Source organism: Bacillus sp. Xin1, assembly GCF_013314535.1.
Lineage (GTDB): Bacteria > Bacillota > Bacilli > Bacillales > Bacillaceae_G > Bacillus_A.
The window spans coordinates 1-57,671 of sequence record NZ_JABUAE010000014.1 but is presented as its reverse complement, the minus strand read 5'-3'; the positions used below and the strand labels follow the sequence as shown (position 1 = coordinate 57,671).

General features: G+C 35.6%; 51 protein-coding genes, 1 tRNA gene and 4 pseudogenes (1 of these 56 running past the window's edge). 17 read left to right on the top strand and 39 right to left on the bottom strand.

Translation table 11 applies throughout. The features are described from left to right. A protein-coding gene (locus HRG09_RS14370) for a DoxX family membrane protein (protein WP_174101441.1) crosses the window boundary here: on the top strand, positions 1-269 show its 3' portion. 247 nt of this gene lie to the left of the window's left edge; the window shows 269 of its 516 coding nt (coding positions 248-516); its start codon lies off the left edge, out of view; its stop codon occupies positions 267-269. 286 nt (positions 270-555) lie between these two features. Here the strand turns inward: HRG09_RS14370 and panF are convergent, their stop codons facing one another. Further along, positions 556-1,995: a sodium/pantothenate symporter gene (gene panF, locus HRG09_RS14365; protein ID WP_174101440.1), complete on the bottom strand. Its 1,440-nt coding sequence runs from the start codon at positions 1,993-1,995 to the stop codon at positions 556-558. Positions 1,996-1,998: 3 nt separating this feature from the next. After that, entirely contained in the window at positions 1,999-2,277 is a 279-nt protein-coding gene (locus tag HRG09_RS14360; protein ID WP_174101439.1) for a YhdT family protein, read from the bottom strand. A 272-nt stretch (positions 2,278-2,549) separates the two neighbouring features. On the opposite strand from HRG09_RS14360, the gene HRG09_RS14355 reads away from it, so the two are divergent. The 3 genes and pseudogenes from HRG09_RS14355 (at position 2,550) to HRG09_RS14345 (ending at position 5,066) form a co-directional block, all read left to right on the top strand. After that, entirely contained in the window at positions 2,550-4,034 is a 1,485-nt protein-coding gene (locus HRG09_RS14355) for an aldehyde dehydrogenase family protein (RefSeq protein WP_174101438.1), read from the top strand. Between the two features lie 224 nt (positions 4,035-4,258). Continuing rightward, positions 4,259-4,351 (top strand): annotated as a pseudogene (locus HRG09_RS14350) (helix-turn-helix domain-containing protein); the annotation flags it as partial. 175 nt (positions 4,352-4,526) lie between these two features. Continuing rightward, positions 4,527-5,066, top strand: coding sequence for a GNAT family N-acetyltransferase (locus HRG09_RS14345; protein WP_174101437.1), 540 nt, complete (start codon positions 4,527-4,529; stop codon positions 5,064-5,066). A 282-nt stretch (positions 5,067-5,348) separates the two neighbouring features. Here the strand turns inward: HRG09_RS14345 and HRG09_RS29675 are convergent. From HRG09_RS29675 to fabG, 7 genes and pseudogenes are all read right to left on the bottom strand, one after another. After that, a pseudogene (locus HRG09_RS29675) lies at positions 5,349-5,479 on the bottom strand (Tn3 family transposase); the annotation flags it as partial. Positions 5,480-5,502: 23 nt separating this feature from the next. Further along, a complete protein-coding gene (locus HRG09_RS14335; protein ID WP_174101436.1) occupies positions 5,503-5,730 on the bottom strand; it encodes a carboxymuconolactone decarboxylase family protein in 228 nt (75 codons plus the stop codon). 10 nt (positions 5,731-5,740) lie between these two features. After that, a complete protein-coding gene (locus HRG09_RS14330; RefSeq protein WP_174101435.1) occupies positions 5,741-6,490 on the bottom strand; it encodes an ABC transporter permease in 750 nt (249 codons plus the stop codon). Further along, the gene (locus tag HRG09_RS14325; RefSeq protein ID WP_174101434.1) at positions 6,491-7,252 is read right to left on the bottom strand and encodes an ABC transporter ATP-binding protein; all 762 of its coding nucleotides are present in this window, start codon (positions 7,250-7,252) and stop codon (positions 6,491-6,493) included. A 171-nt stretch (positions 7,253-7,423) separates the two neighbouring features. Beyond that, positions 7,424-7,765: a DUF1048 domain-containing protein gene (locus HRG09_RS14320; protein WP_174101433.1), complete on the bottom strand. Its 342-nt coding sequence runs from the start codon at positions 7,763-7,765 to the stop codon at positions 7,424-7,426. Between the two features lie 71 nt (positions 7,766-7,836). After that, a complete protein-coding gene (locus HRG09_RS14315) occupies positions 7,837-8,157 on the bottom strand; it encodes a PadR family transcriptional regulator (protein ID WP_033796096.1) in 321 nt (106 codons plus the stop codon). A gap of 932 nt (positions 8,158-9,089) precedes the next feature. Next, on the bottom strand, positions 9,090-9,830 hold the full coding sequence (gene fabG, locus HRG09_RS14310) for a 3-oxoacyl-ACP reductase FabG (protein WP_174101432.1): 741 nt from the start codon (positions 9,828-9,830) through the stop codon (positions 9,090-9,092). Positions 9,831-9,962: 132 nt separating this feature from the next. On the opposite strand from fabG, the gene HRG09_RS14305 reads away from it, so the two are divergent. Beyond that, entirely contained in the window at positions 9,963-10,112 is a 150-nt protein-coding gene (locus HRG09_RS14305; RefSeq protein WP_174101431.1) for a YfhD family protein, read from the top strand. An 83-nt stretch (positions 10,113-10,195) separates the two neighbouring features. Here the strand turns inward: HRG09_RS14305 and HRG09_RS14300 are convergent, their stop codons facing one another. The 5 genes from HRG09_RS14300 to HRG09_RS14280 all read right to left on the bottom strand — a co-directional run bounded on the left by HRG09_RS14300 (position 10,196) and on the right by HRG09_RS14280 (position 15,648). Then, positions 10,196-12,055: a terpene cyclase/mutase family protein gene (locus HRG09_RS14300; protein ID WP_174101430.1), complete on the bottom strand. Its 1,860-nt coding sequence runs from the start codon at positions 12,053-12,055 to the stop codon at positions 10,196-10,198. A gap of 100 nt (positions 12,056-12,155) precedes the next feature. Then, positions 12,156-12,581 (bottom strand): divergent PAP2 family protein, encoded by a 426-nt coding sequence (locus HRG09_RS14295; RefSeq protein WP_174101429.1) that lies wholly within the window; start codon positions 12,579-12,581, stop codon positions 12,156-12,158. A gap of 78 nt (positions 12,582-12,659) precedes the next feature. Continuing rightward, on the bottom strand, positions 12,660-13,601 hold the full coding sequence (gene rarD / locus HRG09_RS14290) for an EamA family transporter RarD (protein ID WP_174101428.1): 942 nt from the start codon (positions 13,599-13,601) through the stop codon (positions 12,660-12,662). Positions 13,602-13,811: 210 nt separating this feature from the next. Beyond that, positions 13,812-14,066: a DUF1294 domain-containing protein gene (locus tag HRG09_RS14285; RefSeq protein WP_174101427.1), complete on the bottom strand. Its 255-nt coding sequence runs from the start codon at positions 14,064-14,066 to the stop codon at positions 13,812-13,814. Positions 14,067-14,289: 223 nt separating this feature from the next. Then, positions 14,290-15,648, bottom strand: a complete 1,359-nt coding sequence (locus tag HRG09_RS14280) for an APC family permease (protein WP_174101426.1) — start codon at positions 15,646-15,648, stop codon at positions 14,290-14,292. A 679-nt stretch (positions 15,649-16,327) separates the two neighbouring features. On the opposite strand from HRG09_RS14280, the gene brnQ reads away from it, so the two are divergent. Then, positions 16,328-17,674, top strand: coding sequence for a branched-chain amino acid transport system II carrier protein (gene brnQ, locus HRG09_RS14275; RefSeq protein WP_174101425.1), 1,347 nt, complete (start codon positions 16,328-16,330; stop codon positions 17,672-17,674). 34 nt (positions 17,675-17,708) lie between these two features. Here the strand turns inward: brnQ and HRG09_RS14270 are convergent, their stop codons facing one another. The 5 genes and pseudogenes from HRG09_RS14270 to HRG09_RS14250 form a co-directional block, all read right to left on the bottom strand. Next, the gene (locus tag HRG09_RS14270) at positions 17,709-17,852 is read right to left on the bottom strand and encodes a phosphonate ABC transporter permease (RefSeq protein WP_174101424.1); all 144 of its coding nucleotides are present in this window, start codon (positions 17,850-17,852) and stop codon (positions 17,709-17,711) included. A gap of 57 nt (positions 17,853-17,909) precedes the next feature. Continuing rightward, positions 17,910-21,272 carry a tubulin-like doman-containing protein gene (locus HRG09_RS14265; RefSeq protein WP_174101423.1) on the bottom strand — a complete coding sequence of 1,121 codons (3,363 nt, stop codon included), beginning with the start codon at positions 21,270-21,272 and terminating at the stop codon, positions 17,910-17,912. Between the two features lie 173 nt (positions 21,273-21,445). Further along, positions 21,446-23,545, bottom strand: a complete 2,100-nt coding sequence (locus HRG09_RS14260; RefSeq protein WP_174101422.1) for a vWA domain-containing protein — start codon at positions 23,543-23,545, stop codon at positions 21,446-21,448. A 284-nt stretch (positions 23,546-23,829) separates the two neighbouring features. Further along, a pseudogene (locus tag HRG09_RS14255) lies at positions 23,830-24,132 on the bottom strand (P1 family peptidase); the annotation flags it as partial. A gap of 110 nt (positions 24,133-24,242) precedes the next feature. Further along, positions 24,243-24,578 (bottom strand): hypothetical protein, encoded by a 336-nt coding sequence (locus tag HRG09_RS14250; RefSeq protein WP_174101421.1) that lies wholly within the window; start codon positions 24,576-24,578, stop codon positions 24,243-24,245. 139 nt (positions 24,579-24,717) lie between these two features. Between HRG09_RS14250 and HRG09_RS14245 the strand changes: the two genes are divergently transcribed. Further along, positions 24,718-25,047, top strand: coding sequence for a hypothetical protein (locus tag HRG09_RS14245; RefSeq protein ID WP_174101420.1), 330 nt, complete (start codon positions 24,718-24,720; stop codon positions 25,045-25,047). Between the two features lie 108 nt (positions 25,048-25,155). Here HRG09_RS14245 and HRG09_RS14240 read toward each other — a convergent pair whose 3' ends face one another. The 10 genes and pseudogenes from HRG09_RS14240 to HRG09_RS14195 form a co-directional block, all read right to left on the bottom strand. Beyond that, on the bottom strand, positions 25,156-25,947 hold the full coding sequence (locus tag HRG09_RS14240) for a class I SAM-dependent methyltransferase (protein ID WP_174101419.1): 792 nt from the start codon (positions 25,945-25,947) through the stop codon (positions 25,156-25,158). A gap of 35 nt (positions 25,948-25,982) precedes the next feature. Beyond that, positions 25,983-27,689, bottom strand: a complete 1,707-nt coding sequence (locus HRG09_RS14235) for a peptide ABC transporter substrate-binding protein (protein ID WP_174101418.1) — start codon at positions 27,687-27,689, stop codon at positions 25,983-25,985. 414 nt (positions 27,690-28,103) lie between these two features. Next, entirely contained in the window at positions 28,104-29,816 is a 1,713-nt protein-coding gene (locus HRG09_RS14230) for a peptide ABC transporter substrate-binding protein (protein WP_174101417.1), read from the bottom strand. A 372-nt stretch (positions 29,817-30,188) separates the two neighbouring features. Then, positions 30,189-31,895 (bottom strand): peptide ABC transporter substrate-binding protein, encoded by a 1,707-nt coding sequence (locus HRG09_RS14225; RefSeq protein ID WP_174101416.1) that lies wholly within the window; start codon positions 31,893-31,895, stop codon positions 30,189-30,191. Positions 31,896-32,248: 353 nt separating this feature from the next. Then, a pseudogene (locus tag HRG09_RS14220) lies at positions 32,249-32,377 on the bottom strand (C4-dicarboxylate ABC transporter); the annotation flags it as partial. A gap of 109 nt (positions 32,378-32,486) precedes the next feature. Beyond that, entirely contained in the window at positions 32,487-33,536 is a 1,050-nt protein-coding gene (locus HRG09_RS14215; RefSeq protein WP_174101415.1) for an LCP family protein, read from the bottom strand. Positions 33,537-33,597: 61 nt separating this feature from the next. Beyond that, positions 33,598-34,596, bottom strand: a complete 999-nt coding sequence (locus tag HRG09_RS14210) for an anti-sigma factor (RefSeq protein ID WP_174101489.1) — start codon at positions 34,594-34,596, stop codon at positions 33,598-33,600. A 13-nt stretch (positions 34,597-34,609) separates the two neighbouring features. Continuing rightward, on the bottom strand, positions 34,610-35,143 hold the full coding sequence (locus tag HRG09_RS14205; RefSeq protein WP_174101414.1) for an RNA polymerase sigma factor: 534 nt from the start codon (positions 35,141-35,143) through the stop codon (positions 34,610-34,612). A 215-nt stretch (positions 35,144-35,358) separates the two neighbouring features. Next, positions 35,359-36,165 (bottom strand): ABC transporter permease subunit, encoded by an 807-nt coding sequence (locus HRG09_RS14200; RefSeq protein WP_174101413.1) that lies wholly within the window; start codon positions 36,163-36,165, stop codon positions 35,359-35,361. Beyond that, entirely contained in the window at positions 36,158-37,051 is an 894-nt protein-coding gene (locus HRG09_RS14195; protein WP_174101412.1) for an ABC transporter ATP-binding protein, read from the bottom strand. Before HRG09_RS14195 ends, HRG09_RS14200 begins: the two co-directional genes overlap by 8 nt. 137 nt (positions 37,052-37,188) lie before the next feature. Here HRG09_RS14195 and HRG09_RS14190 point away from each other — a divergent pair, with 137 nt between their 5' ends. Continuing rightward, on the top strand, positions 37,189-37,842 hold the full coding sequence (locus HRG09_RS14190) for a TetR/AcrR family transcriptional regulator (RefSeq protein ID WP_174101411.1): 654 nt from the start codon (positions 37,189-37,191) through the stop codon (positions 37,840-37,842). 27 nt (positions 37,843-37,869) lie between these two features. Continuing rightward, a complete protein-coding gene (locus tag HRG09_RS28945; protein ID WP_254610084.1) occupies positions 37,870-38,052 on the top strand; it encodes a hypothetical protein in 183 nt (60 codons plus the stop codon). An 84-nt stretch (positions 38,053-38,136) separates the two neighbouring features. Here HRG09_RS28945 and HRG09_RS14185 read toward each other — a convergent pair whose 3' ends face one another. After that, a complete protein-coding gene (locus HRG09_RS14185) occupies positions 38,137-39,165 on the bottom strand; it encodes an oxidoreductase (protein WP_174101410.1) in 1,029 nt (342 codons plus the stop codon). Positions 39,166-39,804: 639 nt separating this feature from the next. Here HRG09_RS14185 and HRG09_RS14180 point away from each other — a divergent pair. The 3 genes from HRG09_RS14180 to HRG09_RS14170 all read left to right on the top strand — a co-directional run bounded on the left by HRG09_RS14180 (position 39,805) and on the right by HRG09_RS14170 (position 41,254). Beyond that, on the top strand, positions 39,805-40,245 hold the full coding sequence (locus tag HRG09_RS14180) for a disulfide oxidoreductase (RefSeq protein WP_174101409.1): 441 nt from the start codon (positions 39,805-39,807) through the stop codon (positions 40,243-40,245). Then, on the top strand, positions 40,242-40,667 hold the full coding sequence (locus HRG09_RS14175) for a thioredoxin family protein (protein ID WP_174101408.1): 426 nt from the start codon (positions 40,242-40,244) through the stop codon (positions 40,665-40,667). Before HRG09_RS14180 ends, HRG09_RS14175 begins: the two co-directional genes overlap by 4 nt. Before the next feature lie 236 nt (positions 40,668-40,903). Beyond that, positions 40,904-41,254, top strand: a complete 351-nt coding sequence (locus tag HRG09_RS14170; protein WP_000475221.1) for a hypothetical protein — start codon at positions 40,904-40,906, stop codon at positions 41,252-41,254. A gap of 393 nt (positions 41,255-41,647) precedes the next feature. Here the strand turns inward: HRG09_RS14170 and HRG09_RS14165 are convergent, their stop codons facing one another. Together HRG09_RS14165 and HRG09_RS14160 are read right to left on the bottom strand one after the other, a co-directional pair. Further along, positions 41,648-42,298 (bottom strand): hypothetical protein, encoded by a 651-nt coding sequence (locus tag HRG09_RS14165; protein ID WP_174101407.1) that lies wholly within the window; start codon positions 42,296-42,298, stop codon positions 41,648-41,650. 140 nt (positions 42,299-42,438) lie between these two features. Then, positions 42,439-43,371: a DMT family transporter gene (locus tag HRG09_RS14160; protein ID WP_174101406.1), complete on the bottom strand. Its 933-nt coding sequence runs from the start codon at positions 43,369-43,371 to the stop codon at positions 42,439-42,441. Between the two features lie 549 nt (positions 43,372-43,920). On the opposite strand from HRG09_RS14160, the gene HRG09_RS14155 reads away from it, so the two are divergent. From HRG09_RS14155 to HRG09_RS14145, 3 genes are all read left to right on the top strand, one after another. Beyond that, positions 43,921-43,994: transfer RNA gene (locus tag HRG09_RS14155), tRNA-Cys, on the top strand. Between the two features lie 21 nt (positions 43,995-44,015). After that, positions 44,016-44,909: an LPD16 domain-containing protein gene (locus HRG09_RS14150; protein ID WP_254610083.1), complete on the top strand. Its 894-nt coding sequence runs from the start codon at positions 44,016-44,018 to the stop codon at positions 44,907-44,909. Between the two features lie 18 nt (positions 44,910-44,927). Further along, positions 44,928-46,079 (top strand): cysteine desulfurase family protein, encoded by a 1,152-nt coding sequence (locus HRG09_RS14145; protein WP_254610082.1) that lies wholly within the window; start codon positions 44,928-44,930, stop codon positions 46,077-46,079. Positions 46,080-46,440: 361 nt separating this feature from the next. On the opposite strand, the gene parC is transcribed toward HRG09_RS14145, so the two are convergent. From parC to HRG09_RS14110, 7 genes are all read right to left on the bottom strand, one after another. Further along, the gene (parC, locus tag HRG09_RS14140) at positions 46,441-48,864 is read right to left on the bottom strand and encodes a DNA topoisomerase IV subunit A (RefSeq protein ID WP_174101404.1); all 2,424 of its coding nucleotides are present in this window, start codon (positions 48,862-48,864) and stop codon (positions 46,441-46,443) included. Position 48,865: 1 nt separating this feature from the next. Further along, complete coding sequence (parE, locus tag HRG09_RS14135) at positions 48,866-50,830, bottom strand: DNA topoisomerase IV subunit B (RefSeq protein WP_174101403.1); 1,965 nt, start codon at positions 50,828-50,830, stop codon at positions 48,866-48,868. Between the two features lie 375 nt (positions 50,831-51,205). Further along, positions 51,206-51,619 (bottom strand): CoA-binding protein, encoded by a 414-nt coding sequence (locus HRG09_RS14130; protein ID WP_174101402.1) that lies wholly within the window; start codon positions 51,617-51,619, stop codon positions 51,206-51,208. A gap of 72 nt (positions 51,620-51,691) precedes the next feature. Beyond that, complete coding sequence (locus tag HRG09_RS14125; RefSeq protein WP_174101401.1) at positions 51,692-52,921, bottom strand: S1C family serine protease; 1,230 nt, start codon at positions 52,919-52,921, stop codon at positions 51,692-51,694. Between the two features lie 346 nt (positions 52,922-53,267). After that, positions 53,268-53,945 carry a response regulator transcription factor gene (locus HRG09_RS14120; protein WP_003199064.1) on the bottom strand — a complete coding sequence of 226 codons (678 nt, stop codon included), beginning with the start codon at positions 53,943-53,945 and terminating at the stop codon, positions 53,268-53,270. 18 nt (positions 53,946-53,963) lie between these two features. Continuing rightward, positions 53,964-54,416, bottom strand: a complete 453-nt coding sequence (gene nrdG / locus HRG09_RS14115) for an anaerobic ribonucleoside-triphosphate reductase activating protein (RefSeq protein WP_174101400.1) — start codon at positions 54,414-54,416, stop codon at positions 53,964-53,966. After that, positions 54,413-56,269: an anaerobic ribonucleoside triphosphate reductase gene (locus HRG09_RS14110; RefSeq protein WP_174101399.1), complete on the bottom strand. Its 1,857-nt coding sequence runs from the start codon at positions 56,267-56,269 to the stop codon at positions 54,413-54,415. The genes nrdG and HRG09_RS14110 overlap by 4 nt, the downstream gene beginning before the upstream one ends. Positions 56,270-56,495: 226 nt before the next feature. Here HRG09_RS14110 and plsY point away from each other — a divergent pair, with 226 nt between their 5' ends. Together plsY and HRG09_RS14100 are read left to right on the top strand one after the other, a co-directional pair. Further along, positions 56,496-57,092 carry a glycerol-3-phosphate 1-O-acyltransferase PlsY gene (gene plsY, locus HRG09_RS14105; protein WP_174101398.1) on the top strand — a complete coding sequence of 199 codons (597 nt, stop codon included), beginning with the start codon at positions 56,496-56,498 and terminating at the stop codon, positions 57,090-57,092. Between the two features lie 259 nt (positions 57,093-57,351). Next, a complete protein-coding gene (locus tag HRG09_RS14100; RefSeq protein ID WP_174101397.1) occupies positions 57,352-57,642 on the top strand; it encodes a HesB/YadR/YfhF family protein in 291 nt (96 codons plus the stop codon). Positions 57,643-57,671 lie beyond the last annotated feature (29 nt).

Genomic DNA, 57,671 nt, shown 5'->3' with positions numbered 1-57,671 from the left:
TGCAATGGGGAGAAGTTTTAGTCGGGTTAGGGCTTCTTTTAGGAGGATTAACAAAAACTGCTGCATTTTTCGGAATTATTATGAATACTGCTTTTCTTTTAAGTGGAACTATAGCTACAAACCCAAATATGATATTACTGTCTATCCTTATTTTAGTAGCAGGGCATAACGCAGGGCGCATCGGTTTGGACGGATTTGTTTTTCAAAAACTTTTCAGTAAGAACAGAAATAATACTCCAACTTATCCTACACATAAATTCGCATCATAGATAAGTTCTACACATAAAGTGAAACTTTAATCAGTAGAGGTTTTCTTCATCCCCCACTGATTATTAGTTGAACGAATCGGGCTTTTACGGGCAGTTTATCTCCCACCTACCTTCTTTGCTTCCGCTGAATTTTGAGGTGGGAGTATTACTGCCCGTTAATGCGGGATAAAAAATAGAGCTCCTATTCCATTTATAGGAGCTCTATTTTTTATGTCAAATGTATGGAATTGAAGGATAACCTCCTCCATTCCATACATTCTATTAAACATCACCAATTGACATACATTTATATTTTCACATTGTTTTTTGACGTTAACATACTGCCTGTTACATACGCAATACAAGCAAAAACAATCGGCAGCACGACTGTATGTATACCAAACGGATTTGGAAAACAAAGGTGAACGATTATATAAGAACCAACACCAAAAAGAATAGACGCAAGCGCCCCGTATGCATTCCCCTTTTTCCAATATAACCCTAAAACAATCGGCCAAATAAAAGCGGCCTCTAAACCACCAAAGGAAAATAAATTTAACCATATTAAAAAATCTGGCGGTTTAACAGCTGCAGCATATACAAGTAAACCAACGATACCCGTAATCCATAAGCTTCCTTTTTTTATTGTTGTATCTGCTGCGTGTTCATTTATGTAATTCACATATATATCTTTAATAATAGATGAACTCACCAGTAATAACAGTGAGTTTACCGTTGACATAATTGCCGCCATTGGGGCCGCCAAAAATATTCCCGCAAGCCAAGGCGGTAATACTTCCATTGCTAGAAGCGGCATTACTTTGTCCGGCACAGTTACACCCGGAAGTACTACACGGGCAAATACACCTGTTAGATGCATCCCGATCATAATGGTGCCGACAACAATCGTTCCAATAATGAGCGCTTGATGCATTGCTTTTGAATTTTTATAAGACATCGCCCGCACGCTAATTTGCGGTAATCCAACAACGCCAATCCCAATTAAAATCCAAAATGATGTCACATACGTTTTCGTTAAACTACCATCCGCTCCAAACGGTGTAATTAAATTGGGATTGATTTGAACGAGTTCTTGCATGATCTTTTCAATTCCGCCACCAGCAATCACCGTTGCAATTAAAATAATTGTCGTACCTGCTAGCATAATAATGCCAAGCAGTGTGTCGGATAAAGCAACTGCACGGAATCCACCAATTATAACGTATACAAGTACAGAAAAGGTAAAAAGAAATAAAGACGTTGTATACGAAAGGCCTGTTAACGATTCAATTAACCTTCCGCCTCCAACCCACTGAGCAACTGTTGCTGAAAATAAAAAGATAATAATACATAATGCCGAAAGAATGACCACCGCTTTATGATTGTATCTTCCTTTTAAGTAATCAATAAGCGTAATTGCTTCCATCTTTCTTGCAATGATTGCAAACTTTTTACCAATTACCGTCAAGACGATGTAACCCGTTACAACCTGGATTGCCGACAATAATACCCATCCAAGCCCCATATTATATGCAATTCCAGGTCCACCGATAAAACTACTCGCACTACCGTACGTAGCAATCATTGTCATAGCTAATAATAGACCGCCAAGTTCACGTCCACCAAGAAAGTATTCTTGTAAAAATTTATTATGAGCCGTTGCTTGCACACGCCTTGATGCATATACACCAATTAAAAATACAACGATAAAAGAAATTATCATTGGAATTATTACGTACCAATTCATTTATCATTCCTCACTTTTTTCTTCCTCATCGAGCGAAATATCTTGAAATGCAAAACGCACGATTAAAATAAGAAGTATAACAACTACAACAAAACCGACTATACAACTATAAAAAAACCACGCTGGAAAACCTAATACATATGTATATTCACTTGGATCTTTACTACCAAGCCCATAAGCAAACCCATACCATATGATAAAATTGATAAAAGCAAGTCCAAGACCAATTAACGCCTCTCTATGGGCAATTCGAAAGCGTGGATCATCATGATAATCTTTCATTTTCTCCCTCCTCTCACGATGTATAATTGTAACATTGTTCTTTTAGTTTTTCCTACTAGAAAAGAAAAACTAGAAGGATTTTTTTTAAAGATATAGAATTTAGCTTCATATTACATAATTTTTACAATTGTAACGTAAATGAAATTTGAATTTTCAGTCTTTGTTATTTATGATTAAAATTAGAGTTCTTTCACCTAGTTTTTACAACCTTGTTACAGGAATAAACGCCGTCTCGTACTGCGTTTACACTATATTTTCAAGGGGGTTATACAATGAGTCAACTAGCTGTAAATCTTCATGAAAAAGTTGAAAAATTTCTTCAAGGAACAAAAAAATTATATGTGAATGGAGCGTTTGTTGAAAGCGCTTCCGGAAAGACGTTTAAAACTCCTAACCCAGCAACTGGCGAAACACTTGCAATTGTTTCGGAAGCTGGCCGCGAAGATATTCATAAAGCTGTAGTAGCTGCTAGAGTTGCATTTGATGAAGGTCCTTGGTCACGTATGAGCGCTGCTGAGCGGAGCCGCCTTATGTACAAGCTTGCTGATTTAATAGAAGAGCATAAAGAAGAATTAGCACAGCTGGAAACATTAGACAACGGAAAACCAATCCGTGAAACGTCAGCTGCAGATATTCCGCTTGCAATTGAACATATGCGTTATTATGCTGGCTGGGCTACAAAAATTGTCGGTCAAACAATTCCAGTCTCCGGTGAATATTTTAACTATACACGTCACGAAGCAGTTGGTGTTGTTGGACAAATTATTCCATGGAACTTCCCGCTCCTTATGGCGATGTGGAAAATGGGGGCAGCACTTGCAACTGGCTGTACAATTGTTTTAAAACCTGCAGAACAAACCCCACTTTCCGCATTATATTTAGCTGAATTATTTGAAGAAGCTGGATTCCCGAAAGGTGTTGTCAACATCGTACCAGGATTTGGTGAAACAGCTGGACAAGCTCTTGTCAATCACCCTCTCGTTGATAAAATTGCATTTACCGGTTCAACTCCTGTCGGTAAACAAATTATGAGACAAGCCTCTGAAACACTGAAACGAGTTACATTAGAACTTGGTGGTAAATCACCAAATATTATTTTGCCAGATGCTGATTTATCTCGTGCAATCCCAGCTGCACTTTCTGGTGTTATGTTTAACCAAGGGCAAGTGTGCTGTGCAGGATCCCGTTTATTTATTCCAAAGAAAATGTATGACAATGTCATGGCTGATCTTGTGCTATATTCGAAAAAATTAACACAAGGCGCAGGTCTAGATCCACAAACTACAATTGGCCCCCTTGTTTCTGAAGTGCAACAAAAACGCGTTTTAGGATACATTGAAAAAGGTATTGAAGAAGGTGCAGAAGTCCTTTGTGGTGGAAATAATCCATTTGAACAAGGCTATTTCGTTTCTCCAACCGTCTTCGCCGACGTAAATGACGAAATGACAATTGCCAAAGAAGAAATTTTCGGACCTGTCATCTCCGCATTGCCGTTTAATGATATTGATGAAGTAATTGAACGTGCAAATAAATCATCATTTGGTTTAGCTGCTGGTGTATGGACAGAAAATGTTAAAAATGCACATTACATTGCAAGCAAAGTCCGTGCTGGTACAGTGTGGATAAACTGTTATAACGTATTTGATGCCGCTTCTCCATTTGGTGGATTTAAACAATCCGGTCTTGGCCGCGAAATGGGATCTTATGCATTAAATAACTATACAGAAGTGAAGAGCGTTTGGGTGAATCTGAACTAAATGAAAGAGCCTGACCTACTCTGTAAAATAAATAAGTGACAATATCTATCTTTCCTTATAAGAATAAGAGGATGTATATAATGTTGCACATTATATATGTATTAGTACATTGCTCAATAAGAGTGATGTACTTTTTTATTATGCTGACCCCTTTATGGCCTTATATACAACAACAACATTAGTGTGGTTACACTAAACAGGAATGTATGTTTCTATTTTAAATAAAAGAAGGAAATATGACCGTAAATCAAATTTGTGAAATTACAAATGTGTCTAGAGCTTCATTATATAGAAAGCTATCCGAAGGGAACAAATAGTCCTTCCTTACCCCATATTCCAGAAAAGGGCTCGATTATAGACCAACACAGTCATTGTGTCATGCTAAAATCAGGAAAACATTGTGAAGAAATGCACTTAAAGTATCGTGGCAGGTTAATTTAATAAATGATAGAATTATTATCAGTCAATAATATTTTGTAAAGTGGTGAATTCATGAATATTATAGAAAAATTTGGTGATGTACCTAAAATAGAAACGGAACGTCTCGTCCTTAGAAAAATCACATTAGATGATGCAGAAGATATGTATTTATATGCCTCGAATGAAGAAGTAACGAGATATGTAACGTGGGATACTCATTCTTCATTATCAGATACAAATGAATTTATAGATTCATTTGTACCTCAATATGATGCTCCATGGGGGATTGAGCTAAAAGAAAATGGTAAATTTATTGGAACAGTTCACTTTGTTTGGTGGCAGCCAAAACACAATAGTGCTGAAATTGGATATGTTCTATCTAAAGAATATTGGAGCAAAGGGTTAATGACCGAAGCAGCAAAGGCAATCATCTCTTTTGGGTTCGAAAGTATGAACTTAGTTCGTATTCAGGCGAGATGCTTCTTAGAAAATGAGGGTTCAGAGCGTGTTATGGAAAAGTTAGGTATGTCTTTTGAAGGTATAAGTAGAAAAGTAATGTATGTTAAAGGGGAACATAAAGACTTAAAGGTGTACTCTTTATTAAAGTTTTAGAGTTTTTACCAAAGATTTAACGTAGTAAATGAATTATGTAATACTTTTTATTTTTTTCGTTTCAACTGATGAACGTCATTTTACAACAGTCATATATTGCATTAAATAGATTTATCAGGATTTACACTTAAACTAACGGGTGTTTTCCTTGAATAACGTTTTCTACAATCAGGTGCTTTAATGAAGTAACTAAAGCCTAATTTCTCACTTATACCCCCGAGAAATTAGGCTTTTTATATTGGGATTTCCTTAACGTTGTAAATCCACATTTTCCTGACGCTACCCCTTATATGCCCCAACTTGATTTGTACTAGCTGTTATTTGTTCCCTTTTATATCTGAAATATATTTTAGGAGAAAGACGGTCCTTACAACGCGTCCTAGTTCTCTAAATACTTTATAAAGTCGATTTTTTTACTGTCAATTATATATGGGCTTTATTCTTTTAATTTCTCCTCCTGCGAAAGAGCACTACCCGCTGTAAATTCTTCTAAAGCATGCATGGCAAACCTCGCATTGGGATAAGTGATCAAGCCGCCACAAATCACACAAATTTTGAGGGTTTCCATGATTTCATCGATGGTTGCCCCTGCACTTAAGCAGTCTTCCATGTGATAGCAAATGCATTCATCGCAGTGGCTGACTATTGATATGACTAATCTCATAATGGTGTACTTACCCTAACTGACGTTTAAATACTTTACTGGCGAAGAAGTAAGCAATGACCATGATGCTGACGCACCAGGCAAGTGCGATCCAGATACCGTTGCCAACAGACCCTTCATACAAGAGAGCACGAATTGTATTCACTATTGAAGTCACGGGCTGATTCTCAGCGAACGCACGGACAATTTTAGGCATGGTTTCGGTGGGGACAAAGGCCGAACTGATAAACGGTAGGAAAATCAGCGGGTACGAGTAGGCTGTCGCCCCTTCCATAGACCTTGCTGTCAATCCGGGAATGACCGCCAGCCATGTTAGCGCCAACGTAAATAGCCCGAGTATCCCAGCTACCGCGAGCCAATCTAGGATATCAGCGCTGGAACGGAAGCCCATCAAGAGGGCGATGAGGATAACCACCACGACAGTAAGCGCATTGGAAACAAGCGAGGTCAACACGTGAGCCCACAATACCGACGAGCGCTTGATGGGCATGGTAATGAAACGCGCCATCAGCCCGCTCTTTACATCCGTAAACAGCCGCAGTGAAGTGTAAGCGACGCCGGATGCGATAGTTATCAGCAAGATTCCCGGCAATAAATAATTGACGTAGTTGTCCGTGCCTGTCTTTATGGCACCGCCAAATACGTAGACAAACAGCAGCATCATCATAATCGGCGTAATCGCCACCGTGATAATTGTATCCGGGCTGCGCATGATGTTGCGCATTAAACGTCCTAGTAATACCCCTGTTTTACTTTTCATTTACATCTCCTCCTTTTTGCCAATGATCGCGAGGAAAATTCCCTCCAATGTCGGCTGCTTCTCGATGTACTCGACTTTCGCTGGCGGGAACATCTCTTTGAGTTCGGTAAGGGTACCGGTCGTGATGATTTTTCCGCTATGCAGGATGGCGATACGATCCGCCAGTTGTTCGGCTTCCTCCAGATACTGGGTCGTCAGCAAGATGGTCGTGCCACCGCCGGCAAGCTCCTTGACTGTATCCCAGACTTCAATCCGCGCTTCGGGATCAAGTCCTGTCGTCGGTTCGTCGAGAAAAATGACTGTTGGCGTCCCGATCAGGCTCATGGCGATATCAAGCCGGCGCTTCATCCCGCCGGAATACTGGTCTGCTCGGCGGTTGGCCCCATCAGTCAGGCTGAACCTTGCAAGCAGATTGTCGGCGACTTGAACGGGATTGGAAACTCCCCGCAACTTGGCGATCATCATCAAGTTTTCTCGTCCAGTGAGCATGCCTTCTAAAGCTGCGAACTGCCCTGTCAAGCTGATGCTCTGGCGAACATGATCCGGTTGACGCTGGACGTCAAAGCCGCAAATACCTACTTCGCCACCATCGGGCTTCATCAGCGTCGAGAGGATGTTGACCGTCGTTGTCTTGCCTGCTCCATTTGAGCCCAGCAGTGCGAAAATTTCGCCACGCTGCACCTCAAAATCCAACCCCTTTAAGACTTCCTTGTCTTTAAAGGATTTTTTTAACCCTATTACAGAAATCGCTGCATTGCTCATACTTTTTTCCTCCTTATAAAAAGCGCTTTGCGGAGCTAGATTGCCTATACCCCTCTATTTAGTCTTACAGATAATCTGTATTACTTATTACCAGGTTAAAAATATAACTGAATAGCGAAGGCGGCAATTCACATTTGTAACCAGCTAATCAGTCGGTATTATCTATTGAATTTATTTTTTTCTCAATCGCTTCATGATACTCTGATTCAAATCTTCACGATACTTGGCGACATAGGTTTTAGCGTTTGCTACTAGTTCGTCAGCAAAGGACGCTACGTCGTCCCCAGTGATTTCCAGCACTTGTCTACCTTCCGCTGCACCGGCTTCGAACAACTCGATTAATTCATACTGTATGTGCAGCATATCCATCCCGTTGCCCGCTGAGAAATTCCACATGTAGTTTTGAATTTTCTTGAATACAAACTGGTAGTCCTCTGGCAGGGCTCCAACCCGTGCCATCATCATTTTGTACTCTTTTTTATCACCAATCATTTTTTTGAACATTTCCATCATATCATTTTTCCTCCTTTTTTATAAAGCTGAACAAGACACTCTAAAAATATCGGACAGAATATCTTATGAAGCTAGATTGACTTTAAGACGTTAATTTTTGATGATACAAAATCCCATTTTTCCCAAAACAATTCAAGTTCCTGGCGGCCAGCTTCATTAAGTGAGTAAAACTTGCGGGGCGGCCCCATATCTGACGGTTTCTTTTCTATATTCACAAGTTTTTTCTTTTCTAATCGTACGAGGATGGTATATACCGTCCCTTCCACGACTTCGGTAAACCCAAGCTCGTTCAGGCGGCGGGTAATCTCGTAGCCATAGGTTTCATGGCGGCTGATGATTTCCAGCACGCAGCCTTCCAGCGAACCTTTCAGCATTTCAGTTAAATTTTCCATGTTCAGATCCTCCTTTACCTCCTCTATTTTGTCTGACTTATATTCAGTATAACAGAGTACCGAGGGGAATTTTTACTGAATAGCTTTTAGGAAATAACGCTATTCAGTATTACTTATTACATGTATATTATAACACCGAGTAGAAGGTGTCAAATATTTTTCTTAAAATATTTTTACAACCTCACTATTCAGTGATACCAGTATCCAGTGTGGCATACTACAGGTGCATCGTAACACGTAGTAGATAGACTGTCAACTGGATTTTCTAAATATTTTTAAAACCAGCTATCCCCATTGGATACAGCCGAGTTTCTTTATAGGAGCTTTTACTTCCTCCTATGCTTCTTTCACAATGATTACACCGTGAATCATTCCCATCCAGTAGCTATACATGTAGGCTCCCGATTTCTTTGGTATGAAAAAGATGAGGTTTTCTCCTACTTCCAGTGATCAATTCCTTCCGAAGAAATGCTAAAGAGTATTTCCGAAATGAAAGAAGAACTTCGTAGACCTATGTCCTTAATAATCTCAGCAGAAAAGTAAATGTTTATGCAAGATGTGGGGACGTTTTTCTTTTTGGGTTCACGGGAACTTCAGTAAATTAACTGAGGATTATTCTATTTCAAGCATCAAAATGAAACATCATTATTATCTCTATACACAAAAAGCAATTACATTGTAGTAGTAAATGAAGTCATTTGTAGTACAACAAAAGGATAGAACAAGCAGAATTTCTCTGTTTGTTCTACCCTCTTCTTTTTATCTATATAATGTTGCACATTATATAATTATTCTTGGTATACATATACCAAACGCACATCACTTGATTCTAAATAAAAAAAGTTGGTCAGGCTCTACTTATTATGTAATTGATTTTTTAGAGAATTCAAACATTTTATTCCATAACGTATTTAAAAATATAGAACTATCTCTTACACTTGTAAACCACCACTCACATTTAATACCTCACCTGTAATATATGAAGCATACTCTGAAGCGAAAAAGGCTGCTGCATTTGCGATATCTTGCGGCGTTCCAATTCTCCCAACTGGAATTGCACCAACCATCTTCTCTTTCACTTTATCTGGTATTGTTTTTGTCATATCTGTATCCATAAACCCTGGACAAATGGCATTACAAGTAATACCAAATCCACCTACTTCTTTTGCTGCTGTTTTTGTTAATCCAATAACACCTGCTTTCGTTGCAGCATAATTCGCTTGCCCAATATTCCCTTCCCTACTAATCGAAGAGATATTGATAATACGTCCAAATTGTTGCTGCCTCATATAAAGAAGTGCCGGTTGCATACAATAAAACACACCTGTTAAATTCACTTGCATGACTTGCTCCCAAGCCGATTTCTCCATTTTATGTAACATCGCATCTCTTGTAATCCCAGCATTATTCACTAAAATATGTATCCCACCGAATGTTTGAACCGCATATTCAATTAATGATTTTGCTTCGTTTTGATTACTCACATCACATGCATATACACTTACTTCATATCCTTGGTCTAAAAACTCTCTTGCTGTTTCTTTTAACTTCTCCTCATTGACATCACTGATTAACACCTTTGCACCTAATTTTGCAAAAGTACAAGCAATTTCCTTCCCTATTCCTTGTGCAGCTCCTGTTATAACAGCTGTTTTCCCATGTAAAAAGTCCATTACTCTCCCCCACTTCTATTACTTATACTGTATATTTCGGCTTTATGCTTTCCAAATCCTTTTTGTATAAAAAAGTCTATTTGTGTCAAACTAAGCTTGCAATACAGTATAAACACAAGGAGATTGTGTCGAATGAATAAAAAGAACCCAGGACGAAACAAAATTTCTGATGGCATCGATGTAGAGTTTTCTCGTGAACTCGCTGATCACGATGACTTAGAAGCAAACGCACGTGCTGACGCCGCCGATGCACGTCAAAAACGCCAGTCTAAACAAAAATAAGGGACTATCTCGCCCTTATCCTTTTTTACTTGGGACCTACTACTACCCATTAAAAATGAAATAAACCGAGAGAATCTCTCGGTTTATTTCCTATATTTTTTGATATAATGCGCAAAAGTAAGGAGTGGAAATATATGATAGTAGCTATGGTAGTGAATATAAAACCCATCTGATAGCCCTATGCCTGTAGGATAATCTTGATTCTGAGTTAGATGTGCGAGTAAATAAGAAATCCCATTTCGAATGACAGGTGTTTCCGTATCATAAAAAGCAATCAGTGCATCGAGTGCCCATGCCGTTTGTGATGGTGTACTAAAAGGTAACGCAATAAACTTCTTTTCTATACTACTCCTGCAAGACTCGCCCCACCCTCCATCGCTATGTTGAATACTCTCTAACCAGGTAGCTGCTTTTTGTAAAGCCGTATGATTAGATGGAACACCTACAGCACGTAAACCTGTGAGGGCTGCCCAAGTACCATATATGTAACACACTCCCCATTTCCCATACCAGGATCCATTCTTCTCCTGCGTTTGAATTAACCAACGAATCGCTCGATCTTTTGGGTTACCTTGTAACTCGTTTGGAGCGTATGTTCCAAAAAACTCCAACACTCTACCTGTAATGTCTGACGTAGACGGATCCGTAATCATATCCCCTGAGTTATCAAGAGGTAAATGTGTTAAAACTTTACTTGTTACACCTCTTTCAAAAGCTGCCCAGCCCCCATCAATATTTTGTAATCCCTTGACCCATTCAATTCCTGTCTTCCAAGCTTTTTCTATCCTTTGATTTTCTTTTCGGTTTCGCGCTAACGCTCTAAGTGCAGCTGTCGTATCATCAATATCAGGAATTGTCGTATTAACATCTGAAAATCCCCAACCTCCAGCATCAAGTAATGGGGCATGCACACTCCAGTCTCTTTTCTCTTTATGTTGTTTTTGTAGTAAATAACCTGTTGCTTTTTGAATCATTTGGTTATCATGTGGTACATGCGCTTCTTGCAACGAATAGCTTAGTAAAGCTGTATCCCACACTGTAGATGGTGAATTTTGAAGATGGGTTCTCTTATCCATATTCCATATATAAGTTTTCAATCCTAATACTGCATTTGAAATAAGCGGTGACTGAATGGAGTGTCCCAGTGCGAGCAATGCATAAATCATGTAAAATGTAGCACTCGCATAACTATATAATGTTCCATTTGTATCAATCCGCTCAATCATAAAACGCTCTGCTTCCCTGTCCCCTTTATGATGCAAAGATAAGGGGTATGATAAAAACTTCTTTACATCTCCAAGTAGCGTTTGAAACAATGGTGAACGTTCTTCACGGAACCACTGCTTTTTACTCTCTCCTGAAATGTAATCTAGATTAGGAAGAATTTTTTTAGACACAGTAAATCGTTTATTCATACAAATCATCATCGGGATGAGGTGAATACGCGCGGAACTACTTAGCTCAAATATACTAAGTGGGGAATCTTCAGGTAAAAATAAAATAGGCGTTGGAAAGTGGAATAAGGAAGGGTATTCATATCCTCCATGAAGCGCTAATAAAAACTTCGTCATAAAGTGGGCCTTTGTAACCCCACCCTGCTTCCGAATAAACGCTTCTGCACGTTTCATAATTATATCTTCTTTCGTATACATTTTAGAAGCAAGTAAAGCCGCATATGCCTCAATGGTCGTCGATAAATTACCAACATGCTCATCTTCATAGAGCTTCCAAGTTCCTTCATCTGTTTGAAGAGCTACTAGTCTTGCAACAAACGGCTCTATTTCTTGCTCTTGACCTAATAATTTAAGCAAAAAAATCATATGACAATCTGTTAATGGTGAACCTTCAAAACAAAATCGCCATGCGCCATCTTGATGCTGCATCGTTTGCAGTGCAGTAAGTTTCCTCTTAACTTCCTCACGTACTTTTTCATGTAATAACACCCTTTTCACCCACCCTTTCTAAATCCGTATACGATATTCCACTTCGCACGTAATTATGTATAAAACAAATATAAGCAGAATATGTAAATACACATTCTGCTCACAAACAATATCCAATTCCAACAACAATTCCTAAAATAGCTCCGACAACAACCTGATACGGTGTATGTCCGACAAGCTCATTTAATTTCTTATACTCTGTTTGTCTACCATGAAAAAAGTCATTTAAAATCTTTGCCTGTTTACTTACCGCAAGTCTCACTCCTGAAGCATCATACATGACGATAATGGCAAAAATAGCCGCTATAGCAAACACTGCACTCGTGATTCCTTCTACCATTCCAACACCTGTTGCTAACGCTGTAACCGTTGAAGAATGAGAGCTCGGCATGCCACCAGAAGCGAAAAACTGAGCAAAATCAAATTCTCTCATCTTTACTAATTTAAAAATGACTTTCATTAGTTGCGCCAAAAACCAAGCAATTACAGCTGCCATAAGTGGTTCATTATGTAAAATGGTTTCCATATTTCCAGCTCCCTACTTACTGTAATGGAAATTCTATACTATTAAGTATAAAGAAAAAAGCGTAGAAAATACTACGCTTTAGGATACTTTTGCTGATTTATTTTTCAAAAACTTCGGCTGCTTCCGTAGTAAAAACTTTGTTTTTGCCATTGAAAACACAAATAAAGCAACCCAAATAAAGAAAAATGCAACCATATGAGCTGATGTAAAATGTTCATGAAAAATACACACACCTAAAATAAGGTTAATGGTCGGCGAAATGTATTGTAAAAAACCAATCATATATAAAGGAATCAATTGCGCTCCTTTTGCAAAATAAAAGAGCGGCACAGCAGTAACAATACCTGCTCCCATTAAAAGTAAAGTTGAAACAGGCGAAATCGATCCAAATGAGCCAAATCCATGCTCACCACTCATAAACAAGTAAATAACCGCAAGCGGCGTTACAATCATTGTTTCCATCGTAAGACCAATCATTGCATCATAGTTTAATAATTTTTTCGTCAGTCCGTACAATGCAAACGTCAATGCAAGTGACAGCGCAATCCATGGAATCGTTCCATATCGGAATGTTAAAATGATAACGCCAATTCCAGCTAACCCTACCGCAACATACTGCCAAAAATTCAACTTCTCTTTTAATACAATTGTCCCAAGTAAAATGCTCACAAGTGGATTAATATAATATCCTAGACTGGCTTCGATAATATGATTGTGATTCACAGCCCATATGTACACGAACCAGTTTCCGCTAATTAAAATAGAAGCAATTGTTAATGAGATGAATAATTTAGGACGTTTAAAAAGACTCAACAGTTCTCCCACAAATTGCCCAAACCGCTTTGATATCCCTAAAATAAACAACATAAAAACAAAAGCCCAAACAATGCGATGTGCTAATATTTCTTCTGCAGGAACCTCTTCAACCCACTTCCAATAAATAGGGAGAACGCCCCACATCATATAAGCACCAGCCGCATATAAAATCCCTTTCTTTTGCAGTGCTTTTTGACTCTCCATCTTCCCTTTTCTCCTCTTCTCTTTTTTCTCTTCATTATAAGGGGTACCTTTAAACCTTTACAAATATTCTTCCCCTATCTTTTTCGACAATGTAATTCCTTTTTCAAAAAACTTACTTATTTTTAATATTACACGCTTCAGAACCTAGCAGAAAACAGCTAACTTCCTTTTAGAATTATCATAGAATCCTAATTTGTAGCACTAGTAAACTTAAATTACCCATAAAACATATGAATTGATGACAACAAGAAGTGGTATACCCATTTTAAATTTATTTTTATGAGTTTTATGGTGAAAAACATACATTCCAATCCACGTTCCGATTGCTCCCCCTGCTGCAGATACTAAAAACAATGTACTCTCAGGGGTACGCCATTGTTTTTTCACTGCTTTACGTTTATCAAGTCCCATCATCGAAAAAGCAACAACACTCATACACAATATATACATACATTTTACGAACATTATTAATTCTCACATCACTTTCTTTTTTTAATTCTCTCTACAACAATAAGTTTTTTATTTATATACAAATAAAAATCGCTGTAGACAGTAAAGAATTACTTGTAAACAAGCTATCTTTTCAGCCTACAGCTATTATTTCAATTATTTATCCCGCTATTCGCAGGTAGTAAAAGCTAAATTGATGAGAGCTAACAATCAACCTTAGGGATATAGTTGTTACACTTTATACGCTATTTCTTTTTCTTATATTACTATGCTTTTTAGCATACACAAAATAAACCAAAATACCTATCATAATCCAAACCATAAAACTGATTAACGTTACTTGAGAAAGATTTAAAGCTAAATACATACAACTTATTATTGACATGATTGGTAAAAAAGGAACCAATGGTGCACGAAATGGTCTTTCTATATTTGGATTTGTTTTACGCAGTACAATTACCGCAATAGATACAAATATAAAAGCTGTTATCGTTCCTATATTCACTAAATTCGCCAATAAATTTAAATCTAAAAGCCCAGCTAAAAGTGCTGCGAGAATTCCTGCAATCCATGTATTAAGGAATGGTGTTTGGAAACGTTTATGCACACTTGAAAGCTTCTTTGGAAGTAATCCATCACGACTCATTGGGTAAGATATCCGTATAAAAGCAAACATGGCTACTAAAAGCACTGTAGTTAAACCAGCAATGGCTCCTACTGATAACAAACCTGCAATTTTATCCTCTCCTACAATACGTAATGCATAGGCAACTGGATCAGCTACATTCAATTCAGTAAATGGTACCATTCCTGTTAAAACAAATGAAACACCAATATAAAGAATTGTACAAATACATAACGATACAAGAAGACCAATTGGAACATTTCGTTGTGGGCGTTTCACTTCTTCAGCTGCTGTAGCAACTGCATCAAAACCTAAAAAGGCGAAAAACACAGTAGCCGCTCCCCCAATAACACCGTGAAATCCAAACGGAAGAAATGGTTGCCAATTCTCTGATTTTACATATTGTCCACCTACAATAATAAATCCTAAAATAACAGCAAGTTTAATAATAACCATTATATTGTTAATACGCGCACTTTCTTTCGCACCACGACTTAATAAAAATGTAACAACTAAAATAATAAAAACTGCAGGTAAATCAATGATTCCACCTTTCCCCATGCCCGGTGCCGAGGCAAAAAGAGTAGGAATTTTAATATGAAATCCTAGAAGTAATGATTGAAAATAAGCGGACCACCCAGCTGCTACTGCAGAGGTTGCTAATAAATATTCTAACATGACACACCAACTAACTATAAAAGCAAAAATTTCTCCTAATGTAATATATGTATAAGAATATACACTACCGGACACTGGGACAGTAGCAGCAAATTCAGCATAACAAAGTGCCACACAGGCACAAACAATTGCAGCCAATACAAGAGATAGAACAATCGCTGGACCAGCATGTTTCGCCGCTACAATACCTGTTAGTACGAAAATACCAGTTCCAATAATTGCCCCAATTCCTAAAAGAGTTAAGTCAAATGCTCCTAACGTTTGGTTCAATACCCTTTTCTTTTCTTCATTCATTTCCTTTTAAATTAGTAGACTCATTGATAGAAACCTCGTTTTCAATATAATCTCTTACTAAACAACCTCTTCTATTCCTTTTTAGGGTTTTATAATTATTATTTTTTAATAACTATAAACTTCACCTTTTCCATATTTCACATTTTGAAAACACAAAATTCTAAAAAATATACATTTAAATTCCCTATACAATATTCTTTCAAATGATGCATCACTGAGAAACAGGATTGAATTTATCATATAATTAATTCAATTGTCAATAATAAGATCACTCATTTCAAATAGATAATTATGTAACAAATCGTGTTATTTTACAAAATCAAATCATTACATTCTAATTATCACCAGGATTATCTCTTTATTTATTTTTCTAATATTGATTTTTTATTCACTATCCCCTACAAGATACATATGCTCGTAACTATTTCATAATTGAAATTATTTTTGCGAAATAAAAATAACAATCATTTGATTGTATCTTAACTCTATTATTTGCATGATTTGAATTTCAAATCTTAAATTTCTTTTTTATTATTAATTCAAAAAAGAAATTTTTTGTTGCTATATAAAATTCATATTAGTATAATAAAAAACGTTGTGAATATAATAATTTTAAAATTCAGAATTTTCTATGTAACATTATGGTATTTTTAATAATTATTTCGATGGAGGTTTTAAGTTGGCAAATAAAGCGCCCTTTTCTCGTATTCTTATAATTGGACTTATGTTATTTGCACTGTTTTTTGGTGCTGGAAATTTAATTTTTCCAGCTATGTTAGGACAAGCAGCTGGGCATAATGTATGGATTGCTACTGCTGGATTTTTAATTACAGGAGTAGGTCTTCCTTTGTTAGGCGTTCTAGCATTTGGCATTTCTGGTAGTGATGATTTACAAACATTAGCGAATCGTGTTCATCCTTGGTTCAGTGCTGTGTACACATTTATTCTCTATTTAGCAATTGGTCCGTTATTTGCACTCCCTAGAGCTGGAAGTGTTTCTTTTGAAATAGGTGTAAAACCATTTTTATCTAACGGAACAGAAACGGTTGCATTACTTATTTTCACAGTCATTTTCTTTAGTATTACATGTTGGTTCTCGTTTAATCCGGCGAAAATTGTAGATGTTGTTGGCAAACTTTTAACACCTATCAAACTTACATTCATCGGGATTTTAGTAGTTGCAGCGTTTGTCCAACCAATTGGTCCTATTCAGGCACCTACAAAAGAATTTGTAAACAATTCTTTTTTTAAAGGTTTCCAAGAAGGCTACTTAACAATGGATACACTTGCATCTTTTGTATTCGGCATTATTATTATCAATGCTATAAAAGAGAAAGGTACTTATGATAAAAAAGAAATAGTGAGCGTTTGTGCCAAGGCTGCTGGTATTGCAGCAATTGTATTAGCAATTGTTTATACTTCACTTTCTTATATGGGAGCCGCTAGCGTATCTAAACTAGGGCATTTAACAAATGGAGGAGAAGTATTAGCTAAAGTAGCTAATTATTATTTTAGTTCTCTGGGCAATTTATTGTTAGGCTTAATGATTACTGTTGCATGTTTAACAACAAGCGTTGGACTTGTAACATCATGCTCTTCATACTTCCATAAAGTATTCCCTAAAATATCTTATAAAACATTTGCTGTTATGCTTTCTATTTTTAGCGCATTGATTGCAAATCTTGGTTTGACAGAATTAGTTGCGGTTTCTGTGCCAGTACTTACAGCGATATATCCACTAGCAATTATGCTAATTGTTTTAACATTTTTGCACCCTATATTTAAAGGTAGAACAGAGGTATATCAATGGAGCTTACTCCTAACTTTTGTCGTTAGTTTGTTTGATGGACTAAATGCAGCAAATATACCTATTCAAGCAATTCATGTTATTTTCTCTAAATTTCTTCCTTTATATGATGCAGGTTTAGGTTGGATCTGTCCTGCATTTGTTGGAGGGTGTATCGGTTACTTCATTTATGTATTCCGAATGAAATTCATTACCAGTACTCCGAAAACGAATCATTAAAAAACCATGCAGATAAAGCTCTGCATGGTTTTTCCTAATCTTCCATTTCTATTTCCGTATTGTTCTTTTCCACATGCTCATCACGCAATTCTTCTTCCTGCATTTCCATCGAAATCATCGTATGATAAATCTCAGGATATAATCCAAATATTTGATACACGCTTCCTAAAAATGGCACCTGAACCCCTCTTTTCAAAAATAGTATTGGCATAATTAAGGGTTCCCTATCTTCATTCTATACATTCGTTTTTGTGTCTTGTTCCTCATCTTGAACATGTAATACATGTTGCCATTTTTTATAAGGTGCACTATTTGGATCCACATAGCCTTTCGCATGCGAACGGTCCCATAGTTGTTTTACAAACAACTCTGCTTCTTTCTTTGCTACCATTTCAGCACCAGTTCCATAATAATCTTGGAAATAAACTAAAATTTCATCAAGAAGTAACCGTAACAATTCATCTGATGTTTCCTCTAACGTTGGATCATACTTTGCCTCCCGATCATACATTAAAATAATATCTAAAATATTATGGACATGTTCTTTTCTAAGCCATCTTACATCTTGTGCACCTAACACAAAAGCTTGCGTGTACAAATGTCCGCCTTGGAGCATTGCTTTTTCTTGTTCTTCTTCAAAACGCGACAAAATATTTTCATAAATAAATGGATTATGAAGCAATGCACGGTGCAATTTATAACTTTCACTTGAAATATTTTTCCCCATGGACTGTATTAAGAAGCTACGCCCTACACCGTTATATTGATAGACAAATTGACCGTCGACAGCGACAAGACTAATCCACCGGTACATATATGCATAAAGAAGAGCACGATTACATTTATCATAATCTAATTTTGTTTGCGTCGCATTTAAGTCCGGCATAAAGGCTGGTAAGTGCCAATATTTATCTAAATGCGGTGTTAAATTCGATTTTTTGATATTTAATTTATTCACACGGCGATAATACGATTGAAAATAATCACCTTTATCATGCATAAAACCATTTGCGATATGACCAGAAGAAAGTTTAGGAAAATCTTGCAATGACAATCCATAATGCGCTCGGTAACAAATTACCTCAAATTGCGAAAATGCTTCATTCACCGTATCTTTTTCTTGGAATATTTCTTGCAAAAGTTCTTCTTGTAATTCTTGTTTTAGCGAAGGATGTATACCCCAATATTGTAACTCTCGATGATGAGCTACTTTCGGAATAAATGGACTTGCTAAATGAAAGAGGTCTTCAATTTTTTCTCTTACGTATTCATTACGATCACGTTTTTTAAAGTCAGCTTCTTTTCGTAATGCTTCAATAATATTGAGTTCTAGTTTGTCTCGATATCGAACTTGGAGCTCTGAATAACAATACGTTAAAATATGCTCTCGATAAAAATCTTCTACCTTCTTCGATTGACTTTCTTCTGCTTGCGCATCGCGGCAATATTCCCCGTACAAACTCATATAAATCTCCGCTGATATATCCTTTGGAAGTACACCTAAATTTAAATGTTGCTGCATATCTTGCCATATTTTTTCTTGTAATTTTTCATCTGCTAACACATATACATTTGTCGGATTTGTTCTCCCTTCAAATTCTTTACTCCGTTTTTGAATTTCAAATAGTAAGTTTTCACGTGTCTCCTGTAAGTTATCAAAGAATCTTTCCCAATGTTGAATCATTTTGTTTACAGCTTGATATAGTGATTGATAAACAAGTTCAAGTAACATTTCTTTACGATATTCATTCAACTTATGCACATATTGTGTGATGATATCTTCGAATTCTTTTCGGAATGTACGCTGCTGATTGTAGAACATCTTTCCAAACCACCCTTGCTGCTGTGCAAGTTCAACGCGGCGTACCGCTGTTACTGTACCATCAATATTGCTTACATTAAATTTCTTATCGTAATTTTGAATTAAATTGCGCTTCTGTTCATTATTCTCATGTAATCGATTCATTTTCTCGACTAATTGCTTACGAATCTCATACAACATAAAACGAGCGGCCACTGGGTGAACAGCTTCTGTTTTCTTTAGAAACCATGTATTCAGTTGGTATGACTGTCCCTCTGATCCACTTGGTGTATAGCGGTCTGATTCGATCATGTCGTATAAAAGTGTCGTCACATGCTCATGTACGCGGCTTGGTATCGCATAAGCATACAACCGAACAGCGTGATCAACTCTTGCCACTTCTCCCTTCATTTGCTCCATTATTTTAAGCTTTGCGGCATATATTTTACATTCATGCTGCAACCTATTTAACTCTTCGTCTTTTTGTACAGTACGATGTACATAGCTTTCAACTGCTTCTAAAAACAGCTTTGATTTCGCAACTCCAACCTTCCCGCCTTCAGCTCCTTCACGCGTTTCATTATACATTTGTCGATAGAAAATATGCGCTTGCTCCGGGCGAGTGGCAAGATGCTCTAAATCTTCTAAATAACTCTTTCCTCGCTCTGGCTTCTCACGCTGCATACCACGACGAACATCTTGTTCATACCGTTGTTTTTTCTCTTGAAACAATTGATCTAAATGTAACCACGATTCATCTAACCCTTGCACCGCCCATTTTAAAGCACAATATTTTAGTACATGCTCATACGGATAAATGAGCTTTGCAGTTCCAGCACCGCAATAACGCGCTTTCCCGTTTGATTCCGCCAATTGCTGAATTTGATTATCTTCTTGTGCGAAATGACTTGTAGACATTGGACTAAATAACTGTAAATAAATCGTATTTGTCATTTGTTCCATGTAATCTGATAGATTGTGTAAATGATGACCATGTAAATTCTCATAATCATATAAGAAACAATAATTATATGGTAAATGATGCTCTTTAATTGTATGATTCGTTCTTCCGTCTTCATCTACTTGATCTGGACGATACTCTAGTTCAATTGTTACACCGCCCCGTTTTGATAATTCACCTGTTGAGCCAAGTGTAATCGCGTGTAGTTCTTTTAATGACGCATAGCCATTCGCCTGCACAGTTTCAAATTCTTTCGCACTAACCGTGCGCGTTTTCACCAGTGCATCTGGCATTAAAAATGCACCGCGTATTAAAATGTTATGATGCTGTAATTTTTTTCGAAGCATCTCGCGTAGATACAATGCAATTTGTAAAAACATCCCTGAACCAGTACCACCAGCTAATGATGTAACGATAATAACACGAACACCATACTCTGTTTGATCACTTGTAACCGGAAAAATCTTTTCGATTTCTTGCCAAAAAGCAGTCAATTTATCTTCTTTCATCGCCGCCCGAAGAGCTAAACGTGAAATCACACGAAGTTGACCAGCTCCTTCTGTTAACGGCTTATCAAGAATAGTAGGATCCATTGGAAACCATTCTGGAATCGTTGGATCCCCCGCAATATATTCCCTGGGCGTTTTACTAGAGCTCGTTTGTGTCTTAAACTTACGAATGTGTTCAAATTTACTTAATGTATTCACGTCTGTATCAAACACGTGCATCGCTACCTTTTTACGTCGCTCCTCTGGCAATCTTTCATATATTTGATGTGTAACAGTGCTCCCGATTCCACCTAAACCAATTAAAATTGTAGGAACTTGTAATGTCATGTGAACCACCTTCCTATTAGTACGTATTCAAAAAGGAGGATAAAGAGAGCCGAGCAGTTCAAGGCGCAGAAGCCAGGAGGATACGGAGTGTAGCTAACACTACATGAGTACCGGACTGGCGATGCAACGACGAAATGCGAAAGCTATCTTTACCGGACTTTTTGAACTTCCTATCATTCACATTCGTATCGATAGATTTCCTTTCCATACCCCCGATCAATCAATAAAATCTCATTCGGATATAATGTCTTATGCTCATTTCCGACCTCTTCCTCTGTTATAAACATACCGTCAATGATCATACCAATCACTTGTGATTCCTTTGCTACAAACACAGACTTCGAACCTTTTTTCGCTATAAAGGTTACGGATTGTATCGTCTTTCGTTCTGCTCGAAATGGAATACCAAAATAATGTTTCCACCATTTATTTTTTAATAATTCTGGTTCTGATTGATAAAGCCAATCTTTCGCTACCTCTTGATCCCATTCGTAGTACAACATTGCTTTCCGATGAAATCTCGGCCGGACAATCCATCCTAAAACAAGAATTGTAACAAGCAAAAACAGTAATGCAACTGGAATTACGAGTTGAAAAATTATCGCATAACGTTCCCAAAATGGTGCATTTTGAATATGAAACGAAATCGTTTTTTTCACTTTTTGTAACCTTAAATCGTTTATAGTGATGGTAGCTTCTATGGTGCCGGTATCTGTAAAATTGAATGTATCGGAGTAATAAGGACGAGGATACACATAAATTTGATTGTCATGTTGCCGCAGTTCGTAGTTGATCGATTGATGAGATGTGACACCAGTAGATTGCAATAGCTTCTTTACTTCCCCTTCTGCCATTGGTTCACCATTCAGTAATGGCTGCAACACAAATGGTTTGCTTTTTTCTAAATTCGTCACCTTTTCTTCATAATCTTTCGTTATAATCTGCAAAGATAATTTTGCCTTTGGCATCGGATCAATTCGGAACTCTCTCGTTTGCCTGTAAAACCCCTTTATATTCATATGAATTTTTCCGCGTACTGGCTGTTTTCCAACTTGCGTTTCATAGTAAAATAGTTTTCTTTTATTATCCCATTTCATTGGATGCTGTTTTCCATCTAGTTCTATTTCTGCTTGGAAATAAGAAGATTGAATGGGTAAATCCGTCGGTTTCGCTTCAATCACTGCTTTCGTTCCCTCATACATTTTCTCTACATTTCTTTTCGATTCATCCTCTTTATCATAAGTAGAAACGGTATAATCAAGTGCTGGTTCGACAAGTACTTTCAATCCTTCTTTCACAATATCTCTATCAATTTCTAACGTATATGTCCCTGGTTTCATCACTTCACCGTTCGTAGCAATAATATGTGTAATACCTCCATATAATTTCGATTCTCCTGGTGCATGAATCGAAAAGGACGATTGTACTGCTAATGGTTTAGAAAGTTGTTCGATTTGATATTGAGATGCATTAGAAGATTGTTGCACAAGTGTCATTCTTTTTAATGGAAATGGTGTAGTAACCTCTAATTTATTGCCTGATATACTCGTTTTCACAACAGATTCAACAGAAGAAAATGGATCTCGATTCGCAATCAAAGCCGCAGTCTGATTTACACTCTCAATGACCCCATCTTCCCCGCTTGTCGGCATGATAATACCATTTATTTCTTTCTTCCAAATTTCTTTGAACGTATTCATCTGTTGTTGCTCTTGCTGTCCTAGATTCTCTTCCATTGTTATTAAAACTGGATGTAATGATATTTTTTTCGCTTCCATTTCTTGTTTAAATCCCTTTAGTTTCTGCGTGATTTGCTCTTTACCACCAGTTTTTTCTTTTTCTAATTCATTAAATGCCCCGTCAGTTAATACAATAAGCCAAAATTCACGTTTTCCATTTATGTCCGCTTCCTTTTTAATAGATTGCATTGCGGTCTCTACTGCGCTAAACGGTGTATTTAAATAGTTCTTCCATGCCCCAATTTGATTGATCTCTGTTTGCCTTTTTTCATTTGTTAACATAACATTTAACGCTTCAGTAGGACGACTCATTGGAACATATGAAAATCTATCTTTTTCATCTAATAATGCAACTAAACTTTGCAAAGCATAATTGGCATATTTCCAGCGATCGTTATTTCGCATGCTGCCAGAATCATCATATACAAGTGAAACGACCCTTTCTTTTGCCTCCTCTCCTTTTGCAAAAGTAAAAAAAGGATTCAAACATACTAATAGAAAAAAAATGAATGTGGCACAGATTCGAATCTTCATGATGAGGCTTCGCCACCTTTGTAGACAAATTCCTATGTTTAAATTTATGAAAAGAAACAAGATATATGACTTGTATTTTAGGGCAGAAATCACGACATAATCTTATTATGTAAACAAAATTCAAAATAGAAACATTCCTTTTCGTATTTTCTACCTGCATATCTACCTTATTATTTATACGCAAAGAAAAAGTCTATTTTGAAATAAACATCTCAAAACAGACTTTTCAAACTGAAAGCTCTCGTAAAAAAGTTTGATTTTTTTATTTAGCACAGCACTTCAATTTGCTGCAATATATATTGTATCGTTCCATGCAAAGTAGCCGCTACCGACAGTGTATTCGTTAACAAAATTGGGCTTTCTATGACGCCCAGTTCTTGTAATTGAATAGTTCCAACCGTTTTTCCAAATCCATTAATTACATAGCTGCTCGCAAATACCTTTTCATAAAATAAATTTCCGGAGTGGGGTAAAATAGCCGTAACACCTGTACGAACTGTATCCTTTTCAAAAAGTGTAACATGTCCAACTTGGACTCCTTGTACATCCGTTATCGCATTATACAAACCTGTTTCAAAGTTACCTATTACACCCCCAAGATCTCGTAACCGTTTCTATTCCATAACTTCTCCTTAAATCAAGAATTTTCTTATATTTTATCATACAAATAAAAAAACACGCCGATAAAAGCGTGTTTCTATTGTTTCACGTATACTTCAACAATTGGGTTATCTTTACGATCCGCATGCAGGCGAATATTCTCTTCGCTTGTATGATAAATACTTGCTAATAACATAACTGTTAACAAATTGGGGATTTCTCCATCACTTCCAAATTTCCGTTCAAGTACCTCTTCATATTCAAAATCCAAATCTCCTTGTATATATGTATACACTTCAAATCCATCTGCTAAATCACAAACAATCCTATCGATAATATCTGCCCCTACTTGCTTTTCCATTTCACTACGAAGGGCATTTGTAAATTCACCCCAAGGAACTTCATATGTTTGAAATTGATCTTTAGGTTCCATATGTCCCACTCCTTTTCACATACACTCTCCCCTTATCTTTTCCCTTTCTCGTAACAATTATGAGACTTAGGTCAATCGTACAAGCCGCACTTGTCCCGATGACATATCGTATTACTGTAACACGGAAGGAGGAAAGAACGTGCATCGTCAAAAATGTTATAATACTTGCCGACGCTATTTTGGTAAAGTTGTACGAATTGAAGATCGCGATGGTTATATTCATCTAGGTAAAATAGTTGACGTAACAGATGATTCTGTTTGGATTGAGCCGATTCATCGTCCATCTTTTGATACCGGTTTTGGATACTATGATGCATATGCAAATGGCGGCTGTGACTTTTGTGGTGGAATACGTCGATGTAACCGTTGTGGATTTGGTTTTGATAGAGGTTTTTGTGGAAGTGGCGCCATTCAATTAGCTTTCGGGTTTATTTTTGGTATTTCTTTAGCCGCATTATTTTTCATCTAATATATAAAGGAGTTGACTGCATTTTCTAGTCAACTCCTTTTCAAAAATAACGCGATATAATAATCCTATTATACACAAATACACACAGCAGATCTTTGGGTCTGCTTTTTATTTTTCACAAATAAATACACGGTGCCCTAAAATATGTTGGTACATTTGTAATACTTGCTCGTGTTGTACCCAAGCATCATACAATTCTGATGGAATAAAATGTGACAAATTCCATTCTGGCTGCTCTATTTGGCCTGCAACCGTCTCAGCAATCGTTCCTCCACCTACTATTGTTATCCTTTGGAAGTTTGCTATTTGAAATACATCCATCCATTCCTTTTCTGTTTGTAACTCTTTTATTCCATATAATTGTGTTATTTTATCCTCTTCTTCTTTTGGTAAATGTTTCTCAATAATCATTTCAATCACAATAAGCTTCCCGTTCTTTCGCAAGACACGATAACATTCTGGAATCGCCCGCTCTTTCTTTGTAAAAGCAAGTACAGATTCTCCTAATACAAGGTCGAATTGCTCGTTCAAAAACGGCAACTGCTCCACATTCCCTTTAATCAGCCCAATAGGTAATTGTTCTTGTAACCATCTATTTTTCGCCTTTTGAATCATAATCTCATTATTTTCAATTGCCGTCACATTGTAACCAAATTGTTTTTTCATATAAGCTGCTGTACGCCCTGTTCCACACCCTATTTCAAGCACATTTGCTTCACGATGTAATAGCAACTGTGCCAATACCTTTTTTGTTAATGTAAAACCACCAGGGTGTGCACTCCCAATTCCGTAATAAGCTAAAAAATCAATATACACGTTCCGTTTCATAGGATTCTCCTTCATTTTTTCTACAATAGCTATATTCATAAACATAAAAAACGGTGCAAAATAAAAAAGCATTTCTAAGGACCACCTTAGGAATGCTTTTGTCTTTACTACTTACTGTTTTCCTCTGTTACATAAGCCCACTTAAAGCTGTATTCTGGACTGATGTTATGTTTTACGACTCCTTTTACGTTTGGTTTCATTACATACGATCTAGCATTTTGATATAACGGTACAAGCGCTACATCTTCTTCCAGTAACAATTTTTCAGCCTTGCCTAACTCTTCCCAACGTTTCTTCGCATCCGCCATTAACTCTGTCTTACCTTTGTTAATCATTTCATCGTATTTTGGATTTGAGTAACTCATTTGGTTTTGAGAGTTTGTTGATTCGAACATATCTAGGTATGTCATTGGGTCCGCATAGTCTGGGTTCCAGCCGCCATATGAGAAATCGTAATCTTGATCAGATTCTAATTTCAGTTTTTGTTTAAATGGCTGCATTTTAATATTAACTGTTACACCTTTTAAATTTTTCTCAATTTGATCTTTTACATATTCTCCAACCTTTTTAGCGTTACTTGTATCATAGTTTAAGAACTCAAGTGTCACTTGATCTTTACCAAGCTCTTTCTTCGCTTCTTCCCATGCTGCTGCTGCTTTTTTCGCATCCGGTTTCAACCCATTTTTAAACGTTTCTTGGAAATCTTTACCGTCAGGACCAGCCGCTAATCCTTTTGGTACTAAATAATCCGCGGGTTTAGAACCATCATTTAAAATTACATTTGCTAAATCCTTTTTATTAATGGAAAATGCAATTGCTTCACGCAATTTTTTGCTCTTTAATGGTGTATCTTGGTTAGCACGTTTTTGGTTTAAACGTAAGTAGAATGTACTTGGTTCTGAATATGTTCCAAACTCACCTTCTTTATTTCTATATTTATCAACAAACTCTCCACTTAATAAAGTAAAGTCAACTTGACCACTATCATATAAATTCACACGAGTCGCTGCATCTTTTACAACACTATAGTTAATTTCTTCTAGTTTCACATTCTTTTTGTCCCAATAACTATCATTTTTCTTCAGCTTCCAGCCTTCTTCATGCTTCCAATCCGTTAGAACAAACGGTCCATTATAAACTACTGTATCAGATTCTAAACCATATTTATCTCCTTTTTCTTTTACGAATTTTTCATTTAGTGGATAATACGATACAAATGCCGTTAAGTTTAAGAAATATGGAGTTGCTCTTTCCAGTTCTACTTCAAGTGTGTAATCATCTACAGCTTTTACACCTAGTGTAGCTACTTCCGCTTTCCCCTTATTAATAGCTTCGGCATTTTTAATATAGTATGCAATAAATGCGTACTCTGCAGCCGTATTTGGATCTACCAACCGTTGCCATGCAAATATGAAATCTTTCGCCGTTACTGGATCACCGTTTGACCATTTTGCATCTTTACGAAGTTTAAATGTATATTTTTTTCCATCCTCACTCTTCGTACTAGATTCTGCGACAGCTGGGATTGGCTTATTATCTTTATCAAGACGATATAATCCTTCCATTGTATTCCCCAAAATTTGTGACCCAAGAGTATCTGTATTTTTTGAAGTATCCATTGTTGGAATTTCGTTTGTTTCTGTACGATTTAGTACTTGTTTTGCTGCATATTTAATATCCGATTTTTTCTCTTCCTCACTATTAGACGTTGTACTTGTCTTCTTATCCCCACCTGATCCAGAGCATGCTGTGAGTGCCATGCTTACTGCTAAAACTGGTGCTACAACTGCTGTTAATTTTTTCACTTTTTTCATTTGTATACCCTCCCTAATTTATATGTACGATGATACTCTTGAGAGATTTTCTGATATCCATCAAGTTATCAGAAGATTCTTATTAATTAATATTCTACTATTTTTTCCGAGTTTGTAAAGTTTCTTTTTAAAAATTCTGAAAATATTTTTTCTATAATAATTCGCTTTTTAATAGTAGTATTACAAGATTCTCCCCATCTACTATATGAGCCTCAAAACCTTCTTATTCTTTTCTATTTTTTTAAGTGCTATTATATATGCCTCTTTCTCGTTATAAATCATTTGAATGTAAAACATTCCTTTACTTTCTTCTTCCACTCTTGATCCATTCAAATTGATAAACTAGATTCTTCCCATGAAAAAGCCTCTCCAAAAGTGGTGTGCTCACCTCTGGAGACGCTTTTCTAAAGCTTATTATTTTCCGCCTTTCTCCTCTATATACGCCCATTTAAAGCTGTACTCTGGGCTAATATTATGTTTTACAATTCCTTTTACATTTGATTTCATTACATATGCATTGCCTCTTTGATATAACGGAACCATTGCTACATCTTCTTCAAGTAATAATTTTTCTGCTTTTCCTAACACTTCCCAACGTTTTTTCACATCAGACAATAATTCATTTCCTGCTTGTTTAACCATTTCATCGTATTTTGAATTAGAATAACTCATCTGGTTGTACGGACTCTTCGTTTCAAACATATCGATAAATGTCATTGGATCCGCATAGTCTGGACTCCATCCAGCATATGAGATTTCATAGTCTTGCTCTGTCTCTAGTTTTAACTTTTGTTTAAACGGTTGAATTTTCGTATTAATTGTTACACCCTTTAAATTTTTCTCAATTTGATCTTTTACATAATCAGCAACTTTTTTCGCTGTTCCATCATCATAACTTAGCAATTCAATTGACACTTGGTCTTTACCAAGTTCTTTTTTCGCTTCTTCCCATGCTGCCGCTGCTTTTTTCGTGTCTTGTTTTACACCACTTTTAAATGTCTCTGTAAAATCTTTACCATCTGGACCTTTTGCTAGTCCCTTTGGTACTAATTGGTCCGTTGGTTTCGATCCGTTGTTTAAAATAACATTTGCTAAGCCTTTTTTATCGATTGATAGCGCAATCGCTTCACGTAATTTTTTACTCTTAAGTGGTGTATCTTGACCACCACGTTTTTGATTCAAACGTAAGAAGAAAGTACTTGATTCTGCATACTCACCGTATTCATCTTTCTTCGGTTTATATTTATCAACAAACTCTCCCGATAATAACGTAAAGTCAATCGCGTCGGTATCATATAAGTTCACTTTTGTAGCTATTTCTTTTACAACACTATAATTAATTTCTTCTAGTTTCACACTCTTTTTATCCCAATAATTATCGTTTTTCTTCAACTTCCACCCTTGCTCATGCTTCCACTCAGACATTACGAATGGTCCGTTATATAAAACTGTATCCGCCTCTAAACCAAATTTATCTCCTTTTTCTTTTACAAACTTTTCATTTAATGGGTAGTATGATGCGAATGCCATTAAATTTAAAAAGTATGGAACAGGCTTTTCTAATTCTACTTCAAGTGTATAGTCATCTACCGCTTTTGCCCCTAATGTTGATGCGTCTGCTTCTCCTTTATTGATAGCTTCTGCATTTTTAATATAGTATGCAATAAATGCATATTCAGCTGCTGTTTCTTTATCTAGTAAGCGTTTCCATGCGAATACGAAATCATGCGCCGTTACTGGATCACCATTTGACCATTTTGCATCTTTGCGAAGCTTAAATGTATACTTTTTACCATCCTCACTCTTTGTACTAGACTCTGCTACCGCTGGAATTGGCTTATTATCTTTATCAAGGCGATATAAACCTTCCATTGTATTCCCTAAAATTTGTGCACCAAGTGTATCTGTTGATTTCGAAGTATCCATTGTTGGAATTTCCTGATTCTCTGTACGATTTAATACTTGTTTTGCTGCATATTTAATATCCGATTTTTTCTCTTCCCCACTATTAGACGTTGTACTTGTCTTCTTATCTCCGCCTGATCCCGAGCATGCCGATAACGCCATACTCATTGCTAGAACTGGTGCTACAACTGCTGTTAATTTCTTCATCTTTTTCTTCTTCATTTGTGTACCTCCCTAATTATATGTACGATGATACCTCCATTAGTTTTCTGATATATTAGTATTATCAGAAAATTCTTATTAAATAATATTCTACTGTTTTTTTAAGTTTTGTAAAGTTATTTTTTAAAAATCTTAAAATATTTTCTACTATAATGACAATATATTTTAGTTGCACTATTTTACAAAATACCCCTATTCACTATATGATAGCAATGCACTTCTTATCATTTAATTTAATTAATATTAAAATTCCTTATACATGATAGACATCGCTTTTAATAACTAAAGTCAATTTAAGAAAGATTCTATCCATAGCAAAAAAGCACCTCCAAAAGTAGATATACTACTTTTAGAAATGCTTTTTTATCTTTATTACTTACTATTTTCCTCAGTTACATAAGCCCACTTGAAGCTGTATTCTGGACTAATATTATGTTTTACAACACCTTTTACGTTTGGTTTCATTACATACGATCTAGCATTTTGATGTAATGGTACAAGCGCTACATCCTCTTCAAGTAACAATTTTTCAGCCTTCCCTAACTCTGTCCAACGTTTCTTCGCATCCGCCATTAAATCTGTCTTACCTTGTTTGATGATTTCATCATATTTTGGATTTGAGTAACTCATTTGGTTTTGAGAGTTTGTTGTTTCAAACATATCTAAATATGTCATTGGATCCGCATAGTCTGGGCTCCAGCCGCCATATGAGAAATCGTAATCTTGTTCAGATTCTAATTTCAGTTTTTGTTTGAATGGCTGCATTTTAATATTTACTGTGACACCTTTTAAGTTTTTCTCAATTTGATCTTTTACATATTCCCCAACTTTTTTCGCATTACTTGTATCATAGTTTAAGAATTCTAATGTCACTTGATCTTTACCAAGTTCTTTTTTCGCTTCTTCCCATGCTGCTACTGCTTTTTTCGTATCATGTTTTAAACCATTTTTAAACTCTTCTTGGAAGTCTTTTCCGTCAGGACTCTTTGCTAATCCTTTTGGTACTAAATAATCCGCAGGTTTAGAACCGTCATTTAAGATAACATTTGCTAAATCTTTTTTATTAATAGATAACGCAATTGCTTCACGTAATTTCTTGCTCTTAAGTGGTGTATCTTGATTCGCACGTTTTTGGTTTAAACGTAAGTAGAATGTGCTTGGTTCCGAATATGTTCCAAACTCTCCTTCTTTGTTTCTATATTTATCAACAAACTCCCCACTTAGTAAAGTAAAGTCAATTTGGCCACTATCATATAGATTTACACGAGTTGCCATATCTTTTACAACACTGTAGTTAATCTCATCTAATTTTACAGTCTTTTTATCCCAATAACTATCATTTTTCTTCAGTTTCCAACCTTCTTCATGTTTCCAATCCGTTAAAACAAATGGTCCGTTGTAAACTGTCGTATCAGACTCTAAACCAAATTTATCGCCCTTTTCTTTTACAAACTTTTCATTTAGTGGATAGTACGATGGGAACGCTGTTAAGTTCAAGAAATATGGAGTTGCTGTTTCTAGCTCTACTTCAAGCGTGTGATCATCTATCGCTTTTGCACCTAGTGTAGATACTTCCGCTTTTCCTTTATTAATCGCTTCTGCATTTTTAATGTAGTATGCAATGAACGCATACTCTGCAGCTGTATTTGGATCTAGTAAACGTTGCCATGCATATACGAAATCTTTCGCTGTTACTGGATCACCGTTTGACCATTTTGCATCTTTACGAAGTTTAAATGTATATTTTTTCCCATCTTCACTTGTTGTGCTAGATTCAGCAGCAGCTGGGATTGGCTTATTATCTTTATCAAGGCGATATAGACCTTCCATTGTATTCCCTAAAATTTGAGAACCAAGTGTATCTGTTGATTTCGAAGTATCCATTGTTGGAATTTCATTTGTCTCTGTACGATTTAGCACTTGTTTCGCTGCTAATTTCTCACCTGATTTGCTATCACTTCCGCTTGAATTCGTACTTGTTTTTTTGTCTCCACCTGTAGAACATGCTGTCAATGCCATACTCATTGCTAAAACTGGTGCTACGACTGCTGTTAGTTTTTTCATTTTTTTCTTTTTCACTTTTGTACCCTCCCTAATTACCTGTACGTTTCTAGATTAAGAAATTTCTGATAATTCTATTTTTCTTTATATATTTATCAGAAGATTACTATTACTTATTATTCTACTAATTTTTTAATTTTTGTAAAGTATTATTATTAAAAATTTTAAAAAAATTATTTTATTACAGTAACATTCATAAACATTCTTTTTTTATTTTACAGAAATTTCTGACTAATAGAGCGTATATCTCCCTATTCTTCCATTTATTACGATTCAATGAAAAGTCATTACGAATTATTGTTCATAAATAGTGTATAAATTTAACAAATCCTTTTTTAACAAAATAAAAAAGGCCAGAGAAACTGACCTTTTTATCCGGCTATTTTTTCTTTCTGCATCTCAAATAACATCTGTTTATGCTTCTCTTCATTAAATTCATTTTCGCTTTTTGCAACAACTACAGTGGCAATACCGTTTCCAATTAAATTTACAATGACACGCATACACACAACTCTCCCTCTCCACCTAAAAATTTTCATGTCATTTTTTGTGATACAAAACAAAAAAGCAGAGCTTATGAAAACCCTACTTAATCAACACATCCTATCTCTAACCTTCTTCCTCTTCTTTTTCAACTTTTTTCTTACTTACTCCCAGATGTATTCGAAGTGTATTACTAAGTTCTCTTAAACTCTTTGTATCTGGATTATAATAATATACACGTTCACCTTTCGGACCATTTGGCAAATATAAATCATCTCCAGCTAATTGAATTTTCTCAATTGAAACATCTAATCCATATTTATAAAACGACAGCATATCATCCAAGGCTAAGTTTGTCTTCAAATCACCATCTACAGCATCAATCATTTTTCCTATTTTCGTAACAGATCCTACACTTTTTAATTTTGTTAATATCGCTTCAATGACGAGTTGCTGACGCTTTCCCCTCATGGCATCACTATCAATATGACGTGTTCTTGCGAGAGCCAGCGCTTCTTCTCCTGTTAATGTTTGCATTCCTTTTTTCAAATGGATAGCATCAGGTTCATCTTTACTATTTTGCTCCGAAAACTCAATTGGAACATCTATTTCAATACCACCTAAATCATCGACAATTTTGATAAATGAATTAAAATTGAATTTCACAAAATAATCAACCGGTACATGTAATAGTTTTTCTACTGCTTCAACAGACGCTTGTGGACCTCCATCTTTTCCATTCTCCACAAAACCTCTGCCATAAGCATGTGTTATTTTATCTTTTTTCTTTTCAATTGGAACATATGTATACGTATCACGTGGTATACTTATTAACTTGACTGTCTTATCATCCTTATTAAAAGTCGCTAGCAATAATGCGTCTGTATGAAATGCCCCATTATATTCTTTTTGACGCTCCTCATTCTCATCAATCCCCATAATTAACAACGAAACATTATTCGTTATTGGCTTTACAACTTCCTCACGCAAATCAGATTTCTCACCACGTGCTAGACTGAGAGAAGCTTTTTGCACCGCATTTGAAGCTTTATTGTATAAGTACGCAGCGTATCCCACCCCACTAGCTAACAAGATTCCTACAAATATTCCTACTACTGTTCTTTTTTTATATTTTTTCTTATTCTTTTTTTCACGCGAAAGTGAATTTTTCTCCATATTATTTCCCCCGATATATATTATTCAAGACGAATTAAAAACTAGCAAAATAACTAGCTCACTATTTATTCAATGCGTTTTTTAATTTTTCATATGAAGAAACATCTTTTTGAAATATGTTTTCATCAATTCCTTTATCTATTTGTATCTTTTCTGTAGTAATAGAATATTGAATCATTCCATTATGAAAACTAAGAAAGTTCAACATAATTCCTGTATTTTTTTCTACAATCATTTCGAATTTCCCTCGTAAGTCCTCGGATGTACTTAAAGGCATCTCTATATTAATAACGCCCTCTATTTTATAGCAATTTAATCCAAGATATTTTATTTCTTTAAAGTCCCAATCTTTATATCTAATTAACAAATCTGCAAACTCCGATTGAATACTATATTTAGCGAATCCAACATAGTCATCATCATACCGTTTTTTTTCTCCCATTTTATTAAACGCTCTTTCAGTAGGCGTTAATTTTAGTAACTCTTTATTTTTAGATTCTGGCTTCCAGTTCACTTCTTTATATGTATAATCTTTATCATTAAATTCTTGTTTTTTTCCTTTGTTATATAAAACCGTCATTTTTTTTGACTGACGATCCTCTTTAGAAGAAATTCCTCTTTGATTTTTTGTATCAATTGCATACTTATAAGTAGTAATGAGACGAGATGAACTAGAGTACTCTTCAAATTTCCCTGTAACATCTTTAAAATAATCAATTGAATCAAGCATTTTTTGATGAATTTTCTCTTTTTCAGGATAATTTACGTTAAGTTTTGTTTCTTCCTCGTTTTCATAGTCTGAAAATGCCTTTTTCGTTACATATTCAAATACGCCACCTTTTTGCGCAAAACTTTGCATGGAAAATTCAAACATAGAAACGATTGACATTACCATTATTGCCGCACTAACAGCCATAACTTGAACTCTATAAGACTTCTTTTTTACCGGAAGATTATATAATGTATCATTAATTTTCCGATTCAAATGCTCCGGTAGCATCGTCTTTTCTCGTTCTATTCGTTTTTTTAGTTTTTCATCAAACAATTCATCCTTATCCAACACATCCCACCTCCTACTCCATTTTTAATTGTTTCTGCAGTTGTTCTCTCGCCCGTGACAACCTCGATTTAACCGTTCCTTTTGGTATTTCTAATAATGCCGCAATATTTTCTTGATTCATATCTTCATAATAGTAGAGTACTGTTACAGCTTTTAATTCTTCGGTTAAAGACTGAATTGCATTATGAAGATCTATATCTTCATAAGAATCAAATGCTATCATGCAATCAATATTTCCTTCTATTGCAATTACCTTTTTTCGCGATCGTATCATTCCATTACACTGATTAATCAGAATTCGAATGCACCATGTTTGGAAAAATTCTTCACTTTTAAGATTTTTTATATTTTCATAAGCTTTTAGAATGGTTGTTTGTATCGCATCTTCTACGTCATTTTCATCATATAGCATTGCTTTAGCTATACGATAGAGTTGAACTTTTTGTGTATGTATTAAAGAGACAAATGCTTCATGATCGCCTTTTTTAGCTAAAGAAACATCGCTCTCTTCCTTCACTATCGTTTTATATAACGGTATTACTTTCACTGTTTATCCTCCTGTTTTATTTCTCTCAATAAAACTTTACACTTATTAGACGGATTTGTGAGGAAAAAGGTTCATTTTTTTTGTAATTTTCTAGAAATAAAAAAAGATAGTCAATTCCTTTAGGAACTAACTATCTTTTCAACTCTATTTATCCCGCTATTCGCGGGCAACCCAATTGGTGAGGGCTGATAATTAGTGAGGATGAACCCCTTTATCTATAACGGTAAATCTCTTTTCTTAAACAACACAATCGCTACTGCAAAGATACAAATCGCACCAAAAGTTAGCCCAACACTCACCGGCCATATGTTATATGTCCCTGCCACAATTTCTTTTGGCCGAAACAGCGTAAATAATGATATATTTCTCATCCATTCTAGCTTATCGCTTAATTTCCCTACCATATCTAGTAAATAAAATAAAATTGTCATACTAGCAGAAAGACTAAGAGCCTTTCTTTCATCATTACATATACAAGAGAATAAAAATGAATAGGCACTGACTACGAGAAACAACAGTCCCCCAACTAAATTCATTTTGAAGAATACTTCTTGATTTAAATTGTTTTCTTCCAAGAGCCACTCTGCTCCTAATACACCTGCCCCATACGTCGCAATTATAATGATTAGTAATCCCAGAATAAGAACTACTCCTTGTGTGATTGCAATTTTCACTCTCGATACCGGTGTTGCCAACAAGTAAGCCATTGCTCCTTTATCTACATAACGAGCCATTACATGTGTAGCTACCGTTACACTAAAAATTGTCAATATAATGAGAAACAACATACCATAGTATTCGCCGGCTAAAAAATCACTTACATTTTGAATCGAATTTTCCATACCAACAATCTTTTTCACACTATCTGGCATAGCATCTATCATTTCATTTAGCCCTTTCGCGGATACGAGCGATGGGAATATCCAAATTAATAACCACAAGTAAAGAGCCGCACCAATCGAATAACTCCATATACTTTTTTGGTTTTCTTTAAAACTAGCTAAAAACAGCTGTTTATTCATGTTTCACACCCTCCTTTGCATCATAATAATGCATAAATAAATGTTCTAAATCCATTGCTCTCGTTTGGAGTACTTTCACATTATACCGAGCAAGTGTTTTTAATACTTCCTGATAATTCCCCTGTACAATAACGGACGCTGTATTCCCCTTTATCGCTTCAAATTGTAAATTTTCTTTTTGTAAAGAACGTATTTCCTCTTGTGACGAAACCGTTACGTCCATTACCTGTCTTCTCATCCCCTGTAAATCATGAATGTTTTCTACCGTTACAAGGCGACCATCCTTAATAATAGCTACCCGGTCACATGTCCGTTCAATTTCTGTAAAAATATGAGATGACATGAGAATTGTCTTTCCTTTTTGTTTTTCCTCTAATATTAAATCTATAAATATTTGCTGCATGAGCGGATCTAATCCTGATGTTGGTTCATCCAAAATTAGCACTTCAGGATCATGCATAAATGCAGTTACAATTCCTACTTTTTGTTTCATCCCTTTAGACATTTTTCGAATCGGTGTTTTCACATCAAATTGTAATCTTTCAATGAGCTCATCACGTCTTTTTGTATTTTTCAATCCTCTCATACCTTGCATAAGCTTTAGAAACTCTAATCCATTCATTCCTTCTATAAAAGAAATCTCGCCAGGTAAATAACCAACTTCTCTTTGAATTTTCGCAGCCTCATTCCAGCAGTCTAATCCAAAAATTTCGGCATGACCAGCAGTTGGTTGTATAAATCCCATTAAATTACGAATCGTCGTTGATTTCCCCGCACCATTTGGTCCTAGGTAACCGAAAACTTCCCCCTCTTTTACTTGAAAAGTAATATCAAATAACCCTTTTCCATTCGAAAACTGCTTTGTGACATTTTGGACTGAAATCATTATTCCACCTCATTTTTTGAAATATTCAATTGTTTATATTTCAAAATTATTGTACTCCTCTCCAATCATATTGGCAACAAATTTTTGAAATATTTATATGCGTATATTTCAAAATTATTGTTTTCCTTTTTATTTTCTTGTATATTTTAAGTGAGGTGATTGTATTGAACGGGTTTGAAAAAGTAAAAGAAAAGAAAAAACGAGCCATTAAAGATGCCGCGTTGTTATTATTTTCAGAACGTGGATTTAACGAAGTAAAAATAGAGGATATTGCAAAAGAGGCTAAAGTATCTCAGGTGACAATTTATAACCATTTTGGGAGTAAAGACGCCCTTTTTAGAGAGCTTATTCAAGAATTTGCGACAACTGAATTCCAATACTATCAAAAAATAGCAGCTGAAAACATGCCATTTCACGATATGATGCATAAAATGATACTACGGAAGATGGAAAGTGGCAGTTTATTTCATCCTGAAATGTTATTGCAAGCAACTCAAAAAGACCCAGAACTCCATGAATTTCTATATCGTTATCAACGCGAGACAGTCCTTCCTTGGTTTTTCGAGATATTAGAAAACGCACAGCATAAAAATGAAATTAATCCAAACCTTTCAAAAGAAATGATGCTATTATACATTCAAATGTTTAGTAAGTTAGGTGAAGATTATGGGGCACAACTCTTAGAAGGAGATCGTAAAAAACATATAAAAGATATTGTTACGTTGTTTTTTTATGGACTTTCTAATCCCGACAATACGACTCACAAAAATGAAAAAGAAAGTTTGAATTGAGCTATTGAGATCAAAGGGGAATGTTACATGTCACAAGATAAACTGTTCTATGAATTGGTTTGTATGAGCTGTAGACAAATATTTAAAGCATATGAAGGAACGAAAATATACAAACTCTTTAAAGAAAATAGCAATGGAAAATACACTTGTGAGCACTGTAGTCATAATATACAGCTTGAAGCAATTAAAAATTTTTTTAACAAATATTAAAAAATGTTTCTATCTAAACAAATCCATTATATATTTCAAACACGAAACTCATCAAAAAAAGACACGAAATCGTGTCTTTTTTATTTATAATGAAATAACCCTACCTGTTTCACTACTTTCAATAACAGCTTGAATAACACGAATAACTTGTAAACCTTCTTCTGCTGTTACAGGAACTGGCGCTCCACTTACAATGCTATTTCGAATTCCTTTATAATACATTTCATAGCAACCCACTTCTGTTGGAATACGTTTCACTTCATCTTCTGTTTCTAAAATAGCAAAATTACTTTCACTATCTTCTCCATATCCTGCACTACCTGGCTTCATACCAAGCTTTAATTGCTCTTCCTGTGAATCCATACCATATTTCACAATCGAGCCTTTATCTCCATGAACACTAAAGTGAGGTCCTGCATGTTTTACATAACTGCTGCTATGTAAAATGACACGCTTAAATCCATAGTGAAGCACAACATGAAAATAATCATCTGTTTCTGCTCCAGGTCGCTGCTTTACTACATCTGCACTAATAGCATCTGGTTTTCCGAATAAACGTAATGCTTGGTCAATTAAATGCGACCCTAGATCGTATAAAATCCCTGACCCCGGTAAGTTTTTTTCACGCCAGCGATCGCGTACATGAGGACGGAAACGATCAAAGTGCGCTTCATATGCATACACATTTCCAATTTGTTTCTCCTCAATTAATTTCTTTATTGTTAAGAAGTCATTATCAAATCGGCGATTATGATACACACTAACAAAAACATTATGCTCTTTCGCCAATCTAATAAGTTCTTCTCCCTCTTCAATTGAAACAACGAAAGGTTTTTCTACAACAACATGTTTGCCATGTAAAATAGCCTCTTTTACAAATGGAAAATGTGTTGTATTTGGTGATGTAATAACTACAAGGTCTATATCATCTCGTTTTACTAATTCTCCAATCGTGCGAACCACTTGTACAGTCGATAATGCTTCTTTCACTACCTCTTCTTTTGAAGATACAATCGCACGAATATCAAATTCATCTATCGTTTGTAATAAAGGGATGTGAAATGTTGTACTAGAAAATCCAAATCCTACAATCCCTACACCTATTTTTTTCATATAATTCCTCCATCTATGAGAACGATTTCATATTTATTATAGCAAGTTTTATTTTATTTACATAACCATTTGCTCATTCTTAGATTGGTAAACATAACGTGAAACTTTAATCAGTGTGAATTTCTTCATACCCCACTGACTATTCACCCTCACTCCCATTTGCTCTTGCCGAATTTTGAGATGAGAGTCTTACTACCCGCGAATAGCGGGATAAAAGTATAGAAGATAAATAGAATTGTAAAAGATGTGAATATACACATCTTTTTCGACTTTTTAAGGAGCAACCTCATTACCATCAAACTAATAAATCTATTGACTCGCCTAAATAACAAAACAAGCTGAATTCTTATAAATAGCTGTAAAGAAAATTTTTTCGTTTTGAGGGTACTTTAAAATATTTACTGGATGAGCGTAGGCAGCTCCATAAAAAAGGATATGCATACTTTCAATTTATCTCATCTTATTTACTTTATTCTTCTATAAGATTTTATGAAATCAAAATTTTCTCAATATACAAAACAAAAACATAATTTATAATAACTCTTGAGCTAATCATTTTTAAAATTTATTTTTTATATTCTACTTTCTTAGAGGACGTTATTACATTATTTCCATCTTAAAAAAAGAAAGGTTGAAGTCATGAACAATACAGAAAAAAAACTAGAATACATATTGTTTAGTAGCTGGTCTGTTTCTTTTATTGCAACACTCGGGAGTTTGTATCTGTCTGAAATAATGAAATATGAGCCCTGCACATTATGCTGGTATCAACGTATTCTCATGTATCCACTCGTTCTTTTACTAGGAACAGCTATTATACGGAAAGATTATAGAATTGGGGTTTATAGTTTGGTTCTCGCTATCATTGGCGCATGTATAGCTGCCTATCACTATTCCCTTCAAAAAATCCCATTTTTATCTGAAAACGGAACATCATGTGGGAGAATACCTTGCACAGGAGATTATTTAGATTGGTTCGGATTTATTACAATCCCATTTCTCGCTCTAATAGCCTTTCTTTTTATTATTATTTGTTGCTTTATTCTTATTAAAATAAGCAAGGAGAGAAACAGTATATGAAAAAAATGCTTTTTTTCATTATTACTATTTTATCAATATTTACACTTATTTTTATTCTAACCAATAAAGGAACAAAAAGTGAAAAAACCACAAGTACTGAGGAGGTTGATTATTATAAAAACCAAATTACCCCCGAACAATTACAACAAGATCTATCAAATCACAAAACAAAAATAGTTTATTTCTACAAAACGACCTGTCCGCATTGCCAAAGGATTTCACCAATTGTAGTTCCTATGGCAAAAAATATGAATATTGATATGCAAGTTTTGAATCTAGAAGAATATAAACAAGGTTGGGATATGTTTCAAATAAAAGGAACCCCTACAATTATTTCTTACAAAGACGGGAAAGAAATGAACCGTATATTAGGCGAACAGTCCTTACAAACGTTTCAAACATGGTTTGAAAACAACAAATAAGGATTTATATTTTACCAAAAACATTATTTTTCAAACTTATAACTAGAGTATTGATAAAGAAATAAATATTAGCGTAATTTTTTGTTTTTAACTATACATTCTATTAATTTATAGAGGAGTAAAGGGGGCTCTCCCTCATGCTTACCAATATTGAATACAGTTTAATTTTTTATTTGTTAAGTATGAGGGGGATTCCCCATTTGCAATAAAATATAATTTATTAGGAGGTAACACGTATGTTTAAAAAAGTTGCATTATCAATCGCTTCGGTAGCAGTAGCAGGTTCAGTTTTATTCGCAAGTCAATCGGTAACGGAAGCTGCTTTTTATCCGGTACAAAAAACGGGTTCTGGGCTAGATCTTCGCACGACTCCGACAATAAATGGCCTACGGACTGAATCAAACATTCCAGATGGCACTAAACTTTGGTTATATTGCTATGTAAATGGCGAATCTTATATGGGAAGTAAGGTTTGGGATTTTGTAGATGATAATGGCTATGGTGGTGAGTTAGATCAAGGCTTTGCTCCTGACTATTTCATTAAAACTGGTTCTTCTAAACCAGTTGTTGGATACTGCGCTTTTTAATTGGAAAAACAAGAAAACAGCCTCCTCGGGCTGTTTTCTTGTTTACATAGTAATCCCCTAGTGGTTAATGGTCTCATCTTACTTTTAGTTTATTAATTTCGTACTACATCAATCATTACCTTTAATTTGGTGCTTGAGATGAGAAGCAAATAAGTGTAAGCTTCACTCTCACATTTACATTAAGTTTCTATTTTTGGGGATCCGCGCTCATTTTGTATACATCTACTTGTTCACCATTGCTTAAAAGTAGATGATAATGGCTATGGTGGTGCTTGAGCCAAGGCTTTGCTCCTAATTATTTCATTAAAACTGGTTCTTCCAAGCCAGCTGTTGGATACTGCGCTTTTTAATTGGAAAACACAAGAAAACAGCCTCCTCGGGCTGTTTTCTTGTTTACATAGTAATCTCAGTAGTAGTTACTGCGCTTACCTCATTTTTTGTTTTTTGATCTCGTACCACATCAGTAATTACTTTTACGGATGTAACATCATTGGGAGCTTGAGATAAGAAACAGATAAGTGTAAACTTCATTTTCTCCTTGGCATTTAAGCTTCTATTTTTTGGATCCGCATTCATTTTATATACATCTACTTGTTCACCATTACTTAAAACAAGTGTTTTAAAAGGCCCTTGTTCCAAATCAAGTACTTGATCTGAAGTATTCTCTAAAGTAGTTGTAAATTGTATTGCATTCATTTGCTCTGTACTTAGTCCTCGTTCTTTTAAGTTGTATTTCCCAATTTCACTTACTTCTGTACTTTGAATAACCTTAATTCTCTCTACTTGAATATGAAGAGGCCCTACTTCTATCATTGTATTGGGCTCACTTAATTGCTTTAGAACCACTGTTCCAAGTGGATGCTTTGCTTCTTGTCCTACTTGTGTTAATGGCTCTGTATAAGGTTTTGCTTTCACATTCGTTTCAGCTATTGGAGCTTTTTTCGTATGAGATTCTACCTCTTTTTCAGAATTCGTTTGATTAGAACAAGCCGATATAAATATACATACAGATACAGTCATTAAAAAGGAATATACTTTTTTCATTTATGGGCTCCTTTATTACAGAATATAGTTCATATATTTATTACTGTTCTACACTTCTTAAATTATTGTAAATTAACAATGTATTTTTTTGAATACTGAAACCAACAATATATGCAGTCTTATATTGAGAAAATTTATTGTTACATATTTTCGTGTCTGCTTCTTTCAAACATTTCTCTACTTTCATTTGAAGAGTTCGTGATAACAAAAATACCCGAAATAACTAATACCATTCCAAAAATATGATACCAGAAGAGAGGTTCATGTAATATAAAAGCTGATAAAATCACTGTGCTTATAGGCATTAAAGCTGTAAATACTGCCGCTGTCCCCGCTGATACCACTTCTAACCCCTGATTCATTAATAGAACAGCTAATACAGTAATTACAACTCCTGTATATAATACGAGTAACCACGCCAATGGAGATACAGTAAAAAAGTTAAAATGTAAGGATTGATATATCGCAGAAGGTAAAAATAATATCGCACCTGTCAAACTCATAATTGTTGTCATTGTTAAAGGTCTTAAAGGCGTAGAAATTAATTTCCCAAAGGAAAAGAAAATTGCTTCTCCAATCACAGCGCAGAAGATTAACATATTTCCTGTTAATGAGTGCGAGCCTACATTAAAATTTGAAAGTTGACCAAAAACATTGATAGACAATGTACCTAAAATAGTTAATAGAATCCCTCCTATTTTATTCATTCCTAGTCTTTCTTTTAGAAAAAAATAAGAGATTAAAGCCATTATTGCAGGCGTACAACTCATAATGATGCCGCTATCTAAAGCTGTTGTTTGTTTTAAACCATATAATGTGCAAACACTAAATAAAAACACACCTATAAAACTTTGAAGAAAAAATATAATGTAATCCTTTTTTACTAGTTTAGGCATTTTTTCACCTTTATATAAAAATAAAGGAAGTAATATTAATGAAGCAATTAGTAATCTAAGCTCTGAAGCAATAAATATAGGAAGTTCTTTAATAATGTACTTATTAACAATAACGAAACTTCCAATTGCAACCATTGCAAATGACATTTGAATATAAGCAATTGTTTGTTTGGACATATTGGATTCCTTTCTCACTAAATTGTTAGTATTAATAGTTTTATTTAGAATGTTGCGTATTATGATTTTGATATTCAACTAATTACATAGCATAAACTCTTAAGCCTTCATGAGTCGAACGATCTTCTATGCATGATGATTTCATGATTAATTACCTTTTGGGTGAAAACTCGTTTATAGTGAATTGGCTCTTTTAAAAAATAAGGATTTCTAAAAATCATAACTAACAATAGCATGCAGCATCTTATATTTGCAAAATAAAAAATTGATTATCTTTTGAGAAATTTATACTGAATCATCAACCATAGAATAAAAAAAATTTTTTATGGTTATATTTCTTATCCTTCAAAAACACTATTATTTTAAAATATTTTGCATATTCCTTTATTTTATTTGAATACTTATATTTTCAATAAACTTTCTAGGTATTAATTTTGATGTTGAGAAAAATAATTATATTCAGAATATTATTGACGATTATTTTTTTAGAATGATACTATGAACAACGTGATAAACAAGTTTCAAATTAGCACCTAAACTCTATATGATGGCAGTGTAGCCAAGTGGTAAGGCATAGGTCTGCAAAACCTAATTCCTTGGTTCAAATCCAAGCACTGCCTCCATACATTTTAAGGGGGTAACATATGTCGAATTCAATGAATGTAAAAAAGAAAGGAATTCATCAATTAGTTGCATCAGAAGAAGAGATGATCAAGTTAATCAGTGAAGAATTAAAAAATACTACTCAAGAAGAATTAGTAATTATGTCAGGGCACTTTATGCTCTTTTTTGATGAAGAAACAAATAGCTTAACTCCTGGAATTATCGAAGAACAGAAAACAGATGTGATGAAAGAAAGGATTTCACGTAGAGTAGGTATATTCCCTTTATACACGTGGAATATCGGAATTCAATTAGGCGAGCAATTTTATGAACAATTTAGAGACATTAAATACCTACTATTAATTAATGATTGGCAATATGTTCCATCTACAAATACAAGCGTTAGTGATCTTCGTAAAGAGTTTTATGAGAGATATACAGAAATTCCAGAAGCTTACGTTACAAGTTTAGAAAAGAGTAAGTACTTTAATCAACGGAATATCTTGTCTAGCCGAAAAAATCCGATCTTTTTCCCTGAAACTTGGCTTAAATATAGATTTCAAAAAAGTGCTAGTAAGCTAGTAAAAGAAGGAAAATTAGAAAAAAGAATGCTAAACGATCGAGAAAATCAATCCGAAGTATCATTTGTAGATGCGGATGGAAATTATAAAACATTAATTAGTTGTGGTGTAACTGGATGTGCAGGAGAAATTACAGAAATGATAGCTGAGGTACATAAGGCAGGTTATAGAGCATTGTTATTATTCGCACCTGGAGAATGTTACCAACCAGTACGTACAGGTATTGAAATCGCTCTTAATCTATATAATTTAACCGGGATGAAAGTTATTGTTGTAGATCCTGGTGGAAGTGGTGAAATGTCAAAAGAAGAAATCTATGAAAAAACCGTTAATTTCTCTGTGTTTTCTTCGTGATAAAGGAGGGCAATGCTTATGAGACAGGTGTACTTAGATTATGCTGCTACTACTCCATGTCATAATAAAGTGATCGAAGTGGTAGAAAAGTACATGAAAACAGAATTTGCAAATCCTTCATCTCAGCATGTGATGGGAAAAAAAGCACAGTATGCGGTGTATCAAGCGAAAAGTAAGATTGCAATTTCTATTGGTGCTCATAAAGAAGAAATAATATTTACTTCGGGGGCAACAGAAAGTAACAACTTGGCATTGTTAGGAGCAATTGATTATCATGAAAAAGAACCTGTAAATGTAATTCTCTCACCTATAGACCATAAATCGATTTTAGAGGTTGGAAAAGAGTTACAAAGAAGAGGTATTATCGTAAAATATGTGGACATTAAACGTGATGGAACCATTTGCTTAGATTCATTGAGACGCTTATTAGATGATGATACAAGGGTTGTTAGTTTTGCATATGTTAATTCCGAGGTGGGAACAATTCAACCTATTAATGAGATCTCTGCTTTATGCAGAAAGTATAAAACATTGATACATGTAGATGCTGTTCAAGCTTTTGGAAAAATACCAATAGATGTGAAAGAATTGGATATAGATGCTTTATCATTATCGGGACATAAAATTTATGGACCAAAAGGTATAGGCATTTTATATGTAAACCAGCACAAACAGGAATATTTTCGTCCTTTATTATTTGGAGGTGAGCAAACATATTTGCGCAGTGGAACATTACCAACTTCACTAATAGCTGGTATGGGCGTAGCAAGTGATATAGCTATATTAGAACTAAAAGAGAATTATGAAAAAGCACTGAAATTAAGAACAATTGTTATAAATCAAATTCAACAAGAAATACCCCTTTCTCGCGTAAATGTATGTATGGAAAATAGCATACCTCATATCATAAATATAATGATCCCAAATATTAGTTCAGAAACACTTATAGCAGGTATGAGAACTGTTTCTATTTCTTCGGGATCTGCTTGTAATTCAAACAGCTTAGAACCGTCATATGTATTACAAGAGATTGGATTATCAAAAGAAGAAGCTAATAGTTCTATTCGTATATCAATTAGTCCCTATTTAAGCGAAGAAGAACTTTTATACGCTGTTGATGAGATTATAGCTAAAATTAAAGATATTTATTGTGTGCAACAGGGGTTTTAAAAATAATAGAAAAAAGCACTCTTTTTTCTATATATCTTCACAGAAAGAATAGTGCTTTTTTATGCTTCACAACAGTCTAAGATTTTAATAAAGAGTTATAACTTAAAACAATATATTTTCGAGAGTACCTCATAGTCCTAATAGGATGGTGACATACTGTACTCCCCTTCTTTCAATCAATATATAATTACCTTTATTTTTCATCCTAATTCTTTTTGGTTTACTTTCATGAAAAAACTAAAAAAATTAGAATCGTGGTGAGTTTAAAACCCTACTACTCCAAGAAACCCCTGTTCTATATAGAACAGGGGTTTCACTAATAAGATGAGTATATTTAATTGAAATTCTTACTATCGTTTATTCACTCTGTCCGTTTCTTCGTCCACGTTTCGACCACTTCACCTGTATCCGTAACATCTAGCACTAAACTACCGTTACTATAGCGATCTTTATTACGGAATGCTTTTGGATCTATTTCTTCGACAATCTGTTTTTCTGTTTTCATATAAACAAGTTCATCATCTCGAACAATTTCAATACCAACAATACGGTACGGATTACGTTTTAACTCTTTAAAGATAACAAGGCCGCGCTTTGCCCTTGTTGATTTCTCAATCTCAGAAGCTTTCAATCGCTTAACCGCGCCTCGCTGCGTGACAAGAATCAATTGATCTTTTTCACTATTTAACGGCTTACCAGAAGCAACGTAGTCATCTTCTTTTAAATTAATCGCTTTTACACCAGCTGCTCTTACACCAACTGGACTTACCTCTTCTTCGTTAAAAATAAGTGCATATGCACCGTGTGTTGCAAGAACAATATCACTTGTTCCGTCTGTTGCAAATATATCTACAACTTCATCATCTTTTTTCAAGTTTACAGCCACGAACGCCCTTGAATAGCGCTGAACTTTATACTGATTTAGTTCCGTTTTCTTAATCATACCATTTCGCGTTACAAACACTACGAAACGTTTTTCTTCCTCAAAGTTCTGTACAACCGTTGCCCAAATTAACGTCTCATCTCGTTCAAGCGAAACAATATTGGCTACATGCTGGCCTAAATCTTTCCAACGAATATCTGGCATCTCATATACTGGAAGATAAATATAATTTCCTTTATTCGTGAATAAAAGAACTGTTTCTGTTGTGTTTGTATCGAAACGTTCCAGTAAGATGTCGCCCTCTTTCATACCGAAGTCTTTCCCATTCGATGCATTATGTGAACGCCAGCCTGTTCGTTTTACATACCCTTCTTTCGTTACAGTAACGATGACATCTTCTTGCGGAATCATAACTTCCACATCAATTTTTATTTCTTCAATTTCTTCTTCAATAACCGCACGACGATTATCACTATACGTTTTCTTTACTCTCTTTAAATCCGCTTTAATAACTTGCAGAAGCTTTTTCTCACTTTGTAAAATCGCTTGTAATTCTGAAATTTTCTTTTGCAGTTCTTCTGCTTCTTTCTCCAGTGCGGTAATATCTGTATTCGTTAAACGATACAATTGCAGTGATACGATCGCTTCCGCTTGCGCTTCTGTAAATCCAAATTTTGCACTTAAGTTGTCTTTTGCATTACGTTTATCTTTAGATGCTCGAATGGTTTCAATTACCTCATCTAAAATCGATAATGCTTTCATTAAACCTGCTACAATATGCTGGCGGTTTTCTGCTTTTCTAAGTTCATATTCTGAACGACGTGTAACAACTTCTTTTTGATGTCCAATGTACGCATCTAAAATCTTCGGTAACGTCATAAGCGTCGGACGACGATTATTTATAGCTACCATATTGAAGTTATATGGAATTTGTAAATCAGTATTTTTATATAAATAATTTAAAATACCTTCTGCGTTTGCTTCCTTTTTTAATTCCACAACAATACGAAGACCTGTACGATCTGTCTCATCACGGACTTCAGCAATCCCATCCAGTTTTTTATCTAGACGTAATTCGTCCATTTTTTTTACTAGATTCGCCTTGTTTACTTCATATGGAATTTCTGTAATAACAATTTGTTGCTTACCACCACGAATCGTTTCAACTTCCGCTTTTCCGCGAATGATGATTTTTCCTTTGCCTGTTTCATACGCTTTTTTAATCCCATCAAGCCCTTGAATAATACCACCTGTTGGGAAATCAGGCCCTTTAATAACCGTTAATAAGTCATCTACCGTACTATTAGGCTTATCAATACGCATCATTGTTGCATCGATTACTTCACCAAGATGATGAGGTGGAATTTCTGTTGCATATCCAGCTGAAATTCCTGTCGATCCGTTTACTAATAGATTCGGGAACATTGCTGGCAGAACAACTGGTTCTTCACTTGTATCATCAAAGTTTGATACGAATTCTACTGTTTCCTTATCGATATCACGAAGCAATTCAGAGGCAATTGGCGATAAACGAGCTTCTGTATAACGCATCGCTGCCGCTGGGTCACCATCTACACTACCATTATTTCCATGCATTTCAACTAATACGTTACGCACTTTCCAATCTTGACTTAAACGTACCATCGCTTCATATACAGAGGAATCACCATGTGGATGGTAATTACCAATAACGTTACCAACTGTTTTAGCCGATTTACGAAACGGCTTGTCATGTACGTTTCCTTCTACATACATGGAATATAAAATACGACGTTGTACTGGTTTTAAACCATCACGCGCATCTGGAAGCGCGCGATCTTGAATAATATATTTACTGTAACGTGCAAAGCGATCACCTAACACGTCTTCAAGCGGGAGGTCATGAAACTTCTCTGCTTGCATGTTATTCCACCTCCGTCTCCATAATCATTTCATTTTCTAAAATATTTCCTTCTTCTTGCATACCGAATTGTACATTTCGCTCGATCCACTTGCGACGAGGCTCTACTTTATCACCCATCAACGTCGTAACACGGCGTTCAGCTCTTGCTGCATCATCAATTTTCACGCGAATTAGCGTACGTGTCTCTGGATTCATTGTCGTTTCCCATAACTGATCCGCGTTCATTTCGCCCAAACCTTTATAACGCTGCAACATATAGCCTTTACCGACCTTTTTCGTCACATCATCTAACTCTTCATCTGACCACGCATATTCAATTACTTCGCTTTTCCCTTTTCCTTTACTTACTTTATATAAAGGTGGAAGAGCAATAAATACTTTACCTGCTTCAATTAACGGCTTCATATATCGGTAGAAGAATGTAAGTAATAACACTTGAATATGTGCGCCATCTGTATCAGCATCGGTCATAATTACAACTTTATCATAGTTAATATCTTCGACAGAAAATTCGTTTCCAACACCACCGCCGATTGCATAAATAATAGTATTAATCTCTTCATTCTTGAAAATATCAGCAAGCTTTGCTTTTTCCGTGTTAATTACTTTACCTCTTAGCGGCAGCACTGCCTGGAAACGACGATCGCGCCCTTGCTTCGCAGAGCCACCAGCAGAGTCACCCTCTACTAAATATAACTCGTTCTTTTGTGGGTTACGAGATTGCGCAGGTGTTAACTTGCCGCTCAATGTTCCTTCTGAACGTTTTTTCTTTTTACCAGTTCTCGCTTCTTCTCTAGCTTTACGAGCTGCTTCACGCGCTTGTGCTGCTTTAATCGCTTTTTTCACAAGAAGAGTTGCTACATCTGGATTTTCTTCTAAAAAGTATGCTAAGTGTTCGGACACAATCGCATCTATGGATGAACGTGCTTCACTTGTTCCAAGTTTTCCTTTCGTTTGACCTTCAAATTGTAGTAAATCCTCCGGCACACGTACAGAAACAATTGCCGCTAACCCTTCGCGAATATCCGTACCTTCTAAATTTTTATCTTTCTCTTTTAACATTGAAACTTTACGAGCATATTCATTAAAAACACGTGTCATTGCTGTTTTAAATCCAGCTTCATGTGTCCCACCGTCTTTCGTACGTACATTGTTTACGAATGAAAGAATGTTTTCTGAATAGCCATCGTTAAATTGAAATGCAAGTTCTGCTTCAATTCCATTTTGTTCACCAGCAAAGTATACAACTGGATGGATAGAGTCCTTTTCTTCATTTAAATAAGAAACGAATGCTTCAATTCCTGTTTCATAATGGAAAACATCTTCTAGATCATTTCGTTCGTCTTTTATAGTAATTTTCATGCCTTTTAACAGAAAGGCAGATTCACGCAATCTCTCACATAACGTTTCATAATTATAATTTGTTGTACTGAAAATAGATGGATCTGGTTTAAAATGCATCGTTGTTCCAGATTGTTTCGTTTTTCCGATTTTCTCTAGTGTTGTTACAGGCACACCACCATTTTCAAAACGTTGTTCATATATATTTCCATCACGTTTAATCGTTACAACGAGCCATTCTGATAAAGCATTTACAACTGATGCACCAACACCGTGTAAACCGCCACTTGTTTTATAGCCTCCTTGTCCAAACTTCCCACCTGCATGAAGTACAGTTAAAATCACTTCAGGTGTAGGCTTTCCAAGTTTATGCATTCCTGTAGGCATCCCGCGCCCTTTATCAATTACACTAATACTATTATCTTTATGTATTACGACAGAAATTTCGTCGCCAAATCCCGCTAATGCTTCATCAACGGAGTTATCTACTATTTCGTATACTAAATGATGCAATCCACGGCTGTCCGTGCTCCCGATATACATACCCGGGCGTTTTCGAACGGCTTCAAGACCTTCAAGCACTTGAATGGCATCTTCATTATATTGAAACTGATGCTTTGCCAAACTCCTTGCCCCTTTCCTAATCAAATCAGAACATACGTTTCTATTATAGAATAACGCCTTAACCATACTTTTGGCAAGTTATGTTATGTCTTTTATATACCATTCTCAATAGAAAAATCCTTGTTTTTTCACAAGGATTCCTTTAGGCTACTATTTCAGAAAAATAATCGTTTGTCAACGAGAAATGGATATGTATTCCAAATTACACACTCCACCATTTGGCAATTAACCAAATGACAATTATCCAAAATGGGATAGCAAGTAGCAATCCCCAAAAACAGCCTTTAAAAAATCTCATGATGAACACCTCGTTCATCTGTTTAGTTAGCAAGTATTAACTAAAGCTGAATCGAACTTTCACTTACAATGTCTATACTATCGCGTCATCGCATGTTCTACTTTAATACAGCGATCCATAATGACAGTATAGCCTTTTTCTTTTAAAAATGTATATGTATCTTCATCTTGTACTCCTAATTGTGCCCAAAAAACATCCGCATCAATCTCTACAAATTCTTTTGCAACGTCCATTAAAAATTCCGAACGACGGAATACATTTACGATATCGACATGTTCCTTAATATCTTTTAATGACGAAACTGCTTTTTCTCCTAGCACTTCATCTATGACCGGATTTACCGGGATAATACGATATCCTGCATCCTGCATCGCTTTTGAAACCATATATGATGTGCGTTCTGGTTTGTTGGATAATCCGACAACTGCGATTGTTTTGCTTTTTTTCAATACTTCACCAATTTCCGTACGAGTTGGGTTTTCAATTGTCATAGTAAATCCCTCCTATTCCTTTAGTATAGCCGATAAAGAAAGTCTCTTTCAATACGAAAGAGACTTTCTTTATTAATTCTTAGCAGAAGAGTTATCTGCTAAAGTAGCTGTTTTCGTCATTTTTTCACCATTTCGATAGAATGTTACTTCGATTTTATCGCCAACTTTTTTCTTTTCATATAAATATTTACGGAATTGAAGTGAGTTTTCTACTGTTTGGCCATCTAATGCCACAACAACGTCATACTGCTGAAGTCCCGCTTTTTCAGCTGGTGAAACGGGATAAATTTTGCTTAAGAGAACACCCTTTGTAACATCTTTTGGTAATTTTAATTGTCCTAATGCATACGGTGGATAATCCTCAAGAGATGCAACTCCTACTCCCATCGCTGGACGTTTTACCGTTCCATCTTTTTCAAGAGATTCAATGACTGGTTTTGCAACATTAATTGGGATAGCAAACCCGATTCCTTCTACTTCTTGCTGTGCAATCTTACTAGAGTTAATGCCAATGACTTCACCATTTTGATTGAATAATGCGCCACCACTGTTCCCTGGGTTAATTGCTGCATCTGTTTGAATAACTTGTGCTTGCCAATCCGGCTGTTTGTCACCATTAATATCCACTGGAATTTCGCGTTCTTTACTACTAATAATCCCTTCTGTGACACTACCATCAAAACCTAATGGATTCCCAATTGCAATAGCCGATTCACCAGCGCGAATTTTACTGGAATCACCAAGTGTGGCTACTTTATTAATATTAGATCCATCAACCTCTACAACAGCTAAATCTAACCAAGGGTCTTTCCCAACTAATTTTGCGTCTACTGTTTTACCATTACTTAGTTTCACTGCAAGTTTATTTGCCCCATCTACTACGTGATTATTCGTTACGATCAGAGCTTTGTTTCCAGATTTTTTATAAATTACACCCGATCCTGATCCAGCCTCTTGTTCTTGACCTGCTTGCTCCATCGCAAATGGGTCGATGCTCTGTTGCATATTGATAACACCTACAACTACTTCTTTTGCTCCTTCAATCATACCAGGTAAATCTGTTTCACCCTTTACTTTATTGACAACAGGAACCACAGTTCCCTCTACTTTTGAATTAGATGTTAAAACCGTCCCATTTCCATTTGTCCACGGCATATAAGGTGCTGCAAAACTAATGGAAACAGCTCCGATAACTGCTCCAACTAGACCTGTAAAAAAGTACCCTTTTTTACTACCTGATTTTTTTACTTCTCTCGTTTCACTATGCTCTTCATTCATATTTGGTCCGTCATAATATCCCACAATTGATATCCCCTCTCTGCTGAATTCGTATTTTCAGTATAGTCACATGTTGTGTCCTTCTTGTGAACTCATCGTGAAATCCAATTAAAAAAATACTCTTATTCAACATTGTAGACAAAAAATTTATAATTTGTACATTTGCATCTAAAAAAGAGAGTGTAAATGCACTATATTTTCACCATATAAGTTACTGCTACGAAAAACAAAAAGAGACCTACACTCGTTTTCTCTTTCTGTTTTCATTCAGCGTGGGGCTAAAAAAGGACCTCACCGCTTCTACCCATGGGCGGATCCTCTCTTCCAACCAAAAAGGAAAGCTTTTCTATCGTTTTTTCAATTTCTAAAACTATTCCTCGAACTTATATCCAACTCGAATGACAGTTCCAATATGTTTTGCTTTATCACCTAACTTATTACGCAACTTTTTTATATGTGTATCAACAGTACGATCATCACCATAATAATCATATCCCCAAAGTTGATCTAATAAATGTTGGCGTGATAATACAATTCCTTTATTCTCCATTAAATAAACAAGAAGTTCAAACTCTTTATGTGTTAATATTATTTCTTCTCCGTTTACCGATACCGTACGTGAAAGACGATTCACATCGATTCCTGCCATAGAAAGTGCATTCTCTTCTGCCACCCCTACTGCCCCATCAGCGCGCTTTAACAAAGTTTTTGCTCTCGCAACTAATACTTTTGGACTAAAAGGCTTTGTTACATACTCATCAGCCCCAAGCTCAAATCCTAGCAATGTGTCATCTTCATCAGAACGTGCTGTAAGCATAATAATTGGTACTGCTGACTCTTTTCGAATGCGACGACAAACAGACCAACCATCTATTTCTGGTAACATAATATCTAACATAATTAAATCAATTGTATGTTCAGCAAATAATTCTAATGCTTGTTTCCCATCTTCAGCTTCTATCACTTCAAAACCTTCATTGCGAAAATAATCACTAACAATTTCACGTAATCTTCTTTCATCTTCAACAAGTAATACCGTTTTATTCATCTGACCTATCCCGCCTTTTTACTCTTTCAATCGAATCATACGTTGATTGGAGCTTCCGCGAAATGGAAGTGTTAAATCTCTTTTTTCAAGTTCAAACCTTCCATCGACCAGAACATCCCCATAATGTAACAATTCTATCATATCATTATTTTGAGAACTCTGTATCTCTTCTAGCGTATAACCTGTGTAAATCCATAAGTTTTTTTTCAAATCCTTTACCGCTTTTGCTACGATTTTCACTTCAGCAGCTTGAAAAAATGGATCTCCACCCGAAAATGTTACATCAGTAAGCGGATTTTTGGCAATCTCTTTCACAATTTCTTCTACGGTCATTTCAGTTCCATTACAAATATTCCATGACTTAGGATTATGACATCCTAAACAACGATGCGGACAGCCCGCAAAAAACACGACTGTCCGCAATCCTTCCCCATCTACTACACTATCATGAATAATATTCATTACTCTCATTTATGTTTCACCCGATCCGCTTCTTCACTACGTTTTGCACTATTCCATTTCGACATATCACCTACAAGATATCCCGTTATCCGACGAATTCTTTCTATTTCATTCTCATTCTCGTTTCCACAACTTGGACATTCATTTTCGATGACCCCATGGTAACCACAGCACTTACAACGATCAACTGGATGATTAATTGATCCATACCCTACTCCATACTCTGCCATTGCCTGCACAATTTGTTTTAATGCTTTTTGATTATGAACTGCCGCTCCATCTAATTCAATATACGTAATGTGTCCGCCATTACACAGTGCATGAAATGGACCTTCTAAGCGGATTTTGTCAATTGCTTGAATAGAATAATAAACTGGTATGTGGAACGAATTTGTATAATAATTATGGTTTGTCACACCACTAATAATTCCAAATTCATCCTGATCTCTTTTCACAAACTTGCCTGATAATCCTTCCGCAGGAGTTGCAATTAAAGAGAAATTAAGTTGATGTTCTTCCGTCGCTTGATCCATCTTCTCTCTCATAAAGGTCACGATTTCATTTCCAAGATCCCATGATTCTTTATCTTCCCCATGATGTTTTCCTGTTAAAGCAACTAAACATTCTGCAAGGCCGATAAAACCAATACTTAACGTTCCTTGTTTTAAAATTTCAGCAACAGAATCTTCAGGCTGCAGTTTTTCTCCGTCCCGCCATACTCCTTGTGAATATAAAAAGTGAAAATCTCTTGCCTTTTTCGTACACTGGTAAGCAAATCTTTCTAGTAGTTGACGAATGCCAAGATCCACATAATAATGTAAAGCTTCAAAAAAAGCTTCTTTTGAACCGCTAATCAATGCCAATTTCACTAAATTAATAGAAGTAAACGATAAATTCCCTCTTCCAATTGCAGTCTCTTCCCCATGAATATTAGACATAACACGCGTACGACAGCCCATATAACATACTTCGCTTTCTGAACGACCATCATAATGCGCTGCATTAAATGGCGCATCTAAAAATGAAAAATTCGGGAACAACCGCTCAGCAGTCGTTTCTAGTGCCAATTCAAACAAATCATAGTTCGTATCACTCTCTTCAAAATTGACACCTTTTTTCAGCTTAAAGATTTGAATAGGGAAGATAGGTGTTTCACCTTTTCCTAATCCAGCCTGAGTCGCTCGTAATAATTGCTTAATTAATAATCTTCCTTCTTTCGATGTATCCGTTCCGTAGTTAATAGAAATAAACGGAACTTGCCCACCTCCTCGGCTATGCATACTATTAGAATTATGAATAAACGCTTCACAAGCTTGATACGTATCGTTTTCTGTTTCTTTCCATGCAAATTCTTCTACTTGCTCTTTTGTTAACGGATACGCCCCTAATCTGTTCTTATTTCTCTCAAATGTTTTTCTCACATACGGTGCTAAATCAATATCAAATAAGGCAAATGATTGACCGCCGTGCTGCATGTTCTGGTTTGCCTGAAAAATAATCGAAGAAAGCGCCAACGCGCTTTTAATATCTTGTGGTTGTCTCATATGTCCATGCCCGGTATGAAATCCTTTTTCAAGCATTTGTGCTAAAGGAATTTGCGAACATGTTGTCGTACCTGTCGCATAAAAGTCTAAATCATGTGGGTATAATATATTTTGATTGATTGCTTTTTTTACTTCTTCAGAAAGTAACTGTTCCATTGCATAATATTTGGCGCTCTCAGATGCAAATGTTCCCAACATTCCCATTGGAGACCGTCCATCAACATTTGCATTTTCTTGCATTAAATCTTGCTCATTCCCGTGGACAATTGTTTCAAAAATCTTCATTAATTCTTCTCCACACGTACTTTGTTTCATCATTTTCCAAACCTCCAACAACATCTTGTTAATTCACTAACAAAATGATACAACATATAGTTCCAATCAATCTGTGAGAAATGTAACATTCCTGTGAAAGTTTTTTTAAGAAACTTTGAATTTTTCATTTACAAAAAAGAAATGTGATCTTTACAAATGTATGGTACAATATACGGGAAAAACTCTTTTTACCCTTTATCAACACATTTGAATAAAGGAGACTGAACTTATGCTTATTACATATCTTTTATTTATCGTTGCCTATTTACTTGGCTCGATTCCCTTTGCACTTGTTGTTGGAAAAATTGGTTATGGAATCGACATTCGCGAGCATGGTAGCGGTAATTTAGGAGGAACGAATACATTTCGGACGCTAGGGAAAAAAGCAGGTTTTATCGTTACAATTGCTGACATTTTAAAGGGGACGTTAGCGACAGCACTACCGTTAATTTTCGCCTTAGACACCCATCCCCTTTGGTTTGGATTAGCTGCAGTTCTTGGACATGTATATCCGATTTTCGCGAAATTCCGCGGCGGAAAAGCAGTCGCAACTTCTGCTGGAGTACTCTTATGCTACACGCCAATCATTTTTGTAATATTAGCCGCTGTCTTTTTCACCCTGCTATTTACAACGAGATACGTATCGCTTTCTTCTATGGTAACGGCTGTTGTTGCTGTTATCGCATCAATTATTGACGGGAATAAAATCTTCATTGTTGCGATGTGTTTATTAGCTGGTATGGTTATTTATAAACACCGTGCCAATATTGGACGAATTATAAATAAAACTGAGCCGAAAGCGAATTTTACAAAGAAACAAAAGTAAGGTTGTGACCCACATAAAGTGAAACTTTAATCAGTGGGGGTTTTCTTCATCCCTACTGATTATTAGTTGAACCAATCGGGCTTTTACGGGCAGTTTATCTCCCACCTAACTTCTTTGCTCCCGCCGAATTTTGAAGTGGGAGTATTACTGCCCATTAATACGGGATAACGCAAAAAGAAAACGCAAAGCATATTAATAGCGTCTTTTTGCGTTATTTTTTATACTAAAGAAAAAGCAACATAACTTGGAGGAACTATACATGAATCTTTCCGTAACAAAAGAAGCAGTAAATTGGTATAAAGATGAATTAAACTTACAATCTGGCGATACACTTCGATTTTTCGTACAATATGGTGGTTGCAGCACTGTTCAAAAGGGACTTTCTCTAGGCATCCGTAAAGACGATCCTGCTCATCCTGCCACTCAAATTCAAGAAGAAGGCATTAACTTCTTCATTGAATCGGATGATGAATGGTTCTTTGATGGGCATGACTTATCTGTTACACTTAACGACGGTGATGACTTCCCGCAATTTAATTATGAAAAATAAAAAAGTGTGGCCCTTGGCCACACTTTTTT

Coding starts and splice junctions, on each gene's coding strand:
- panF (WP_174101440.1), bottom strand. CDS start 1,995: ATGAATTGGTACGTAATAATTCCAATGATAATTTCTTTTATCGTTGTA.
- HRG09_RS14360 (WP_174101439.1), bottom strand. CDS start 2,277: ATGAAAGATTATCATGATGATCCACGCTTTCGAATTGCCCATAGAGAG.
- HRG09_RS14355 (WP_174101438.1), top strand. CDS start 2,550: ATGAGTCAACTAGCTGTAAATCTTCATGAAAAAGTTGAAAAATTTCTT.
- HRG09_RS14345 (WP_174101437.1), top strand. CDS start 4,527: ATGAATATTATAGAAAAATTTGGTGATGTACCTAAAATAGAAACGGAA.
- HRG09_RS14335 (WP_174101436.1), bottom strand. CDS start 5,730: ATGAGATTAGTCATATCAATAGTCAGCCACTGCGATGAATGCATTTGC.
- HRG09_RS14330 (WP_174101435.1), bottom strand. CDS start 6,490: ATGAAAAGTAAAACAGGGGTATTACTAGGACGTTTAATGCGCAACATC.
- HRG09_RS14325 (WP_174101434.1), bottom strand. CDS start 7,252: ATGAGCAATGCAGCGATTTCTGTAATAGGGTTAAAAAAATCCTTTAAA.
- HRG09_RS14320 (WP_174101433.1), bottom strand. CDS start 7,765: ATGATGGAAATGTTCAAAAAAATGATTGGTGATAAAAAAGAGTACAAA.
- HRG09_RS14315 (WP_033796096.1), bottom strand. CDS start 8,157: ATGGAAAATTTAACTGAAATGCTGAAAGGTTCGCTGGAAGGCTGCGTG.
- fabG (WP_174101432.1), bottom strand. CDS start 9,830: ATGGACTTTTTACATGGGAAAACAGCTGTTATAACAGGAGCTGCACAA.
- HRG09_RS14305 (WP_174101431.1), top strand. CDS start 9,963: ATGAATAAAAAGAACCCAGGACGAAACAAAATTTCTGATGGCATCGAT.
- HRG09_RS14295 (WP_174101429.1), bottom strand. CDS start 12,581: ATGGAAACCATTTTACATAATGAACCACTTATGGCAGCTGTAATTGCT.
- rarD (WP_174101428.1), bottom strand. CDS start 13,601: ATGGAGAGTCAAAAAGCACTGCAAAAGAAAGGGATTTTATATGCGGCT.
- HRG09_RS14285 (WP_174101427.1), bottom strand. CDS start 14,066: ATGTTCGTAAAATGTATGTATATATTGTGTATGAGTGTTGTTGCTTTT.
- HRG09_RS14280 (WP_174101426.1), bottom strand. CDS start 15,648: ATGAATGAAGAAAAGAAAAGGGTATTGAACCAAACGTTAGGAGCATTT.
- HRG09_RS14265 (WP_174101423.1), bottom strand. CDS start 21,272: ATGACATTACAAGTTCCTACAATTTTAATTGGTTTAGGTGGAATCGGG.
- HRG09_RS14260 (WP_174101422.1), bottom strand. CDS start 23,545: ATGAAGATTCGAATCTGTGCCACATTCATTTTTTTTCTATTAGTATGT.
- HRG09_RS14250 (WP_174101421.1), bottom strand. CDS start 24,578: ATGGAACCTAAAGATCAATTTCAAACATATGAAGTTCCTTGGGGTGAA.
- HRG09_RS14240 (WP_174101419.1), bottom strand. CDS start 25,947: ATGCTTTTTTATTTTGCACCGTTTTTTATGTTTATGAATATAGCTATT.
- HRG09_RS14235 (WP_174101418.1), bottom strand. CDS start 27,689: ATGAAAAAAGTGAAAAAATTAACAGCAGTTGTAGCACCAGTTTTAGCA.
- HRG09_RS14230 (WP_174101417.1), bottom strand. CDS start 29,816: ATGAAGAAGAAAAAGATGAAGAAATTAACAGCAGTTGTAGCACCAGTT.
- HRG09_RS14215 (WP_174101415.1), bottom strand. CDS start 33,536: ATGGAGAAAAATTCACTTTCGCGTGAAAAAAAGAATAAGAAAAAATAT.
- HRG09_RS14200 (WP_174101413.1), bottom strand. CDS start 36,165: ATGAATAAACAGCTGTTTTTAGCTAGTTTTAAAGAAAACCAAAAAAGT.
- HRG09_RS14195 (WP_174101412.1), bottom strand. CDS start 37,051: ATGATTTCAGTCCAAAATGTCACAAAGCAGTTTTCGAATGGAAAAGGG.
- HRG09_RS28945 (WP_254610084.1), top strand. CDS start 37,870: ATGTCACAAGATAAACTGTTCTATGAATTGGTTTGTATGAGCTGTAGA.
- HRG09_RS14185 (WP_174101410.1), bottom strand. CDS start 39,165: ATGAAAAAAATAGGTGTAGGGATTGTAGGATTTGGATTTTCTAGTACA.
- HRG09_RS14180 (WP_174101409.1), top strand. CDS start 39,805: ATGAACAATACAGAAAAAAAACTAGAATACATATTGTTTAGTAGCTGG.
- HRG09_RS14175 (WP_174101408.1), top strand. CDS start 40,242: ATGAAAAAAATGCTTTTTTTCATTATTACTATTTTATCAATATTTACA.
- HRG09_RS14170 (WP_000475221.1), top strand. CDS start 40,904: ATGTTTAAAAAAGTTGCATTATCAATCGCTTCGGTAGCAGTAGCAGGT.
- HRG09_RS14165 (WP_174101407.1), bottom strand. CDS start 42,298: ATGAAAAAAGTATATTCCTTTTTAATGACTGTATCTGTATGTATATTT.
- HRG09_RS14160 (WP_174101406.1), bottom strand. CDS start 43,371: ATGTCCAAACAAACAATTGCTTATATTCAAATGTCATTTGCAATGGTT.
- HRG09_RS14150 (WP_254610083.1), top strand. CDS start 44,016: ATGTCGAATTCAATGAATGTAAAAAAGAAAGGAATTCATCAATTAGTT.
- HRG09_RS14145 (WP_254610082.1), top strand. CDS start 44,928: ATGAGACAGGTGTACTTAGATTATGCTGCTACTACTCCATGTCATAAT.
- parC (WP_174101404.1), bottom strand. CDS start 48,864: ATGCAAGCAGAGAAGTTTCATGACCTCCCGCTTGAAGACGTGTTAGGT.
- HRG09_RS14130 (WP_174101402.1), bottom strand. CDS start 51,619: ATGACAATTGAAAACCCAACTCGTACGGAAATTGGTGAAGTATTGAAA.
- HRG09_RS14120 (WP_003199064.1), bottom strand. CDS start 53,945: ATGAATAAAACGGTATTACTTGTTGAAGATGAAAGAAGATTACGTGAA.
- nrdG (WP_174101400.1), bottom strand. CDS start 54,416: ATGAGAGTAATGAATATTATTCATGATAGTGTAGTAGATGGGGAAGGA.
- HRG09_RS14110 (WP_174101399.1), bottom strand. CDS start 56,269: ATGATGAAACAAAGTACGTGTGGAGAAGAATTAATGAAGATTTTTGAA.
- plsY (WP_174101398.1), top strand. CDS start 56,496: ATGCTTATTACATATCTTTTATTTATCGTTGCCTATTTACTTGGCTCG.
- HRG09_RS14100 (WP_174101397.1), top strand. CDS start 57,352: ATGAATCTTTCCGTAACAAAAGAAGCAGTAAATTGGTATAAAGATGAA.